Annotated in this window: 50 protein-coding genes (1 of these 50 running past the window's edge); 31 read left to right on the top strand and 19 right to left on the bottom strand. The window is 59.3% G+C overall.

Annotated features, from left to right (window positions below; all coding sequences use genetic code 11):
- Positions 1 to 695 precede the first annotated feature (695 nt).
- From nrdD to folB, 5 genes are all read left to right on the top strand, one after another.
- Positions 696 to 2,918, top strand: a complete 2,223-nt coding sequence (gene nrdD / locus ACTQZF_RS06415) for an anaerobic ribonucleoside-triphosphate reductase (protein ID WP_441554847.1) — start codon at positions 696 to 698, stop codon at positions 2,916 to 2,918.
- 426 nt (positions 2,919 to 3,344) lie between these two features.
- A complete protein-coding gene (nrdG, locus tag ACTQZF_RS06410; RefSeq protein WP_441554846.1) occupies positions 3,345 to 3,926 on the top strand; it encodes an anaerobic ribonucleoside-triphosphate reductase activating protein in 582 nt (193 codons plus the stop codon).
- A 67-nt stretch (positions 3,927 to 3,993) separates the two neighbouring features.
- Complete coding sequence (folE, locus tag ACTQZF_RS06405) at positions 3,994 to 4,551, top strand: GTP cyclohydrolase I FolE (RefSeq protein WP_427795955.1); 558 nt, start codon at positions 3,994 to 3,996, stop codon at positions 4,549 to 4,551.
- A 2-nt stretch (positions 4,552 to 4,553) separates the two neighbouring features.
- A complete protein-coding gene (locus tag ACTQZF_RS06400; RefSeq protein ID WP_441554845.1) occupies positions 4,554 to 5,135 on the top strand; it encodes an HD domain-containing protein in 582 nt (193 codons plus the stop codon).
- 43 nt (positions 5,136 to 5,178) lie between these two features.
- Complete coding sequence (gene folB, locus ACTQZF_RS06395) at positions 5,179 to 5,664, top strand: dihydroneopterin aldolase (RefSeq protein ID WP_427718610.1); 486 nt, start codon at positions 5,179 to 5,181, stop codon at positions 5,662 to 5,664.
- Between the two features lie 6 nt (positions 5,665 to 5,670).
- On the opposite strand, the gene ACTQZF_RS06390 is transcribed toward folB, so the two are convergent.
- Positions 5,671 to 6,447 carry a M48 family metallopeptidase gene (locus ACTQZF_RS06390; protein WP_441554844.1) on the bottom strand — a complete coding sequence of 259 codons (777 nt, stop codon included), beginning with the start codon at positions 6,445 to 6,447 and terminating at the stop codon, positions 5,671 to 5,673.
- Between the two features lie 74 nt (positions 6,448 to 6,521).
- A complete protein-coding gene (locus tag ACTQZF_RS06385) occupies positions 6,522 to 7,535 on the bottom strand; it encodes a dipeptidase (RefSeq protein WP_441554843.1) in 1,014 nt (337 codons plus the stop codon).
- Between the two features lie 120 nt (positions 7,536 to 7,655).
- Between ACTQZF_RS06385 and ACTQZF_RS06380 the strand changes: the two genes are divergently transcribed.
- The 3 genes from ACTQZF_RS06380 to ACTQZF_RS06370 all read left to right on the top strand — a co-directional run bounded on the left by ACTQZF_RS06380 (position 7,656) and on the right by ACTQZF_RS06370 (position 9,547).
- Positions 7,656 to 8,084, top strand: a complete 429-nt coding sequence (locus ACTQZF_RS06380) for an FKBP-type peptidyl-prolyl cis-trans isomerase (RefSeq protein ID WP_441554842.1) — start codon at positions 7,656 to 7,658, stop codon at positions 8,082 to 8,084.
- Positions 8,085 to 8,087: 3 nt separating this feature from the next.
- Positions 8,088 to 8,666, top strand: coding sequence for an urease accessory protein UreE (locus ACTQZF_RS06375; protein WP_441554841.1), 579 nt, complete (start codon positions 8,088 to 8,090; stop codon positions 8,664 to 8,666).
- Between the two features lie 83 nt (positions 8,667 to 8,749).
- On the top strand, positions 8,750 to 9,547 hold the full coding sequence (locus ACTQZF_RS06370) for an HAD-IIB family hydrolase (protein WP_441554840.1): 798 nt from the start codon (positions 8,750 to 8,752) through the stop codon (positions 9,545 to 9,547).
- Between the two features lie 76 nt (positions 9,548 to 9,623).
- On the opposite strand, the gene ACTQZF_RS06365 is transcribed toward ACTQZF_RS06370, so the two are convergent.
- The 5 genes from ACTQZF_RS06365 to ACTQZF_RS06345 all read right to left on the bottom strand — a co-directional run bounded on the left by ACTQZF_RS06365 (position 9,624) and on the right by ACTQZF_RS06345 (position 13,233).
- Positions 9,624 to 10,004 (bottom strand): Fur family transcriptional regulator, encoded by a 381-nt coding sequence (locus ACTQZF_RS06365; RefSeq protein WP_427718597.1) that lies wholly within the window; start codon positions 10,002 to 10,004, stop codon positions 9,624 to 9,626.
- Between the two features lie 61 nt (positions 10,005 to 10,065).
- Positions 10,066 to 10,476 (bottom strand): acylphosphatase, encoded by a 411-nt coding sequence (locus tag ACTQZF_RS06360; protein WP_427795950.1) that lies wholly within the window; start codon positions 10,474 to 10,476, stop codon positions 10,066 to 10,068.
- Positions 10,477 to 10,478: 2 nt separating this feature from the next.
- Positions 10,479 to 11,585, bottom strand: coding sequence for a Gfo/Idh/MocA family protein (locus tag ACTQZF_RS06355; RefSeq protein ID WP_441554839.1), 1,107 nt, complete (start codon positions 11,583 to 11,585; stop codon positions 10,479 to 10,481).
- Between the two features lie 74 nt (positions 11,586 to 11,659).
- Positions 11,660 to 12,145 (bottom strand): ribonuclease HI, encoded by a 486-nt coding sequence (rnhA, locus tag ACTQZF_RS06350; protein WP_427727777.1) that lies wholly within the window; start codon positions 12,143 to 12,145, stop codon positions 11,660 to 11,662.
- Positions 12,146 to 12,285: 140 nt separating this feature from the next.
- A complete protein-coding gene (locus ACTQZF_RS06345; RefSeq protein ID WP_427747969.1) occupies positions 12,286 to 13,233 on the bottom strand; it encodes a LysR family transcriptional regulator in 948 nt (315 codons plus the stop codon).
- Between the two features lie 274 nt (positions 13,234 to 13,507).
- Here ACTQZF_RS06345 and ACTQZF_RS06340 point away from each other — a divergent pair, with 274 nt between their 5' ends.
- The 3 genes from ACTQZF_RS06340 (at position 13,508) to ACTQZF_RS06330 (ending at position 16,311) form a co-directional block, all read left to right on the top strand.
- Positions 13,508 to 14,818 (top strand): O-acetylhomoserine aminocarboxypropyltransferase/cysteine synthase family protein, encoded by a 1,311-nt coding sequence (locus tag ACTQZF_RS06340; protein ID WP_427727780.1) that lies wholly within the window; start codon positions 13,508 to 13,510, stop codon positions 14,816 to 14,818.
- 312 nt (positions 14,819 to 15,130) lie between these two features.
- Entirely contained in the window at positions 15,131 to 15,907 is a 777-nt protein-coding gene (locus ACTQZF_RS06335; protein WP_427793856.1) for a hypothetical protein, read from the top strand.
- Positions 15,908 to 16,092: 185 nt separating this feature from the next.
- Entirely contained in the window at positions 16,093 to 16,311 is a 219-nt protein-coding gene (locus ACTQZF_RS06330) for a hypothetical protein (RefSeq protein ID WP_154517389.1), read from the top strand.
- A gap of 91 nt (positions 16,312 to 16,402) precedes the next feature.
- Here the strand turns inward: ACTQZF_RS06330 and ACTQZF_RS06325 are convergent, their stop codons facing one another.
- The gene (locus tag ACTQZF_RS06325; protein WP_441554838.1) at positions 16,403 to 17,317 is read right to left on the bottom strand and encodes a ketopantoate reductase family protein; all 915 of its coding nucleotides are present in this window, start codon (positions 17,315 to 17,317) and stop codon (positions 16,403 to 16,405) included.
- 116 nt (positions 17,318 to 17,433) lie between these two features.
- The gene (locus ACTQZF_RS06320; protein ID WP_441554837.1) at positions 17,434 to 17,628 is read right to left on the bottom strand and encodes a hypothetical protein; all 195 of its coding nucleotides are present in this window, start codon (positions 17,626 to 17,628) and stop codon (positions 17,434 to 17,436) included.
- A gap of 163 nt (positions 17,629 to 17,791) precedes the next feature.
- On the opposite strand from ACTQZF_RS06320, the gene ACTQZF_RS06315 reads away from it, so the two are divergent.
- From ACTQZF_RS06315 to ACTQZF_RS06295, 5 genes are all read left to right on the top strand, one after another.
- Positions 17,792 to 18,979 (top strand): aldo/keto reductase, encoded by a 1,188-nt coding sequence (locus tag ACTQZF_RS06315; protein WP_441554836.1) that lies wholly within the window; start codon positions 17,792 to 17,794, stop codon positions 18,977 to 18,979.
- Positions 18,980 to 19,077: 98 nt separating this feature from the next.
- The gene (locus ACTQZF_RS06310; protein WP_441015815.1) at positions 19,078 to 19,944 is read left to right on the top strand and encodes a deoxyribonuclease IV; all 867 of its coding nucleotides are present in this window, start codon (positions 19,078 to 19,080) and stop codon (positions 19,942 to 19,944) included.
- 147 nt (positions 19,945 to 20,091) lie between these two features.
- Positions 20,092 to 20,952 carry an ABC transporter substrate-binding protein gene (locus ACTQZF_RS06305; protein WP_118345556.1) on the top strand — a complete coding sequence of 287 codons (861 nt, stop codon included), beginning with the start codon at positions 20,092 to 20,094 and terminating at the stop codon, positions 20,950 to 20,952.
- 167 nt (positions 20,953 to 21,119) lie between these two features.
- Positions 21,120 to 22,430: an ABC transporter permease subunit gene (locus ACTQZF_RS06300; RefSeq protein WP_117763786.1), complete on the top strand. Its 1,311-nt coding sequence runs from the start codon at positions 21,120 to 21,122 to the stop codon at positions 22,428 to 22,430.
- Between the two features lie 12 nt (positions 22,431 to 22,442).
- Complete coding sequence (locus ACTQZF_RS06295) at positions 22,443 to 23,195, top strand: amino acid ABC transporter ATP-binding protein (RefSeq protein WP_441554835.1); 753 nt, start codon at positions 22,443 to 22,445, stop codon at positions 23,193 to 23,195.
- A 116-nt stretch (positions 23,196 to 23,311) separates the two neighbouring features.
- On the opposite strand, the gene ACTQZF_RS06290 is transcribed toward ACTQZF_RS06295, so the two are convergent.
- Positions 23,312 to 23,449 carry a flavodoxin domain-containing protein gene (locus ACTQZF_RS06290; protein ID WP_441554834.1) on the bottom strand — a complete coding sequence of 46 codons (138 nt, stop codon included), beginning with the start codon at positions 23,447 to 23,449 and terminating at the stop codon, positions 23,312 to 23,314.
- A gap of 122 nt (positions 23,450 to 23,571) precedes the next feature.
- Between ACTQZF_RS06290 and ACTQZF_RS06285 the strand changes: the two genes are divergently transcribed.
- Entirely contained in the window at positions 23,572 to 23,721 is a 150-nt protein-coding gene (locus tag ACTQZF_RS06285; protein WP_441554833.1) for a hypothetical protein, read from the top strand.
- Positions 23,722 to 23,741: 20 nt separating this feature from the next.
- Here the strand turns inward: ACTQZF_RS06285 and ACTQZF_RS06280 are convergent, their stop codons facing one another.
- Positions 23,742 to 24,167: a hypothetical protein gene (locus ACTQZF_RS06280; RefSeq protein WP_427718560.1), complete on the bottom strand. Its 426-nt coding sequence runs from the start codon at positions 24,165 to 24,167 to the stop codon at positions 23,742 to 23,744.
- A complete protein-coding gene (locus ACTQZF_RS06275) occupies positions 24,160 to 25,677 on the bottom strand; it encodes a Y-family DNA polymerase (protein WP_441554832.1) in 1,518 nt (505 codons plus the stop codon). Before ACTQZF_RS06275 ends, ACTQZF_RS06280 begins: the two co-directional genes overlap by 8 nt.
- Positions 25,678 to 25,966: 289 nt before the next feature.
- On the opposite strand from ACTQZF_RS06275, the gene ACTQZF_RS06270 reads away from it, so the two are divergent.
- The 5 genes from ACTQZF_RS06270 to ACTQZF_RS06250 all read left to right on the top strand — a co-directional run bounded on the left by ACTQZF_RS06270 (position 25,967) and on the right by ACTQZF_RS06250 (position 31,125).
- A complete protein-coding gene (locus ACTQZF_RS06270) occupies positions 25,967 to 26,470 on the top strand; it encodes an iron-containing alcohol dehydrogenase (RefSeq protein WP_441554831.1) in 504 nt (167 codons plus the stop codon).
- 199 nt (positions 26,471 to 26,669) lie between these two features.
- The gene (gene pgi / locus ACTQZF_RS06265) at positions 26,670 to 28,364 is read left to right on the top strand and encodes a glucose-6-phosphate isomerase (RefSeq protein WP_118345572.1); all 1,695 of its coding nucleotides are present in this window, start codon (positions 26,670 to 26,672) and stop codon (positions 28,362 to 28,364) included.
- A gap of 370 nt (positions 28,365 to 28,734) precedes the next feature.
- Complete coding sequence (gene deoC, locus ACTQZF_RS06260) at positions 28,735 to 29,409, top strand: deoxyribose-phosphate aldolase (protein WP_441015806.1); 675 nt, start codon at positions 28,735 to 28,737, stop codon at positions 29,407 to 29,409.
- 149 nt (positions 29,410 to 29,558) lie between these two features.
- On the top strand, positions 29,559 to 30,401 hold the full coding sequence (locus ACTQZF_RS06255; protein ID WP_441536801.1) for a Cof-type HAD-IIB family hydrolase: 843 nt from the start codon (positions 29,559 to 29,561) through the stop codon (positions 30,399 to 30,401).
- 64 nt (positions 30,402 to 30,465) lie between these two features.
- Positions 30,466 to 31,125: an HAD family hydrolase gene (locus ACTQZF_RS06250; RefSeq protein ID WP_370450635.1), complete on the top strand. Its 660-nt coding sequence runs from the start codon at positions 30,466 to 30,468 to the stop codon at positions 31,123 to 31,125.
- 60 nt (positions 31,126 to 31,185) lie between these two features.
- Here the strand turns inward: ACTQZF_RS06250 and ACTQZF_RS06245 are convergent, their stop codons facing one another.
- Both ACTQZF_RS06245 and ACTQZF_RS06240 read right to left on the bottom strand, forming a co-directional pair.
- Positions 31,186 to 31,968: a TatD family hydrolase gene (locus ACTQZF_RS06245; protein ID WP_441063760.1), complete on the bottom strand. Its 783-nt coding sequence runs from the start codon at positions 31,966 to 31,968 to the stop codon at positions 31,186 to 31,188.
- A 14-nt stretch (positions 31,969 to 31,982) separates the two neighbouring features.
- Complete coding sequence (locus tag ACTQZF_RS06240; protein WP_441554830.1) at positions 31,983 to 32,780, bottom strand: tRNA threonylcarbamoyladenosine dehydratase; 798 nt, start codon at positions 32,778 to 32,780, stop codon at positions 31,983 to 31,985.
- 300 nt (positions 32,781 to 33,080) lie between these two features.
- On the opposite strand from ACTQZF_RS06240, the gene ACTQZF_RS06235 reads away from it, so the two are divergent.
- From ACTQZF_RS06235 to ettA, 3 genes are all read left to right on the top strand, one after another.
- Positions 33,081 to 33,359 carry an autorepressor SdpR family transcription factor gene (locus ACTQZF_RS06235; protein ID WP_154517353.1) on the top strand — a complete coding sequence of 93 codons (279 nt, stop codon included), beginning with the start codon at positions 33,081 to 33,083 and terminating at the stop codon, positions 33,357 to 33,359.
- Entirely contained in the window at positions 33,352 to 34,053 is a 702-nt protein-coding gene (locus ACTQZF_RS06230; protein WP_427718513.1) for an SdpI family protein, read from the top strand. Before ACTQZF_RS06235 ends, ACTQZF_RS06230 begins: the two co-directional genes overlap by 8 nt.
- A 184-nt stretch (positions 34,054 to 34,237) precedes the next feature.
- Complete coding sequence (ettA, locus tag ACTQZF_RS06225) at positions 34,238 to 35,917, top strand: energy-dependent translational throttle protein EttA (RefSeq protein WP_441554829.1); 1,680 nt, start codon at positions 34,238 to 34,240, stop codon at positions 35,915 to 35,917.
- A 61-nt stretch (positions 35,918 to 35,978) separates the two neighbouring features.
- Here ettA and ACTQZF_RS06220 read toward each other — a convergent pair whose 3' ends face one another.
- Positions 35,979 to 37,286 (bottom strand): hypothetical protein, encoded by a 1,308-nt coding sequence (locus ACTQZF_RS06220; RefSeq protein WP_441554828.1) that lies wholly within the window; start codon positions 37,284 to 37,286, stop codon positions 35,979 to 35,981.
- A gap of 138 nt (positions 37,287 to 37,424) precedes the next feature.
- Positions 37,425 to 38,378, bottom strand: coding sequence for a hypothetical protein (locus tag ACTQZF_RS06215; RefSeq protein WP_441554827.1), 954 nt, complete (start codon positions 38,376 to 38,378; stop codon positions 37,425 to 37,427).
- A gap of 203 nt (positions 38,379 to 38,581) precedes the next feature.
- On the opposite strand from ACTQZF_RS06215, the gene ACTQZF_RS06210 reads away from it, so the two are divergent.
- From ACTQZF_RS06210 to ACTQZF_RS06185, 6 genes are all read left to right on the top strand, one after another.
- The gene (locus tag ACTQZF_RS06210; RefSeq protein ID WP_441554826.1) at positions 38,582 to 40,561 is read left to right on the top strand and encodes an NAD(+) synthase; all 1,980 of its coding nucleotides are present in this window, start codon (positions 38,582 to 38,584) and stop codon (positions 40,559 to 40,561) included.
- Between the two features lie 118 nt (positions 40,562 to 40,679).
- Positions 40,680 to 41,843: a pyridoxal phosphate-dependent aminotransferase gene (locus tag ACTQZF_RS06205; protein ID WP_154517336.1), complete on the top strand. Its 1,164-nt coding sequence runs from the start codon at positions 40,680 to 40,682 to the stop codon at positions 41,841 to 41,843.
- Positions 41,844 to 42,044: 201 nt separating this feature from the next.
- A complete protein-coding gene (locus tag ACTQZF_RS06200) occupies positions 42,045 to 42,995 on the top strand; it encodes an L-lactate dehydrogenase (protein WP_441554825.1) in 951 nt (316 codons plus the stop codon).
- Positions 42,996 to 43,167: 172 nt separating this feature from the next.
- A complete protein-coding gene (locus tag ACTQZF_RS06195) occupies positions 43,168 to 44,172 on the top strand; it encodes a nucleoid-associated protein (protein ID WP_118377194.1) in 1,005 nt (334 codons plus the stop codon).
- A 12-nt stretch (positions 44,173 to 44,184) separates the two neighbouring features.
- Positions 44,185 to 44,607: a hypothetical protein gene (locus ACTQZF_RS06190; RefSeq protein ID WP_441554824.1), complete on the top strand. Its 423-nt coding sequence runs from the start codon at positions 44,185 to 44,187 to the stop codon at positions 44,605 to 44,607.
- On the top strand, positions 44,604 to 44,948 hold the full coding sequence (locus tag ACTQZF_RS06185) for a type II toxin-antitoxin system RelE family toxin (RefSeq protein WP_441554823.1): 345 nt from the start codon (positions 44,604 to 44,606) through the stop codon (positions 44,946 to 44,948). Before ACTQZF_RS06190 ends, ACTQZF_RS06185 begins: the two co-directional genes overlap by 4 nt.
- A gap of 222 nt (positions 44,949 to 45,170) precedes the next feature.
- On the opposite strand, the gene dapD is transcribed toward ACTQZF_RS06185, so the two are convergent.
- The 3 genes in view from dapD to dapA are tightly spaced (at most 39 nt apart) and all read right to left on the bottom strand, a layout consistent with a single transcriptional unit that may run on beyond the window.
- On the bottom strand, positions 45,171 to 45,890 hold the full coding sequence (gene dapD / locus ACTQZF_RS06180; protein ID WP_154517324.1) for a 2,3,4,5-tetrahydropyridine-2,6-dicarboxylate N-acetyltransferase: 720 nt from the start codon (positions 45,888 to 45,890) through the stop codon (positions 45,171 to 45,173).
- A 39-nt stretch (positions 45,891 to 45,929) separates the two neighbouring features.
- Entirely contained in the window at positions 45,930 to 46,670 is a 741-nt protein-coding gene (gene dapB / locus ACTQZF_RS06175) for a 4-hydroxy-tetrahydrodipicolinate reductase (RefSeq protein WP_441554822.1), read from the bottom strand.
- Positions 46,663 to 48,724 carry the 3' portion of a 4-hydroxy-tetrahydrodipicolinate synthase gene (dapA, locus tag ACTQZF_RS06170; protein ID WP_441040964.1) on the bottom strand. Its footprint extends 248 nt past the window's final position, so only the last 2,062 of its 2,310 coding nucleotides appear in the window; the start codon falls outside the window, past its right edge; its stop codon occupies positions 46,663 to 46,665. Before dapA ends, dapB begins: the two co-directional genes overlap by 8 nt.

Below are 48,724 nucleotides of genomic sequence, written 5' to 3'. Positions count from 1 at the left end.
GCCATGCCCTCATGCAGGAGGGCTAGCCGCTCAAAAAGCGTGCGCGCTTCCGATGCTCAGGCTGCTCAATTTCCGATGATCTTTTTGCTCAAATCCTCTTGACGAAACACACTCGCGAAGAGAACTAATAGCCCCTCGCCTATCGAATGCCGGCGGACGGGGTGCCGGGGCTGTAGTCTTCCGAGCGTTTGCAGTCCTGTCACTCCGTCCGCCGGCATTCGACCGCAACATGTTGGTCAAGCATAATCTTTTGGATTCTTTTCGCGTGAGCGGCTTGGTTTTGGTAGGATTTGTCGGCGGCTTGACTAGGGGGTTTTATAACTGCCTTGCAGGTAGCCGCGTTGGTAACGTTTTACCGACTTGCCAAGAAACCCTCATAATTAATGTGTCTGTAAAATGACCAATTGCTTTGACCTGCTGAAACACTATATGTTGTGTTTGACCTAAAAAAAGAATACAGGATATAGAGGCGTCTTTGTCGTATGATAGATGGCGGACAGAGAACGAAGACCTTGTTCGTCCCATTTGGACACGCCTTTGAGCCGCTTGATCGGCCGCGAGGATTGTCCGCATGAGGACCTATGGTTTATCGAGAACACAGATTGCGCGACGGCGCCGCAAGACAGGGACAAGCCCTGCCAGGCATCGTTTGGCTCTGAAGCGCAATGGGATTACGACGCGAAAGAGGCAAGAGGATGAAGATCATCAAGCGCAGCGGTACCGAGGTTGCCTTTGACATCGATAAGATCGTCAATGCGATTCGCGCCGCCAACTTGGAGGTCGAGGAGGGCTCTCGTCTTACCGACCGCCAGGTGATCTACGCGGCGCAAAACGTCGCCGAGGCATGTGAGAAGGCCGGCCATACCGTATCGGTCGAGGAGATCCAGGATCTGGTCGAGGACGAGATCATGCGTCTCGACTGCTACGAGGTCGCTCGCCGCTACATCATCTATCGTTATGTTCAGAGCCTGAAGCGCCAAAAGAACACGACCGACGACAAGATCCTGTCGCTGATCGAGTGCAATAACGAAGAAGTTAAGCAGGAGAACTCCAATAAGAATCCGACCGTCAATTCCGTTCAGCGCGACTATATGGCCGGCGAGATTTCCAAGGACCTGACCCAACGCGTGCTGCTGCCCCAGGAGATCGTGGATGCCCATAATGAGGGTCTGATCCATTTCCACGATTCGGATTACTTTGCCCAGCACATGCACAACTGCGATCTGGTGAACCTGGAGGACATGCTCCAGAACGGCACCGTTATCTCGGGCACGCTGATCGAGAAGCCGCACAGCTTCTCGACCGCCTGCAACATCGCGACGCAGATTATCGCCCAGGTTGCTTCCTCCCAGTACGGCGGTCAGTCTATTTCGCTGACCCATCTCGCCCCGTTCGTTGAGGTGAGCCGTCAAAAGATTCGCGGCGAGGTCGCTCGCGAGCTTGAGGAGCTCGGTGTTTCGGCATCTGCCGAGAAGGTTCGCGAGGTCGTTGAGGAACGCCTGCGCGATGAGATTCGTCGCGGCGTCCAGACGATTCAGTATCAGGTCGTGACCCTTATGACCACGAATGGCCAGGCGCCGTTCGTGACGGTCTTTATGTATCTCAATGAGGCCCGTACGCCCCAGGAGAAGCACGACCTTGCCATGATTGTGGAGGAGACGCTTCGTCAACGCTATGAGGGCGTTAAGAACGAAGCCGGCGTGTGGATCACCCCGGCGTTTCCCAAGCTCATCTACGTGCTCGAGGACGATAACATCCGCGAGGATTCGCCGTACTTCTATCTGACCAAGCTCGCCGCCAAGTGCACCGCCAAGCGCATGGTGCCCGACTACATCTCCGAGAAGAAGATGCGCGAGCTCAAGCTGTCTAAGGGCGAGACCGCCGGCAACGGCGATTGCTATACCTGCATGGGTTGCCGCAGTTTCCTGACGCCCGACCGTTCGGGCAACGGCTATAACAATGTCGCCAACGCTCTGAACTATGACCCGACCAAGCCTAAGTACTATGGTCGCTTTAACCAGGGTGTTGTGACCATCAACCTGCCCGATGTCGCGCTGAGCTCGCATCAGGACATGGACAAGTTCTGGAAGATCTTCGATGAGCGCCTTGAGCTGTGCCACCGCGCCCTGCTGTGCCGTCATGAGCGCCTGATGGGCACGCTTTCGGATGCTGCGCCGATTCTTTGGCAGTACGGTGCCTTGGCGCGCCTTAAGAAGGGCGAGACGATCGACAAGCTGCTCGTGGGCGGCTATTCCACCATTAGCCTGGGTTACGCCGGTCTGTATGAGTGCGTCAAGTACATGACGGGCCACAGCCACACCGAGAAGGAGGGCACGCCGTTTGCCATGGCCGTCATGCAGCACATGAACGACAAGTGCGCCGAGTGGAAGGCCGAAAGCGATATCGACTTCTCGCTGTACGGCACCCCGCTTGAGTCGACGACCTACAAGTTCGCCAAGTGCCTGCAGCGCCGTTTCGGCATTATCCCGGGCGTGACGGACAAGGGCTACATTACTAACAGCTATCACGTCCACGTGTCCGAGGAGATCGATGCCTTCGACAAGCTTAAGTTTGAGGGCATGTTCCAGCAGCTTTCGCCGGGCGGTGCTATCTCCTACGTTGAGGTTCCCAACATGCAGGACAACCTCAAGGCGGTCATTCGCGTAATGCAGTACATCTACGACAACATCATGTACGCCGAGCTCAACACCAAGAGCGATTACTGCCAGGTGTGCGGCTATGACGGCGAGATTCGCATTGTCGAGGACGATGGCAAACTGGTGTGGGAGTGCCCCAATTGCGGCAATCGTGACCAGGAGAAGATGAATGTCGCCCGTCGCACGTGCGGCTACATCGGTACCCAGTTCTGGAACCAGGGTCGAACCGAGGAGATCCGCGACCGCGTGCTGCATCTCTAATAACCATCCCAGGCTGCCCCGTAGCGAGGCCCCGGACCTTTACTCGCTATTTCGGACAGTCCTGGCTCACGACGGAGGCGCCACTGGCGCCTCCTGTTCGTGCGGAACTCATATCGAGCAAAGGTCCGGGGCCTCGCTACGGGGCAGCCAAGTTGATGTAGCCGAGATGCAGTATGCGGTCTGCTCACTCCTCGAAGTTCTTAGCGGAAATAATTCGAGCTGCAGCTACGATTTACTTGCGATGGCGGTTGAGCCGCAACCCAGTTTTTATTGGACCTCGAACCCCATACTCGATGTTCGCTTCGTTTACCGAGTGTCGCTCGCGAGGGATCTGGAGCATATCGTCCCGCCCGCAGTTTCGCAGGCCGAAGGCCGAGAATGTTTGAGGACGGGATGATATGCTCCAGACCCCCAGGAAGGTTACCTATGAATTACGCGAACATTAAGTATTTCGACATTGCTGATGGAGAAGGCGTTCGTACCTCTCTGTTTGTGAGTGGGTGCCGTCGTGGGTGCAAGAATTGTTTTAACTCCGTCGCGTGGGACTTTGCCGCGGGTGAACCGTTCGATCGTGCCGTCGAGGACAAAATCATCGATAGTCTTGATCATCCCTTTATTGATGGCCTGACGATTCTGGGCGGGGAGCCTATGGAACCCGAGAACCAGGCGGGGCTCGTTGATTTTATCGAACGCGTGCGTGCGACCTATCCTGTGGAGTCTGGGAAGACCATTTGGTGCTTTACCGGTGACGTGCTCGAGGAACTAATGCCGGGTGGCCGTCACCATACCGACGTGACGGACCGTATCCTTGCTTGCCTCGACATGCTGGTAGACGGTCCGTTCGTTCAAGATCTGCACGATATCTCGTTGCGCTTTAGGGGCTCGAGCAATCAGCGCGTGATCGACATGAACGCCACGCGCGCTCGTGCTGCGCGCGAGGGCGTTGCGCTTTGCGACGCTGTGGAGCTTTGGCGGGACGATCCGGTCTATTCGACCCATACTATGTAGCTGGAAGAGGTTGCGTGCCAGCGTGGTACCATAGCGCGAACGCGAAATCGAAAAAAGTGAGGCCCAGATGGTCGATCAGGAAAAAGTCGAGACTGCTATTAAGCTGCTGCTTGAAGGTATAGGCGAGGACCCAACTCGTGAGGGCCTGCTGGAGACCCCGGCACGCGTCGCCCGTATGTATGGCGAGATTGCCGGCGGTATGGGCCAGAGTGCCGAGGAGCACCTGTCCAAAACCTTTGCCGTCGCTTCGAACGATTTGGTTATCGAGCGCGACATTACGTTTTACTCGCTGTGCGAGCACCATCTGCTGCCGTTTTATGGCAAGGCTGCGATCGGCTATATCCCTAACGGTCGCGTGGCGGGTCTGTCTAAGCTTGCTCGCACGGTTGAGGTGTATGCCCGTCGTCTGCAGCTGCAGGAGCAGCTGTGCGCGCAGGTTGCCGATGCCCTCATGGAATATCTTGCTCCCCAAGGGGCGATCGTGCTGATGGAAGCCGAGCATATGTGCATGACCATGCGCGGCGTGCAAAAGCCCGGTACCAAGACCGTAACGCTTGCTCGTCGCGGTGTCTTTGAGACCGATCCCGCGCTCGAGGAGCGATTCTTTAGGATGCTGGACCGCTAACCATGAGAGTCGTCAACGACTTTACATCGAAGACCGATGAGGGGACGCCGCGCCGCGGTTTTATGGCTTCGGGCCTGACTCCCTTTGGCGCCATGCCTCGCATTGATTACATTTGTGCCAACGGGCTGTTCCGGCGGCACCTGGGCAACATTGCACAGTTGGAATCGGGGCGCATCTTCTGCCGCCACGGTATTGACCATCTGCTGGATGTCGCGCGCATTATGTGGATTAAGAATCTTGAGGAACAGCTCGAATTTGACCGCGAGGTCATCTACGCCACGGCACTTCTTCACGATATCGGCAAAGATGAACAGTATGAATCGGGTATATCCCATGATGTTGCAAGCGAGCGCGTCGCTGATGCGATTCTTGGCGGCATGCCCGATGGCGTGGCATTTGATCCGGCCGATGCCGCGGCCATTAAGACGGCCATTTTAGGCCATAGAAAGCTGCGCGTGAACAGCCAACCGCTTGAACGTCTGCTCTATGCAGCCGACAAAGCATCGCGCGCCTGCTTTGCATGCCCCGCGCGCAATGCCTGCAACTGGAGCGATGATAAAAAGAACCTGTCGATTCGCGTGTAGTTGGTTTGCGCGGTCGGGGTTCTAAACGAAGGAGACGATCGCGATGACCAACAAGAAACTGCCCGAGAATGCAACCAAGACTGAAGGCGCCGAGCTCGCCCGCCGTGGAAGGGGTGAAATATCCACCGCAACGGCGGTGCCCCACGTGAGCTATGACGATCTGCGCCATGCCGATCGCATCACCGTTGAAGGTCTTGAGGTCTTTGCCAACCACGGCGTGTATCCCGAGGAGAACGCCCTGGGCCAGAAGTTCATCGTGTCCTTGGTGCTCTATGCCGACCTGCGTGCAGCAGGGGAGCACGATAACCTGGATGCCTCGATTGATTACGGCTCGGTGTGCCACGATGTCGATGGCTATCTGCGCGAGCATACGTTTAAGCTCATCGAGGCCGCAGCCGAGGGCGTGGCCCAGATGCTGCTACGTCGTTACCCCCTGCTGCTCGGCGTGCGTGTTAAGCTCGATAAGCCTTGGGCGCCCGTCGGTCTTCCCCTGGCAAGCTGCGGTGTCGAGATCGAGCGCGTGCGCTAACCGGTTCTAATACGTCTCTATGGGTGGCTGCTTGAGCCGCTGCGACAGAGCTCTATTGTTGGGGCAGTACGTGTCGAGCAGGGCGTGAAACCGCTGATTGTGGCTTGGCTCGAGCAAGTGGACGAGCTCGTGGGCGACAACCATGTCAAGGCACTCGACGGGGTAGGCGGCAAGCTCGCGTGCGATGCGAATGGCACCGGTTTTGGGCGTACACGAGCCCCAGCGCGTTTTCATGCTGCGCACGGAAACGCGGGAAGCGGCGATACCCATTGCGATTTCGTATGTGCGCACCATATCGTGCAGCGCCGTGGTGACCTCGGATGTATAGAGCTGGTCGATGCGGGCTTGGAGCTCATCGGGCGTTAGGCCGTCGAGGGCCGTGCGCTGCTTTGCCTGCGCGCGCCCACTTGGCTCGTCGGTACCCATAAAACTTGCGAAGGTGGCCTGTTTGGGTCGCGGTGCGGGTGATGCAAAGTTGTGATCGAGCGCATCTTGTACCGTGATGGGCTTGCCCCAAAGCGCAATGATGGACGAGGGGCTGAGCGGCTCTCGCTCCGTCGCCTGACGTTGCTCGCGCTGGGCAAGTCGGCTGATAATCCAGGCGCTGTTGCGCTTCACAAATGCTTCGATACGCTCGCGGCTGGCACCGAGCGGCGCACTGGCGTGGACCTCACCGCTCGATGTGACGCGTAGGTTGAAGTTCTTGACACGCTTTTTGGTAACGACGACGGGGATGGGCATCCCATCCGGTCGGGATACGGAAATCGTAAACTGCTGCGTCAAAAGCGGTCCTTCAGATTGGGGACGGGCCGGCATGTCGACCGTTCGGCATGCCGGCCCGCTCAAGGGATGTGAAATTAATAACGCTCAAAGAAGGCAAGCGCGTTGTCGCTGCAGAGCTTTTGCATCACGGTCTTGCCAAAATGCTTGGAGAGCATGTTCTGGAACTCGGGCATCTTGCTGGCATCGGAGAGGAAAGCGGGCACCGTGGCGCCGTCCCAGTCGCCGCCGAGCGCGATGACGTCCTCGCCGCCCAGGTCGAGCCAGTGCTCGATATGTGCCGCCAGCTGATCGAAGGTGACGTCTGAGGCGGTCTTGTCGGTTGCGTCGTTGGAAAGGAACTCGCTGCAGTAGTTGAGGCCGACGATGCCACCAGTGTCGCGAATGGTGCGGAACTGGTCGTCGGTAAGATTGCGTTTGGCGCCGCAAACCGCACGGGAGTTGGAGTGGCTGGCGACGAAGGGACGCGTGGCGCGGACGGCGACCTCGTCAAAGCACTCATCGTTGAGATGGGAGACGTCAAGCACCATGCCGGCGTGCTCCATCTGCGTAAGTGCCTCGATGCCGGCGGCGGTGAGGCCGGCGTGGGTATCGTGTCCGCTCGCGAGCGGCCCCTGCGCGTTCCAGCTGAGTGACGACATGAGTACGCCCAAGCTCTTGAGCACCTCGATCAGCGCGGGGTCCTCGGCAAAGAACGTGGCGTTTTCGATGGTGTGGATGCAGGCGACCTTGCCGTCCTTGAGCGCAGGGCGAATGTCAGCGGCGCTGCGCACGTTGACCATGCGATCGTGGTTGAGCATGGCCTGGCCGCTCATATGCGCCATGATCTGCGCCTGGAAGCGCGCAGCGTGGGCGGAGGGAATCTCGTCGGGGATAAACGTGGCGAAGCACTGTGCCCACGGTGTGTTGCCGATCTTTGCGAGCGAGATGGCGCAGGCGTTGCCCTCGATGAGGTCGAAATCTTGCGGATGCGTCTCGTCGCCGGGGAAATAACCGTCGGTGCCGGCGGTAAAGCGCAGGTCGAGATCGAGCGTGGCCCAGCCGATGCGGTCGGCGGTGTCACAGTGCAAGTCAAATACGGGATATGCCATGGTTCCTCCGGTTGCAGCGTTTCTTTGCAAACTGTCTTCGAATTGTATGACTAGGGTATAGTTAGCGCCATACGTTCATGGCGGCCCGCGTTGTGTGCCGCCCTTATCACGGAGGTTTCCATGTCCAACCAGGGCAAGAAGGTCAAGACTCATTATCGCGGCACGCTCGACGACGGCACGCAGTTCGATAGCTCCTACGATCGCGGCGAGCCGCTGGAGTTCACCTGCGGTGCCGGTCAGATGATCAAGGGCTTCGATGCCGCCGTTGTCGACATGCAGGTGGGCGAGAAGAAGTCCGTGCACATTCCTGCTGCCGATGCCTACGGCGAGCACAATCCCGAGATGGTTATCACCTTCCCGGTCGAGCAGGTTCCCAACATCGAGCAGATCGAGAAGGGCATGAAGCTCTTCCTGTCCACGCCGAGCGGCATGCCTGTCCCTGCCGTTGTCATCGATGTGACGCCCGAGGCCGTGACGCTCGATGCTAACCACGAGCTGGCCGGCAAGGATCTCAACTTTGATATCGAGCTCGTCGAGGTCGAGGATTAGAGTATGCCTGAACGCTTGGTTTCGACGACATGCTTGGGAAATCTCAACGATCCGTCCTATGAACTCCTGCTTCGTCGGGAGCTGGGCGGCATCTTTGAAGTTGACGAGCTGCTTCTCGATTGGGACCAGGCTGATGTATGCGCGTTTGCGGGCGTGACGGAGCTGGGGCGCACGGTCGATGTTCGGCTGGATACTGCCGACGGCAGTCGTCTTGCCGACGGCGACGTGCTCGCCATCGACCGTTCAGGCATGGTGCCCGTGGCGGTTGTCGTGCGCCTGCGCAGCGCCGAGGTTTATTTGGTCGAAGTCGACCGCATGGATCCGATTGCGCTCGCGCATGCGTGCTGGGAGATCGGCAATATGCACGCGCCGCTTTTCCGAGGCGATTCGGACGAGCATACCGTGCGCATGTATACGCCGGTGCAGCCTGTTTTGGGCCGCATGCTCCGGGGCGTCGAGGGCGTTATGCTCTCGGTGGTTACCCGTGAACTCGATACGGACCGGCGCTTTGCGTCGAGTGCGGCGGAGGTCGTCGTGAGTATGGCTCCCGACTTTACGATCGTAAAAAAGGCGCGCGGTTAACGTGCGTATGAGCAAGACGGACTTTGAGAGGCAGCTATTCAAAGTCCGTCTTGCTGTTGATGAGGTGCTGTGGGGGAAAGCATATGGGTCTTGAGGGAATCAAGCTGATTGCATGCGATTTGGACGGCACGTTGCTGCATCCGGGGGAGTGCGAGCCGCGTTCCGAGGCCTTTGAGCTCATCGATGAGCTGCATCGTCGTGGCATCGTGTTTATGCCGGCGAGCGGCCGTCAATATGCGAGCTTGCGCTATCTGTTTGCCCCGGTGGCCGATGAGCTCGCCTATGTATGCGAAAACGGAGCCCTCGTGATGAGCGAGGGGCGTGCCGTTGTCAAGCGTTCCATGGAGCGTAACCTTGCTATGGATATCGCGAATGCCGTGGTTGCGTATCCCCATGCCGACGTGACCCTTTCCTGCGAGGGACACCTCTACACCATAAGCGGCAACGATGCATTCGTCGACCATTTGCGCTACGAGGTCCATTGCGATGTGGCGGTGGTCGACCGCCCCGAGGACATCGACGAGGACGTCATTAAGATCGCGTTTCAAACGCCCGAGACAGAGCAGCCGGCGGCGCTGGAGTATTTCGTCCGTCGCTTTGGCGACCGGGTCGATGTGATGACGTCGGGAACCGAATGGACCGACTTTATCGGCTTTGATTCGGGCAAGGGGTCCGCGCTTGCCGATTATGGTCGTGCGCTGGGGATCTCACCTAACGAAACGATGGCGTTTGGCGATAATGAAAACGACCGCGACATGCTCAACGTGGTGGGCCATCCCTATCTGATGGAGAGCTGCAATCCCAGTATGCGCGGTATCAACGACCGCGTCCGTTACGTGCGCACGGTCGAAGAAGAGCTGCGTCGCCTACTTGCTGAGTAGACATTTTGGACATGCCTGGAAATCTTTCTTTTGCCGCAATCGGTGAAAAAGTTGTTTTTAAGGCATGTCCCAAAATCTACCTACAGTTGGGGCAGAGGCCCTCGAAGATGGTGTAGTGCGAGCTGACGCTCCATCCGATTTGTTCGGATGCCCTGGCGTCGAGCTGGGTATTGAAGGGGAGCGGCACATCGATGACGCGGCCACACGAGGTGCAGATGATATGCGCATGCGGTTCGATGGCACGATCGAAGCGGCTGCCGCCCGGCGTTTTAATCGAGAGAATCTCCCCGGCATCGGCCAAGAGATTGAGGTTGCGGTAAACCGTACCGCGGCTGATTTTGTCATCCTGTTCACGCACAGCGTTGTAGATCTCTTCGGCGGTGGGATGGTTGTAGCTTTGGCGCACGGCATCAAGAACTAGCTTTCGCTGCCTGGTATTCCTTCTTTGCACCGCCATGCGCCTCGCCTCTTTTCTATTAACGGTCGTAGGTAAATGATACCGTATTTAGCACACAATACTAATAATGAGGAGTGAAACCGTCTTCATTGGCAAGTGGGGCTCGGACCTGGGCGTCTACGAGGCGAAAACGCGTTCCCATGCGCTCGTAGGAGGCATGAAGCGCCTCGAGATGAGATAGGATGTTTGCCGGAGCTCCCTGTATCTCCATCTCGACTGAGCCGTCTTCCATGTTACGCACCCAGCCGGTGAGTGCGCGTGCCTGCGCGAGGTTGGTGTTGGTAAAGCGAAAACCAACGCCTTGGACCTGTCCCTCCCAGCGCAGGAAATAGCGCAGGGGAGTGTCTTGAGTGGCCTCGTCGCTTGCGAGCACAGTAAGCCTGCGGCGCAGCTCGAGCTCGACACCAGAGGGCTTTTGGGGCTCGCGGCTGCCGCCGGCGACGCCCGAGAAAAGCTTGTCGAAAATACCCATCGCTAGGCCTGCTTGACAGAATCGGCGGGGAAGGTAATGCCGGTCTGTTGGCGCACGGCATCCATGATGCGCAGCGAGGCAAGCGTGACATCGCGATAGTGGCCAAGCTCGTGACGTCCCGCCGGGGTCTCCCAAATCTCTTCCTTGACGTTATCGATGCCGCCGATGGCGGTGATAAAGTCTGCGAGTTCGTATTCCATGGTGTTGCTCGATTTGGGCAGGTCGAGCACGCGGCCGTTGTTGCTCTGTTCGCGCGGCGCCTCGGTCGCCGAGCCGCGTACGACATCGCCGCGATAGTCGATGCGGACGTTGCGGGGCGTGGACAGATGGTCAATCTGGATAGTGCCACGCTCGCCTTCGATCTGCGAGGGCAGTAGGTCATTCGTAATTTTGGAGTGCGCGAGCTCGACGGAGATACGGCCACCGCCGTAGCTGGCGAGGATGGAACCGCAGCCATCGATGGGGCCATGGGTGAGCTCTTGCGTGGTGGGGTCGAGCAGAGTAGCCATGCTCGTAAGGCCGGAGGGCATGCCGAAGATCTCGACCATGGGCTCGACGGTGTAGACGCCAATATCCATGAGGGAACCCGATGCCATATTGCAGTCGAAGATATTGGTGGCGCGTCCCGCGAGAACCTCGTTGTAGCGTGAAGAATACTTGCCAAAGCGCAATGAGGCGCGGCGGATGGGGGCGATCTCGCCCAGGGCGTCCTCGATGGCGTGGAAGGCGGGATCGTGGAGGGGACGCATGGCCTCGAGGGCCACGACACCTGCTGTCTCGGCGGCGCGGAAGACTTCCAGCGCCTGCGCCTCGGTGGCGCAGAAGGGCTTCTCGACGATGACGTGCTTGCCACTGGCGATGCAGGCAAGGGCCTGCTCGTAGTGAAGTGCGTTTGGGCTGCCGATATAGACGGCGTCGACGTCGGCGGCTGCTGCAAGCTCATCAAGTGAAGTAAAGTTTCGCTCGCCGCCGTGCTCGGCAGTAAAGGCGGTGCCGCGCTCGGCGTTGCGCGAGAGCGTGCCTACGAATACAGCCTGGTCGTTGGCATTGACGACCTGGATAAAGTCGTCGGTGATCATGGATGTGCCGATGGTTGCGATGCGCAGCATACGTCCCCCTTGCGTTGTTTTGGTCTACAGGATGAGTGTAGCGCGTGGGGATATAAAGCTGCGCGAAAACGCTATTACAGGTCGCTCTCGTTAAAGCCGGTGTCGATATCGAGGTTGACTCCATCGGCCGCGGTGGTGGCGAGCTCGTCGCAGCGCTCGTTGAGCTCGTGGCCGGCATGCCCCTTAACCCAGATGAACTCCACCTTATGCTTGCTCTTTGCGGCAAGCAGGCGCTCCCACAGGTCGCGGTTCTTAACGGGCTGCTTGTTGGCAGTTTTCCACCCGCGCTTTTTCCAGCCGTCGATCCAGTGCTTGTTAAAGGCGTTGACGACGTACTGCGAGTCGGAGTGGACCTCGACCTCGCAGGGACGGTTGAGTGCCTCGAGCGCCACGATGACCGCCATGAGCTCCATGCGGTTGTTGGTGGTCTTGGCGTAGCCACGCGAAAGCTCGGAGGTGAAGGTCTTGCCGGCGGGGTTGGTGTATTTGAGCACGGCGCCGTAGCCACCGCGTCCCGGATTGGATCGAGCCGAGCCGTCGGTATAGATGATGACCTTCACAGACTTCCTTTCGTCGAGTTCCTCTCTTGCGGCTGTCTATTGTATCGCCGGTCCATCCTGTTTTATGCGAGGCGCGCCGCTCCACAAGGATGGTGGAGACGTTGTCGCCAAGAAAGATGGGCGACCTGAATTGTCAAGAGCTAGAGGGCTTTTAGATCTGCCATTTCTATTCCGTCCCCAAATGGTTGGTTTTCGTGGATGATGCGATCGAGTTCGTCGAGGTATTGCCGCAGCAGGGGAGAGGGCTTGCGCTCATCGTGCATGATGTAGCCCACTCGCATCGTTGGAGCGTCTGCCAACGGGATCGATGCCATGCCCCATTGCATTTCATTGGAGAGGACACCGGTCGACAAAGTGTAACCGTTCGACGTGATGAGCAGATTGGTGAGCGTGCCACGGTCGGAAACGCGGATGTTGCGGTCGCAGGGGATATAGCTAAACGGCTCCTCGGCGTAATAGAAGGAGTTTGAGGTCCCCTGCTCAAAGCTGTAGCGCGTATAGGGCGTAAGGTCGGCAAGCGATAGCTGGGGGCGGCGTGCGAGCGGATGGCGCTCGCTAACGAAGACGTGGACCGTTGCATCGAAGAGGGGATGGAAGCTTGCGCGGGCGTCGGCGAAGGCCTTCTGCAGGACGCGGGCGTTAAAGTCATCCAGATACAGAATGCCGATATCGCTGCGAAATGCGCGGACGTCGTCGATGATCTGTGACGTGGTGGTCTCGCGCATGATGAACTCAAACTTACTGTCGCGGCAGCGCTCGACGACGTTGACAAATGCCTCGACCGAAAAAGCGTAGTGCTGGGCCGAGACGGCAAGGCGTGCCTGGGGTGTGCCGCCGTCCTCGTAGCGGGCCTCGAGCATATCGGCCTGCTCTACGACCTGGCGCGCATAGCCTAAAAGCTCGGTGCCGTCGTTGGTGAGTGTGACGCCGCGGCTGGAGCGCGTAAAGATTTCCAGACGGAGCTCCTGCTCTAGGCTTTTGACGGCGTTGGAGATATTGGATTGCGCGGTATAGAGGCGCTGAGCTGCGGCGTTAATTGAGCCGGATTCTGCCACGGCGATAAGAAAACGAAGCTGCTGGAGGGTCATCGGCACCCGTCCTTTCGATAGCTATCTAAAAAACCGATAACAGGTTAGCGCTTTTAAGTGATTGACCGCGCGAAACAATGCTCGTACTATTCAAAACACACAAAGGCGGTAGGTAATTAAGCCGACCACGAGAACGGGATGTCAAAAGGAGGACCGCATATGAACTGCTTACTAAGACGAATGCCGGGCTCCTGCTTGCGCCCGTCGGCGTGATCAGGAGACGGCGACTTACTTCTCTTACTCTTATTACTTTTGTTCGATCAAGGAGATCATCATGAGCCAGTTTATCAACAACCCCGAGCACACCTTTGGTTTCGACACCCTGCAGCTGCACGTTGGCCAGGAGAGCGCCGACCCCGCATCCGATTCCCGCGCCGTGCCTATCTACCAGACCACGAGCTATGTGTTCCGCAACTCCCAGCACGCCGCTGACCGCTTTGGCCTTGCCGACGCCGGTAATATCTACGGTCGTCTGACCAACTCCACCCAGGGCGTCTTTGAGGACCGCATTGCCGCGCTCGAGGGCGGCGTTGCCGGCCTCGCCGTCGCCTCTGGCGCCGCCGCCATCACCTATACCCTGCAGGCCCTCGCTCAGGCCGGCGACCATGTGGTGGCCCAAAAGACCATCTACGGTGGTTCCTACAACCTGCTGGAGCACACGCTCTCCCAGTTTGGTGTCGAGACCACCTTCGTCGATGCCCACAACCTGGACGAGGTCGAGGGCGCCATCAGGGACAACACCACGGTCATTTACCTCGAGACGCTCGGTAACCCCAACTCCGATATCCCCAACATCGACGCTATCTCCGAGGTCGCTAAGAAGCATGGTCTTCCGGTTGTTGTCGATAACACCTTCGGCACCCCGTATCTGTTCCGTCCGCTGGAGCACGGCGCCAACATCGTCGTTCACTCTGCAACTAAGTTTATTGGCGGCCACGGCACCTCGTTGGGCGGCGTGATTATCGATGGCGGCAACTTCGACTGGAAGGCGAGCGGCAAGTATGCGCAGATCGCCGAGCCCAATCCCTCCTACCATGGCGTCTCGTTTGCCGAGGCCGCCGGCCCCGCTGCCTTCGCGACCTATGTCCGTGCTATCTTGCTGCGTGACGAGGGCGCCTGCATTAGCCCGTTTAACGCCTGGGTCCTGCTCCAGGGCACCGAGACCCTGTCGCTGCGCGTTGACCGCCATGTCGAGAACACCAAGAAGGTCGTTGAGTTCCTGATCGGTGACGGCCATGTTGCCAAGGTGAACCACCCGAGCCTGCCCGAGCACCCCGACCATGAGCTGTACCAGAAGTATTTCCCCCGTGGCGGCGCCTCGATCTTCACCTTCGAGATCAAGGGCGGCCAGGAGGCTGCTTGGAAGTTCATCGACCACCTGCAGGTGTTCTCGCTGCTCGCCAACGTAGCCGACGTCAAGTCGCTCGTCGTGCACCCGGCTACCACCACGCACTCCCAGCTCTCTGCCGAGGAGCTTGCCGAGCAGAACATTACGCCCTCTACAATCCGTCTTTCCATTGGTACCGAGAACGCCGAGGACATCATTTGGGATCTGAAGCAGGCCTTTGCCGCGCTGGACGAGTAGGGCGACTTGTGCAAGGGCCCCTTGCGACTCGATAGGTATAACTGCATAAAATGCCTGCTCAAGGTGCCTGCGCGAACAATGGTTGTGCAGGCGCCTTTTTTGCATAGGAAGGGCGCTATTACAGGGTTTTTGGCATGCTTTATGCATGCGAGTTGTGGAAAACTCCTGTTGAGAGGATGTGAGTTTTACGCAAATGACGTGCACCTTTTGAGAAAAACCGCAGGTCGCGATTTACTCGGGGTACTATGCAGCGCGATCGAATCACACGCAGCTTAAACGCAGCAAAAACTCACTACGGAGGTTTCCAGCTACATGAGGATCGATTCACGAAAACCGAAGGCCGCCGCCCTTTCTGCCACGCTTGCCGTGGCGCTTTTAGTGGGTGCCGGCGTAACCGATGCCCACGCGGCAACACTGTCCGACGCGGTCGGATCAACGCCGTCCGAGGCGACCCTGATGCAGCCCGTCGACTATCGTAGCGACGGCTTTGGCTCCATGCAGGAGTGGAACGCCTCGATGGGGGCCAAGCGCGATTCCCTAGAGGTCCGCGCGCAGATCATCATGAACATGTACGGTGACTATGCCACCGATGACGAGCGCGCTGTACTGCAGGGTTGTATCGACGGTGCGGGCAGTCTTTTGACGATGGAGGAGGTCGACGCGAAGTCGGCCGAGCTCGACGAGCTTCGCTCCACGCTCGAGGATGCTAAGCGCGAGGCGCTCGAGGCTGCGGCCGTCGAGGCAGAAGCTGCCGAGGCCGTTCAGGCTTCGTATTACAACGCCGGCTCCGGCTCGTCTTACGCGTCTGCTGCGTATTACGCGAACGGCTCGGGCCTGACGCGCTCGAGCGGCGTCAATAACTACAACGGTCGTCGCGAGACCTATTACAGCAGCAACGTGTTGTATCACCACCGCACGGGTGAGTGGACGCTGGATTCCGAGGGCTTTTGGCGTGATTCCGACGGCTACTACGTGGTGGCTGCGAGCGATAAGTCCCAGGGCTCGACCTTTACGGGCTCTAAGGGCGAGTGCAAGGTCTACGATTCAGGCTGCGCAGCCGGAACTACCGATTACTACACCGGTTGGTAATCTGTCGGCATCGATTGCACATGATGGACGGGCGTCTTTACTGAGCTTTCGGGCAATGTAAAGTCGCCCGTTTTTATATGCATTTGGGTTAACAGAGCCCTTACCGTGGCACTACGTTGGGCATATGGGCGCGGGGCACACTAAGTCATGAGAAACAAGGTCTTTCTCGTGGAGGAAGTGATCCCATGAACGCTCGAGATGTCGCTATTGCCGTCGTTGCCCTTTTGATCGGATGTCTTGGTCCGACGGCGGCGTTAGTTGCCGGCTTGCAGTCCACTACGGGTGCTGCTCCTGTGGTTGTGAGCGCCTTGATTGCAGCGGCGCTGTTGGGAAGCGCCGGCGTGGTGCTTTGCCGCGATGACGAGGACGAGGTCCCGGAGTCGCAAAACGAGCCTCAGTTTTAGCCTCGGCCTAAATGCGACAGGCCTTCGCGAGCGATGGGATCCTCGCGAAGGCCTGTCTGCTTACATTGCGCGCGTCGCCGTGCGGGCGAGGCTACCAGCTGCTTTCTATTTCGCGAATCCTCTGGTAGAGCCAATCGTTTTGCGGCACTTGGATATCGTGTTTGGCGGCCAGGCGGCAGATGGTGCCCGCGAACTCCTCGACTTCGGTTTTACGTTGTGCGATGCGGTCCTGCGCCATCGAGGGCATGCCGGCGGGGTCGATTCCCTCGATGAGGTGCACCATCTGCGTCAGGTCTGCCTCGGTAAGCTCAACGCCCTCGGCGTTGGCGACCGCAAGTGTCTCGCGCATGGCGGAAACAAAGCAGCGACGCTGCTCGGAGTCCTGTTCCGTGGCGCTCCCGTAGGTCCCGCCATAGGCCATGCAGGTCTGGTTGATGCCATCGTTGAGCATGAGTTTGGCCCACATGCGGTGCGCAATGTCGCTCTCGACGGTATGGGCGATGCCGCAGCGCGTGTAGAGCTCATCGATGGCGGTGACGGTTGCGGGCTCGGTGCCTGCTGCCGCGCCAAAGCGAATCTCGCCCGCATTGGTAAAGGTGAGCGCGCCGTTAAGGAATACGGCGTCCATGCCCTGGCAGATGCCCAGGACGGTGTGCTTCCAGCCAAAGCGCTCGGCTATTTTTTGCTCGCTCGTAATGCCGTTGCACAGCGAGGCGATGAGCGTGTTGGGTCCCACGACGCGCTCCATAGTCTTGAGTGCTTGGTTGAGCCCCGTCGTCTTGACCGTGAGAATGACCAGATCGGCGGGCGTTGCCTCGCTGGCGCGGACGGACTTGAGCGTGCAGGGCTTTCCGTTGACGGTGAGCGCATCGCCCACGTGGCGCTCGAAACGCGCGTCATCCATGACGTATTCGACGGCGTCATTGCCGAGGGCCTTGGCAATCATACTGCCGTAGAGCAGGCCGACGCCGCCCTTGCCGATAAAGGCGACCTTGTTGATCTGCATGTGAATCATCTCCTCACAAAAAGGCGCCCGCATATGGGGCGCCTGATGGATTGTATGCCGCTGGGGCATGTGGCGTACACCGGAGGCTGAATTTAGAAGAACAAATGCATGGGAACTTATGCCGCGGGGCAGATGGCAAAAACGCGCGCGGGATAACCAACGCCATCGCGCACCTTGGGGAAGGTGCAGAAGATGACGGCGCCTGTGGCGGGAAGCTCGTCCAGATGGTCCATGACCTCGATCTGGTAACGGTCGACCGAGAGGATGCATTGTTCGCCGGGATAGGGGTAGGCATCCTCGCGTGTGGTCACGCTCGCCTCCTTTCATCGGGCTTTTTGCTGATGTTAAAGCGGTGCCGTGACAGCTCGATTTCTGCTGCGTTACGATACGTTCTCGATTACGATTCCACGATGTTTCGGCCGCGTGACCATTGTGTTTCGCCTTGCCGGGGCGCTGATGGCGAAGGGAGGGGCCGTGCAATACCGCGTTGACCCCAAAAGTGGTAACCGAATATCCGCTCTCGGTCTGGGCTGCATGAGATTTCCCGGTGCACCGGGACGTCCGGATGCGAAGACAGCCGACGCCATCATTTCCCGTGCGGTGGAGCGAGGGATAAATTATCTGGATACGGCGTACCTTTATCCCGGCAACGAGGCGTGTGTGGGCGCCTCGCTTGAGCGCTTGGGACTGCGCGACCAGGTGCTGCTGGCGACGAAGTTGCCGCACGCCTCGTGCAAGTGCGCGGAGGATTTCGACCGCATCTTCGATGAGCAGCTGCGTCGGCTGCGGACCGACCATATCGACTATTACCTCATGCACAACATCACCTCGCCCGCCCAGTGGGAACGTGTGGTGGCGTTGGGCATCGAGGACTGGATCGCGCGTCAAAAGGCGGCGGGGCGCATTCGCCAGATTGGTTTTTCGTATCACGGCAGCGCGGCGGATTTCCTGACGATGCTTGACGCATATGACTGGGATTTTTGCCAGATACAGTACAACTATGCCGGCGAGCGTTACCAAGCGGGAACGGCGGGGCTCATGGCCGCCGCCGAGCGAGGCCTCGCGGTGTTTGTGATGGAGCCGCTTTTGGGCGGACGCCTGGCGGGCAAGCTGCCGCCGCGGGCCCGCGCTGTGCTCGATGACGCCCGTGACCCGCATTTGTGCACTCCTGCCGCTTGGGGGCTTTCGTGGGTGTGGAATCATCCTCAGGTGACGATGCTGCTTTCGGGTATGACCGATACCGCGCAGGTGGATGAGAACGCGGCGTTGGCCGATCGGGCCCTGCCGGATTCGATGACAGCTACTCAGCTCGATGCCATCGCACGCGTGCTGACGGAGTTTGAAAAATCGAATCGCGTGCCCTGCACGGGATGCGGTTACTGCATGCCGTGTCCTAAAGGCATCAATATTCCTGGATGTTTTGCCGCCTACAACGCAAGCTATGCGCACAGCTGGTTTACGGGTCTATCGCAGTATTTTACGGCGAGTGCGGTGCGCACAAGCGAGCCCAAGTTGGTGAGCAATTGCGTCAAGTGCGGCAAATGCGCACGCCACTGCCCGCAGCACATCGATATTCCCGAGCGTCTCGACGATGTGCGCCGCCGTTTTCAGCCTGGACCCGTGACGGCGGCGCTTAAGGCCTTCGGCAAAACGCGCTCCTGATGCCCCTTTTATAACTTGCGGTGGAATAGTTCCTGTTTGCGGCAGAATAAGGCATCAACAGGAACTATTTCACCGTAACTGATGAGGGGGAGCTGGGGATGCTGACGATTGGGTGTCACCTATCCACGACGAAGGGCTATCGGGCGATGGGGGAGACGGCGCTATCCATTGGCGCCAATACCTTTGCATTCTTTACGCGCAACCCGCGCGGCGGCAAGGCGAAAGACCTTGACATGGATGACGTGGCGGCCCTGCGCGAGCTTATGGAACAAAACGATTTTGGTCCCCTCGTGGCCCATGCTCCGTATACCTATAACCCCTGCTCGGCCAAAGAGCGGGCGCGCGAGTTTGCCCTGGAGGCCATGGCTGAGGATCTGCAGCGTCTGGAAGCGCTGCCCGGTAACTACTACAATTTCCATCCCGGTGCGCATGTGGGACAGGGCTCCGACGCCGGCATTCAGATGATCGTCGACACCCTGTGCCAGGTGATGTTTGAGGGCCAGCAGACGACGGTACTGCTCGAGACCATGGCTGGCAAGGGCACCGAGGTGGGCCGCAGCTTTGAGGAACTGGCGATCATCATCGAGGGCGTTGCTGACAGGCGCCCCGAGCTGTCGGCCAAGCTGGGCGTTTGCCTGGACACCTGCCATGTAAATGACGCCGGCTATGATATCGTCCAAGATCTTGACGGTGTGCTCGACGAGTTCGATCGTGTGGTGGGTATCGAGCGCCTGCGCGCTGTGCATATCAATGATTCCAAGAATCCCCGCGGTGCCCATAAGGACCGGCATGAGTGCATCGGCAAGGGTTACCTCGGCAGCGAGGAACTTGGCGGTGGAATGCAGGTTATGCAGAATATTGTATCGAATAGCCGCCTGCGATCACTGCCATTCATTTTGGAAACGCCGAACGAACTTGCAGGTTATGCGGCTGAAATTAAACTGTTAAGGTCATTGCAGCAGTAATGACTGTCATAAAGTGGAGTGTTCCATTCACGTTATGGGTTTGTTTCAATCAGTTTTCTAATTGCAGATTCTCTCACGCGGGTGCATAATAGCCCTCAGTTTTTGCAGGCCCCTGAATCACATGGGGCCATTGGAAGGAGACTGATTATGAAGCTGAAGAAGCTTGGCGCATTTGCCGCCACGGGCGCCATGGCGCTTGCCCTCGCACTGACGGGCTGCGGCTCGTCCAACGCCACCTCTGGTTCTGATGCCGGTTCCAGCAGCTCTGACGACGCTAAGGTCGAGAAGGTCGACGGCTCCAAGGAGTACGCGCTCGTCAAGGACGGTACGCTGACCGTCGGCACCTCTGCCGAGTACGCTCCGTTTGAGTACAAGGATGACAACGGCGATTATCAGGGCTTTGACCTTGAGCTCATCAAGGCTATCGGCGACAAGCTGGGCCTGGATGTCGAGTACGTCAACAACGACTTCGACACGCTCGTCCCCGGTGTCGCTTCGGGTACCAAGTATGACGTCTCCATTGCGGCTATCACCGACACGCCCGAGCGTGAGAAGGAAGTCGCTTTCTCCGATTCCTACTACATGGACGATCAGGCTATCGTGACCAAGGTCGATAACACCGACATCACGGCCGACAATTACAGCGAGAAGCTCAACAACGCCGACGCTACCATCATCGTCCAGTCTGGCTCGACCGCCGAGGCCTTTGCCCAGGAGAACTTCCCCAAGGCCAAGATCGTCCCCTACAAGGACGCTACCGAGTGCTTCAGCGCCCTGCAGTCCGATAAGGGCGATGCCGTAGTCACCAACCGCTCCGTTGCGAGCCAGCTGACCGCCGAGCAGTTCAATACCTGCCACACGGTTAAACAGATCAGCACCGGCGAGGAGTACGCTATTGCCATCAACCAGGGCAACACCAAGCTCAAGGACGACATCAACCAGGCCATCAAGGACCTGACCGACGACGGCACCGTTGACGCCCTCATGGCTAAGTACAACATCAAGTAAACAGATACTTGATTGCGTGTGGGCCCTTTCCGTTTAGCGGAGAGGGCCTTTGCGCTTCTTTCGACGGAGAGTGTTTCCGTCTCTTTTTGCCGGCAACTTCTACGATAGGAGCCACCTTGTCTCGACTGAACAAAGGGGCCGCTGAGCAGCGTTCTTCACTACCCGCCTTGCTCCAAAAGCTAGCCTGTGTCATGGCCGTGGCGCTCGCGCTGGTGTGCGTGGGGGCATCTGCGCCCTCGACTGCCCAAGCGCTTGAGACCGCAAAGATTACCGCCCGACCCAACACCGGTTCGGGCAGCGATGTGGTCGGCGGCACCGAGACACGCATTACCTGGGAAGTTCAGGCCGATGCCGACGAGGAGCTGAGCGGTCTTTCGCTGACGTTTGTCGACGGCACGACGTTTGGTACCGATGACACGCGATTGACGATGCTCTCGGGCGAGGACCTCATGGATCGCACACCCATGAAGCCCACGTGCACGGCTGATGGCCAGACGCTCAAGATCGACTTTGGCGAGACGGCGCCTGCCGGCGGCTTTTTCCGTGTCGAGGTGTACGGCGTGACCTTCCCCGTCGAAGGCGGCGACGAGGCCTTTAGCGGCACCTATACGCTCGCCGACGGTTCGACCAAGAAGATTTCCAAGATTCCTTCCGTCGAGATTAAGGGCGTGACGGCCTTCGATAACTTCCAGGCCGATCTTAAGGAACAGCCGTGGGTCGAGGCTTGGAATTCCAATATGTTCCTGCGCCTGTTCTTGAACCCGGTCATTTTGGTCCAGAGCCTGCCGGTCGTATTTAAGGGCTTCCTTATGTCGCTCTCGATCGTGCTTGTGGCGTTTCCGCTGGCAATCCCCTTTGGCTTTGCCTTGTCGCTCATGCGCATCTCCAAGTCGCGCATCCTGCGCTGTCTTGCCGGCATCTACGTGAATATCATCCGCGGTACGCCGGCGTTCCTGCAGATCTATATCGCGTTCTTTGGCCTGCCACTTGCCGGCGTCAAGGTGGACGACTACGTCTTGGGCGTTATCGTCATGGCCATGAACTCGTCTGCGTACCTGTGCGAGATCTTCCGTGCCGGTATTCAGTCGATTCCCAAGGGCCAAAACGAGGCTGCCCGCTCGCTGGGCATGAATGCCTTCCAGACGTTGCTTTACGTTATGATTCCGCAGACGTTCCGCAATGTCCTGCCTACGCTGACCAGCGAGTTTATCCTGCTTTACAAGGATACGTCGCTGCTCGCCGCCGTGGGCGTGGTCGAGATCGTCATGAATGCCCGCACCATCGTGGCGACGACGGGCTCCATCACGCCGTATGTGGTTGCCGCCCTGTTCTATCTGGTCATTACCCTGCCGCTTGCACGCTTGGTGAGCGGTCTTGAGGCGAGACTTCTGGGGACGGCCGAAACCAAAAAGAAGCGTCCCACCAAGAGCGCCGGACAGGTTGTCGCGACACCCGCCGATCATATTGCAGGTCTGTAAGGAGGTTCTATTATGAGCGAAACCAATAACTCGAACGAGGTCGTCGTCAGCATCAAGAATCTCCAGAAGGCCTTTGGCGATAACGTGGTCCTGCGCGACATCGATCTGGATGTGCACAAGGGTGAGGTCGTCGTGGTCCTGGGCCCCTCGGGCTCGGGTAAGTCGACGATGCTTCGCTGCATTAACCGTCTTGAGGAGCCCACGAGCGGCTCGATTGTCGTCGAGGGCGTGGATGTGTGCGCCAAGGGCGTCGACCTCAATAAGGTGCGTACGCACTTGGGCATGGTGTTTCAGCAGTTCAATCTGTTTCCGCACCTGTCGGTCAAAAAGAACGTCATGCTTGCGCAACAAAAGGTGCTCAAGCGCAGCAAGGAAGAGGCCGAGAAGATTGCCGTCGAGGAGCTGACCAAGGTCGGTCTGGCGGAGCGCATCGATTTTATGCCGAGCCAGCTTTCGGGCGGCCAACAGCAGCGCGTGGCCATCGCCCGCGCCCTGTCGATGAATCCGCACGTGATGCTCTTTGATGAGGCCACGTCGGCGCTTGACCCCGAGCTCGTCCGCGACGTTCTGGGTGTCATGCGCGATCTTGCGCGTGAGGGCATGACGATGATTGTGGTGACGCACGAGATGGGCTTTGCCCGCGACGTCGCCGACCGCGTCGTCTTTATGGACGGCGGCGTTATCGTGGAGGAGGGTACGCCGAGCGAGGTCTTCGACCATCCCAAGAGCGAGCGCACCAAGGCGTTTTTGGGCAACATCTCGTAGCTGCTTTATGTGGCTGACAGAGCAGAAAACGGGGCTGGATTTGGATCCAGCCCCGTTTTTGTTGGGATGCGAATGTGTTTTGGTGCAGAGCCGCGTATGGGCGGAGCTTATCGCCGTTAGGTGAGCTCGGCTCCAAGGGCGCGACAGGCGGCCTCTGCCTCGGCGCCGGCTGACGCCGCGCCCTCGGCAACGAGGTTTGCCATGGCTTTGGTATTGCCTGTGCCGCTCCAGTAGACGACTGCGATCTTGCTCATATGTTTTCCTTTCGGTTGTGCGGCGTGCGGCCGCGGTTTGTATGCTCTATCGGGTTGCCTGGGCAAGTTTTGCCAGGCTGTGGCCCTGCTGATAGATATGGGTGAGGTGCTGCGCGCAAAATGTGACGAACGCCCTCAACGCTCTCGATGGCATTTGGGCCACGGTGACGTATGCAGACCACACGGCGTGCATCCGTTCTAAAAACCCGATCGATCGTGAGGTACTTGAGGCTGCCGTGAGGGATGCGGGCTATTACGTCATAAAGCCGTAGGGCCGGGCGTACGCTTGCGCTTAGGCTCGGCCGCGCAGCTCGATGTCTTGGATATCGTCGAAGCCGATGGCGATGTCTCGGAGTTTGAGCAGCTTGAACGCGGGGAGCACTTCGTCAAGAATGCCGGTGCGGCTGCGATAGCCGTATGTATCGTAATAAGTAACGCGCACCAAGTCGCCGCGTTTGAGGCCCTCGAGCTTTTTTGAAAGCTCGAGGGCTTTTTCTTCCGTGAGTTCGCATTTGGGCTCAACAGAGATCTCTTGTTTGCGCACGAGCTCGTAGTATCCCGTGAGGGCGGCAAAGGGCATAAACTGCGCGGCGCGGTTGGCGCGAACGGCACCGTTAGCGGTGAGCTTGGGGTCGGCGGAGCGACGTCTTCCCTCGGGGTCCGCCAGGCGTTCAAAAGGCGTCGGTGGCCGCATCGGCTGTTGTTGGGCCTTAGGCACGGTGTCCTCCTACCTGATCGTTGCGTTCGCGTGCGGTGGCGCCGGCGGTAAAGCTTAATCCCTTGACCAGGGCATTCTTGCCGTACTTGCCCTTCACGGCCAGAACGGCGCGGGCCAGGTCACGCTCGCGTTCATCGGCCTTAACATCGCTAAACAGATCGATGGTGGCAAATTCCTCGGGCATGAGGTTGCCAAAGCCCAAATTGATGCGCTTGACCGGTCGTTTAGGATCGACGGTCTGCGCCCAGAGCTCATCGAAATGGCCCATGATCTTCTTAAACGAATTGGTGCGCTCGGGCAGCTTGCGCGAAGCGTTAGAGTGCGCAAAGAGCGCGGCATAGCCGCCACGCGGTTTGCCGCCATGCTCTCCCACAAAGATGCCGTCGATTGCCTGTGCCTCGCGCACCAGACGGCGTCGTTCGCCATCGCGCTGGACGGGCTTGGGTGCACGGGGTGCGAGCTCGGGGCCGGCGGTTGCGGCGGGTTCGATGCTCGACGTGCTCGAACGCAAATGCCCGCATCCGTCTACATATTGCGCTGTGCCGCTGGCGTCGAGGCGGCGTATGTCGGCGCGCTCGCTCGCGTAGCCCACAAAGAGCGAGATGCTGTCGCAGACTACATGCTTATCGACCAAGTCCAGTACGGCGGCATCGACCATCTCGCGCAAGATGGTGTAGGCCTGCTCGTAGGCATAACCCTTCGAGAGCACTTGTCCTGTGGTGGTTGAAGTTGCCTGCGGGCGATAGGCCTGAATATCGGCGATAGTTGTCGGCTCGCGCCCAAAGGCGTGGTCGATGAGATACTCGGCATTGACGCCGAGTTCGTCGTAAAGTAGGTTTTCGTCGAGCGCGGCGACGCCCATCAGATCGTATACCCCGTACTTTTCGAGGCGGGCTGCCACGCCGGGGCCGATGCCCCAGATATCGGTGATGGGGCGATGGGGCCAGATCTCCTTGCGAAAGGTCTCGTCGTCGAGTATGCCGATGCGGCTGGGTACGTGCTTAGCGGTAATGTCGAGCGCCACCTTGGCCTGGAATAGGTTGGGGCCGATGCCGACTGTCGCCGTGATGCCGGTGCGCGCGAGGACCTCATCGCGCAGCATGCAGGCAAAGCTTTTGGCATTGGTATGGTAGAGCTCTAGATAGGGTGTCACGTCGATAAAGCACTCGTCAATTGAGTAGACGTGAACGTCTTGCGGACTGACGTATTCCAGGTAGATACCGTAGATCTGCGCCGACACCTCCATGTAGTGCTGCATGCGCGGTACGGCCTTGATGTAGTCGATGCCGTCGGGAATCTCAAACAGGCGGCAGCGGTTGTGTATCCCGAGGTCCTTCATGGCCTGGGTAATGGCGAGGCAGATGGTCGTACGCCCGCGTGATTCGTCGGCAACGACCAGGTGGGTGGTGAGCGGATCGAGCCCGCGGTCGACGCACTCGACGCTGGCGTAAAACGTCTTGAGGTCGATGCAGATATAGGTGTGACGCCCGTGCCCCACGCGTTCTCCCATCAAACACATGTTCTTATCGAATGCATGTTCGATAATACCCGCTCGTCCGGACATCGTCAAAACCTGCCAAAAAGGGACAGGTTTATTTCGGTAGGTAAAACGCTTGACCGACCAAAACAAACCTGTCCCTTTTTGGCAGGTATGGTCGGGCGGTTGCATCGGGTTTTAACGCAGCTCTAAAGAGCGCGAAACAGCTCGGAAAACCTCGCTTCGTAGCATGAGCCTAACGATCGATACCACCATAAAGCACGGAAGGGTTGTGGGGATAATGGTCAACTATGGGTTTGGTATGCCGACGCGCCTTGTTGCGGATGGAGACGTGGCTCGCTGGTGTGGACGATTGGTCGCTCACTACGGCGGCACCAAGGCGCTGGTGGTGCTGGGTGGCGACAAACATACGCGCGATGAGCTTGTCTCGGCGGCGCTCGGCTCGCTTGACCGAGCTCTGCTCGAGCGCGTGCTTTTTCGTTGCGGCTCGGTTGAGGGCGACGGGGGAGACGATCTGATCGACGAAGCTGTGGCCCTGGCGACCGACGAAGGCGTGGACTTTGTCCTGGCGATCGGCGATGCCGATACTGCTGGCTTTGCGCGCGAACTCGCGCGTCGCATGGCGGCGCTCGATGCCGGCGAAGACGGTTTTGTCCCTTATGGATGTATTGTCTCGGAGGGCAAAGTGCCTGCCGTCGTGGGGGCCGGTGAGGTTCCCGTTTTTGCCATCATCGCGCCCGAACTGCTTGAGGGCATTGGGTCTCCTCTGCGTGAGTTGCTCGGCAGCGTGTGCGCTGCGGCCTAATGTCTGCCATAAAGAGATGGGCTATTCTTGGTAGGTAAAGCGTTTGACCTGCCAAAATAAACCTGTCCATTTTTGGTCGGTCGCCGTTTGGGGGCGGATTGGCAACGCTCGCTGATTACGGTCTTGACCTGCGCTAGAATAGGGGCATCTGATTATCCGGGCGCATGGAGGTTTGCGCCCGTATGTTGAGGAGGACGTTATGGCAACTGTTGCCGCACCTATCGACGCTACGTCGACCGCCGCTTGGAAGGCGCTCGAGGCTCATCAGGAGAAGCTCGAGGCCGAAGGTATCGACCTCAAGGCCTGGTTCGCTGCCGATGCAGAGCGCGTGAACAAGCTGAGCTTTGACGCCGGTGACCTGCACTTCGACCTGTCCAAGAACCTGGTGACCGATGAGACCGTCAAACTGCTGTGCGATCTTGCCCGCGAGGTGAAGCTCGAGGAGCGCCGCGATGCCATGTTCTCTGGCGAGCACATCAACACCACCGAGGACCGTGCCGTCCTGCACACCGCGCTGCGCCGCCCGGCAACCGAGAAGGGCCAGCTCATCGTCGACGGCCAGGACGTCGTCGCCGACGTGCACGAGGTCCTCGACCGCATGTACGCCTTTGCCGAGCGCGTGCGCTCCGGTGAGTGGAAGGGCGTTACCGGCAAGAAGATCGAGCATCTGGTGTCCATCGGCATCGGCGGCTCCGACCTGGGCCCGGTCATGGCTTACGAGGCTCTGCGCCCCTATGCCGACGCCGGTATCGACTGCCGCTATATCTCCAATATCGACCCCAACGATCAGGCAGAGAAGCTCAAGGGCCTGGATCCCGAGACCACGCTCGTGATTATCGTCTCCAAGACCTTCACCACGCTCGAGACCCTCACCAACGCTCGCGAGGTCAAGACCTGGATGCTCGAGCAGCTCAAGGCTCAGGGTGCCATCGACGGCTCCGATGAGCAGAACGCCGAGGCCGTGGCCAAGCACTTCGTTGCCGTTTCCACCGCACTCGACAAGGTCGAGGCCTTCGGCATCGACCCCGCTAACGCCTTTGGTTTCTGGAACTGGGTCGGCGGCCGCTATTCCGTCGACTCCGCCGTGGGTCTGTCGCTGATCGTCGTGCTCGGTCCCGAGCGCTTCCAGCAGTTCCTCGAGGGTTTCCACGCCATCGACGAGTACTTCTGCAATACCCCGCTCGAGAACAACGCCGTCGCGCTGATGGGCCTGCTCAACGTCTGGTACGTCAACTTCTTCGGTTCCAAGAGCCACGCCGTGCTGCCGTACTGCCAGTACCTGCACCGCTTCCCGGCCTATCTGCAGCAGCTCACCATGGAGTCCAACGGCAAGCACGTCCGCTGGGACGGCAGCGCCGTGACCTCCGACACCGGTGAGATCTTCTGGGGCGAGCCCGGCACCAACGGTCAGCACGCCTTCTACCAGCTGCTGCACCAGGGCACCGTGGTGGTCCCGGCCGACTTTATCGCCTTTGCCAATACCGCCAACCCCGCGACCGATAGCGGTCAGGACGTTCACGAGCTGTTCCTGGGCAACTTCCTGGCCCAGACCAAGGCACTCGCCTTTGGTAAGACGGCCGATGAGGTGCGCGCCGAGGGCACGCCCGAGCAGATCGTCCCGGCCCGCTGCTTTGAGGGCAACCGTCCGACGACCTCGATCTTCGGCGATACGTTGACCCCGTTCGCACTCGGCGAGCTCATCGCCCTGTACGAGCACATCACGTTTGTCGAGGGCACGGTCTGGGGCATCGACTCCTACGACCAGTGGGGCGTCGAGCTGGGCAAGCAGCTTGCCAAGCAGATTACCCCGGCCTTCCACGACGACGCCGCCAAGGCCGAGCAGGACGCTTCGACCCAGGCACTCATCGAGTTCTACCGCGCTCACCGCAAGTAGTCTTTACGGCCGAGTTGGCTTATGACTGAAAGGGGCCCGTATCCGTTGGGATGCGGGCCCCTTTGCTATTTGAGTGGGCATGAGGGCGTATTGAGGGGGGGGGATGTCTTGAATGAAAGGGGCCCGTATCCGTTGGGATGCGGGCCCCTTTGCTATTTGAGTGGGCATGAGGGCGTATTGAGGGGGGGGGATGTCTTGCAGTCGGCATCCGCGTGCGGTGCCATTCGCTGTCCGTAAATATACGTCTACAGCTAATTTCATACCACTTGCCGGAATGAGGGCGCTGCCCTTGCATGTCGGGTGTAGATTGAACGTGGTTTTTCGCGTGAAACCACGAATCGGTTGTCAGCCCTGAACAAGGAGGCCCAGCATGACGCTTGCCAAACCCATCAATAAATACATCGACTATATCGATGCCCCCGAGGACACGTTTGAGCAGTATGTCGAGAAGGCGCTAAAGTACAACTTTCGCTGCGTATTTGCGAACCTGCAGGAGTACGAGACGGGCCGCGCCATGCTCGAGGGCTCTGACATCATCCTTGCCGGCGCTATCGACTTTCCCCAGGGCACTATGACGCTTGAGGAGAAGCTTGCGAGGTTTGAGGAATACGCTGCGTGTGGCTTTACCGAGATTGACTACGTTTTGAATCAGGGGTCGATCGAGAACCGCGATTTTGATGCCATCGAGCGCGAGATGACTGCCGTTGCTGATTTTTGTCGCGCGCATGGCATCACTGACAAGGTAATCGTTGAGATGTGCAAGCTGGACGGCGACGACGCCGCCAAGCGCCGTGTATGCGAGATCGCGCTGGAGGCCAAGCCGGGATTCCTTAAGACATCGACCGGCAGAAGCTTTGGCGGTGCTAAGCTCGAGGACGTGCGGCTGATGCACGAGGTGCTCGGCGATGCCGTGGCAATCAAGGCGGCGGGCGGTATCCATAATTACGAAGAGGCTTGCGCATTCATCGAGGCCGGCGCCAGCGCGTTGGGTGCATCGGCGGGCATCGCGATCGTCGAGGGCGCACCGACGGATGAGCGTCGCTAGCAGACGTATTTGACCTGAGCGATAAAGCTTCACGACCACACGCCGTTCATGTTCGGGACAATATGACTTTTTACCCGTCGCAGACAGAGCCGCAGTAGGTGTTCTGTATGATGACTCAGGCAAGGTTGTTCAATGACAGGGAGGCTTATATGGCAATCAAAGCCATCGCAATGGATATCGACGGTACGCTCACCAACGACCAAAAGGTCATCAGCCCGCGTACGCGCGAGAAGCTGCTCGCGGCGCAGGAGTCGGGCATTAAGCTCATTTTGGCTTCGGGCCGTCCCGCATGGGGGCTGCACGCCTTGGCGCAGGAGCTCGACCTTCATAACCATGACGGTCTGCTGGTGGCCTTTAATGGCGCGCATGTGGTCGACGCTCAGACCGATGAGGTCCTTTTTGACCAGGCCATGCCGGCTGACGAACTGCACCGTCTGATTGATCATCTGCGTAATTTTGACGTGATCCCTATGATTTCGCTTGGTCGCGATCTGCACGTCGAGGACTCGTACCGCTGCATGATTACGCTGCCGGATGGCTCGCAGAAGAATATCGTCAAGTATGAGCGCGACGCGTGCGATCTTAAGATTCGCGAGGTGGAGAGCCTGCATGAGGTCGTGGACACTTATCCCGTGGACAAGCTGCTCACTGCGGGCGACCCGGCCTATCTGCAAGCGCATCACGAGGAGATGTATGCGCCCTTTACTCAGAAGCTTTCGGGTATGTTTACGGCCGACTGGTACTTTGAGTTTACGGCTCCCGGTATCGACAAGGCCCGCGCGCTCGAGGGTGCCCTGCCCAAGCTCGGCATCGATGCCAGCGAGGTCGTCTCGTTTGGCGACGGCCAGAACGACAAGTCCATGATTGAGTGGGCCGGCACCGGTGTTGCCATGGGCAACGCGGTTGACGAGGTTAAGGCCGTGGCCCAGATGGTGACTGCCAATAACAACGAAGACGGCATTGCGGTGGCGCTGGATAAGCTGCTGGGTTAGAATCGCCGATTAATGCATGGTTCGGGCGCCTGCTTACAGGCGCCCTTTTGTTAGGGAGGGTGCCGTGTCCGCATTTCCGTTCGACGCCGTTATCTTTGACATGGACGGCGTCATTGTCGATACCGAGTATTACTACCTGAGCGAGACTGCCGCGTTTGCCAAGGAGCTTGGGCTTAACCTGACTCAAGAGGAGTTGAACGGGCAGATCGGTACCTCACATCAGTTCTTCCTGCATATGCTGGTCGATTGGTTTGAGCGCGCCGGTAAGGGGCATTTCACTGGCGAGGAAGCGTTGGCCCGTTGGGACGAGTGGGCGCATAAGCGTCCGCGCGACTATCAGGCTTTGATTAACCCAGGCGCCGTGGATACGATTCGAGAGCTGCCGCGCCGCGGCGTTCGCGTGGCGCTTGCCAGCTCGTCTCCCATGGATAGCATCGAGGAAGTGCTCAATGCGTGCGGGCTGTCGGATGCCTTTGAGTATGTGGTGAGCGGCGAGCAGTTTAAGGAGAGCAAGCCCGAGCCCGACATCTACCTGCATGCGCTGGACCTGCTGGGACTTCCCGCGAATCGCTGCTGCTGCGTTGAGGATTCGGTGCCTGGTATCACTGCCGGCAAGCGAGCCGGCCTGACGGTCATTGCCAAGCGCGAGGAACGCTTCGGCTTTAGCCAAGATGCCGCGGACAAGATTATCGACCAGCTGCCGGAGTTGCTGGAGCTTGCGTAGGACTTGGACGGCACGTCTACCGTCATAATGGTATCGTTGTCGTCTTTTTGCATACAGGGGCTAGCGAAGGCCAAAAATAGAGTGCGCATTTGCTAAAACTGCCGATTCGATGCGCTTTGCGTCACAGTTTTTGAGTGAGGCAATGCGCATCGAGGTCCTTGTGAGCGATTTGATGAGCGACTGCGCGCTTGTTTCTGTGTTTGCCTCCGCTGGTGCATCGGTCTCGAGCAGTAAGCGGTCGAGCGGAATCTGTCGTGCGTATTCGCGACCGCGCTTGGTGGCGAGCATACGATCGTTCACGGAAAAATAGCAGCCCACATTACGCGCGCGGACGAGTTCGTCCGAAGTGCCGCTAAACCAGTGGAAGATGATAGCGGGGGAGTCGGGGCTTGGGATGAGTAGACCATGCGATTCGAGGACGTCCAGTACGGCTCCTGCCGAACGAACGGCGTGAATCGATATTACGCGCCCGGCAAGAGGACACTGCACGAGCGCATCGCAGAGCCGGTCAAGTGCCTGTATTTGCAGCGGTTCGCTTCCGGCAAAGCGCGCGGAAAAGTCGAGTCCGACTTCGCCGATATAGCGCTCTTGGGCAGCAACTTTGCAAAGCAGATTGACTTCGGCAGGACCGCAGCGGCCGTCGGCGAGCCACCAGGGATGGAGGCCAACGCCCGCGATAATGTTTGGGTAACGGCTGGCCCGCTTTTTTGCTGCCGCGAAGTCGCGCGGGTCGACCCCGCAATCAAAGACCCCCAGCCCTATAGCCGCAGTTTCGTCGGCAACAGCATTCGGGTAAGCCATCAAATCAAGATGGCAGTGTGCATCAATTAACCGGGGCTCCATCTCGGCGCGCTCCGCTAGTCCAGGCGCTGGCCATCGGCGCGCACGTGCTCGGTGCCGCGCCCACTGATCTGGCGGATAACCTCGCCAGCAATCATCTGACCCATGATGGGCGGCATAAAGCTGGCGGTTCCCAGCTCGGTACGCTCGTGGATGTTGGAAGGGTCGCGGGGCTGTGTCTTAACCGATTCCTCGCAGCTAAACAATACATGTAGGCTCTTGATTCCGCGCTTCTTACATTCTTTGCGCATAATGCGGCTCATGGGGTCACGTACCGTATCGAAGATGTCGGCAAAGCGGAGGCACTCGGGATGGAGCTTGTTAGCCCCGCCCATGGAACTAACCAAACGAATGTCGTGGTCCTGAGCATATTTGGCAATGGTGAGCTTGGCCGAGATGGTGTCGATGGCGTCGACGACGTAATCGAGCTTGCCGTCCGTCTGCTCAAAAACGCTCGCAAAGAACTCGTCGATGTTGTCGCTCAACAGGTATTCGGTGCGCTTGATAACGGTGGCGGCGGGATTGATATCGCGAATCATGGCTTCCATCACGTCCACCTTGCGCTTGCCGATGGTGCTGTGAAAGGCGATGGCCTGGCGATTGATGTTGCTGGGCGCGATGATGTCCTTGTCCAGAATGACGAAATGACCGATGCCGCCGCGGGCGAGTGCCTCGCAGCAATTGGAGCCCACACCTCCGCAGCCGAGCACCAGCACCGTAGCATCGGCGAGCTTATCGAGTGCCTCGCGGCCCATGATGATCTCGAGCTTGGTGTCGCGTGTCTCGATGGCGGCTGCGGCAGCGGTTTCGGTCATAAATATCCTCCGATGGGGAAGCGAATCGTGTTTTAGCTATCGCCATTATAGGTATTATCACGATTCCATTTGAACCCTTGGGGTTTGTTGAAATGGGATCGGGATTCGCATAAGATTGAAGCAGATGGCGCCCGTTGCCGCGGGTTAGCCAACTCCGAAACACGTTTATGGCGTGAGAAGTGGCCGTCTTCGCATTACGCGGGGGCGGCTATTTTTTTGAGTATAAGATTAGATAATTAGACAAACATTTAAATATCGAGTATAGTGTGCGCGTCGAACGAAATACTGAGAGGAGGTCCTATGCCGGGAGAGGGTTTTAAAGCGCTGGCCGATCCTACGCGGCGGCGCATTTTGGAACTACTACGCGAGGGCGACCGCACGGCTGGGGAGCTTGCCGAGCATTTTGACATCAGCAAGCCGTCGTTGAGCCATCATTTGGCGACGCTCAAAAACGCCGGGTTGGTGACCGATGAACGTCATGGCCAAAACATCGTTTACAGCTTAAACACCACCGTCATGCAGGACTTGATCGGTTGGTTTATGGGCTTTACAAACACTGAAGGTGATAAGGATGAATAACGAAAACAAGGGCATTCACGCCACGGGGGTATCGCCACGCGTGTGGATCGCGCTGGTCGCTCTGTGCGTCGCCAATATCGTAGCGCACCTTATGGTGATGCCGAGCTTGCCTGCGCAGATTCCCACGCACTGGGGCGCGAACGGCGTTGACGGTTGGGGTCCCAGCTGGATGGCCTCCGCGCACGGCGTGCTGCCCCTGGTGCTTCTCGCAATGTTCTACGTGGTGCCGCGCATCGATCCCAAAGGTGAGGCATATCGAACCTCGGGCAAGTTCTATCAGGGCTTCGTAATCGCCTTCACCCTGTTCATTTGTGGTATAAGCTGGCTGGGAGAGCTTACGGTCTGGGGCGTGGTGCCGGCGGTCGGTTCGGTCAACGTGCTGATTTCCGGTGCTGTCGGTTTGCTGTTCATTGGCGTAGGCAACTACTTGCCGCGTGTGAAGCAGAACTATACGCTCGGTATCAAGACGCCCTGGGCGCTTGCCGATCCCGAGAACTGGCGCCGTACGCAGCGTTTTGGCGGTGCCTGCTTTATGGTGCTGGGTGTTGGTCTGATTGTGATGGGCGTTGCGGGTAGCGTGCTTTCAAGTGAAGTTGTCGCCGCGGTGATTGCGGTTCTGGCGTTTGGTTCTGTCGGAGTCGTCTACGTCTACTCGTATCTGCTGTGGCGCAAATCGCAGCGAGCTGCTCGTTAAGGTTGCGGAAAACTAGCGTACGCAGTTCATAGTATGTTCCGGGGGACTTTTCCCAGGTAGTATTAGGGGGTATGGGTAACCGTGCCCCTTTTTCGTTACGTTTTAGAGCTGGTTTTCTCATCTCGTTTCCACTAAAGCGAAACAAGAATAGGGAAACAGCAGGTAGAAAGGATAAAACAGGCAAATGGCAGAGTTTATCTACCAGATGTATCAGGCTCGCAAGGCTCATGGCGACAAGGTGATCCTTGACGACGTGACCCTGAGCTTCTATCCCGGTGCCAAGATCGGCGTCGTGGGCCCTAACGGTATGGGCAAGTCGACCCTGCTCAAGATCATGGCCGGCATCGAGGAAGTCTCCAACGGCGATGCCAGACTTACCCCCGGCTACACCGTGGGTATCCTGCAGCAGGAGCCGCCGCTCGACGACGACAAGACCGTCATCGAGAACGTGCGCATGGCATTTGGCGACATGATTGCCAGGGTCGATCGCTTCAATAAGATCGGCGAGGAGATGTGCGACCCGGACTGCGACATGGATGCCCTCATGGCCGAGATGGGAAAGCTCCAGGACGAGATCGACGCCGCCGACGGCTGGGATATCGATTCCAAGCTCGGCCAGGCTATGGATGCCCTGCAGCTGCCCGATTCCGACATGCCGGTCAATGTGCTTTCCGGCGGCGAGCGCCGTCGCGTGGCCCTGTGCAAGCTGCTGCTCGAGGCTCCCGACCTGCTGCTGCTCGATGAGCCCACCAACCACCTGGACGCCGAGTCGATCCTGTGGCTCGAGCACTTCCTGCACAACTACCAGGGCGCGGTGCTTGCCGTCACACACGATCGCTACTTCCTGGACAACGTTGCCGAGTGGATCTGCGAGGTCGACCGTGGTCACCTCTATCCCTACAAGGGCAACTACTCCACGTATCTGGAGACCAAGGCCGCGCGTATCGAGGCTCAGGGCAACCGCGACGCCAAACTCGCTAAGCGCATGGAGGCCGAGCTCGAGTGGGTACGCTCCAGCCCCAAGGCCCGTCAGGCCAAGAACAAGGCCCGTCTGGCTCGCTATGAGGAGATGGAGGCCGAGGCCCGCGCAAGCCAGAAGCTCGACTGGACCGACATCCGCATCCCTGTGGGCCCGCGTTTGGGCAACAAGGTGCTCGAGGCCCATCACCTGCACAAGGAGTTCGACGGTCGCGTGCTCATCGACGACCTATCGTTCACCCTGCCGCGCAACGGCATCGTGGGCGTCATCGGCCCCAACGGTGTGGGCAAGACCACGCTGTTCAAGACCATCGTGGGCCTGGAGCCGCTGACTTCGGGCGAGCTCGAGGTGGGCGAGACCGTCAAGATCTCCTATGTCGATCAGAACCGCTCCGGCATCGACCCCGATAAGAACCTGTGGGAGGTCGTCTCGGACGGCCTGGACCACATGATGGTCGGCGAGACCGAGGTCCCCAGCCGCGCGTACGTGGCGAGCTTTGGCTTTAAGGGCCAGGACCAGCAGAAACGCGCTGGCGTACTTTCCGGTGGCGAGCGCAACCGTCTGAACCTGGCGCTTACGCTCAAGCAGGGTGGCAACCTGCTGCTCCTCGACGAGCCCACGAACGACCTCGACGTCGAGACGCTGTCCTCGCTCGAGGCGGCACTGCTCGAGTTCCCGGGCTGCTCGGTGGTCATTAGCCACGACCGTATGTTCCTGGACCGCGTCGCCACGCACATTCTGGCGTGGGAGGGCACCGACGAGAATCCGGGCAACTGGTATTGGTTCGAGGGCAACTTCGAGGCCTATCAGGCCAACCGTATCGAGCGCCTGGGCGAGGACGCAGCCCAGCCGCATCGTATTCACCGCAAGCTGACGCGTGATTAGTCGAGCTCAGGTGACCTAACGAGAAAGGGACGATAACCTTGAGGGTTATCGTCCCTATTTGTTACTTGGTAGAAGGCTCGACTTTGTCGATGGCCCAGGCGGCTCCGAGACCGCCGGTGGTGTTGCGGCGGATGCGCACGGTGACTTCGTGGCGCTCGCCGGCCTGCGTGTAGCGCAGGGGGAAGCTTGCGCGGTTTCGCGCGGCCTCGATGGTACCGCGCTCGCGGGCGATCCAGTAGTACTCGCCGACGATGCCGAGCGTGTCGGCGCCGTAGGGGAGATAGGTCGACAGCTGGTGTAGCAATGGGCCGGGGCAGAAGACCTCGGTTGTGAAATCGACGGGGAAGTCCTCGGGGATGGCGGGCGCTGCAAGTGCGGGGGTTGGGGCCGCTGCGGGTGCCGAAGCCGGTGCAGGTGCGGGAATTTGCTCGCAAGCAGAGGTGGGCACGGACTCGATGGCAGGCTCAGGCTCAGGCGCTGTTTCCGGCTTAACTGCGAAATCCGTCGGTTCCACAGAGACGGACGTGTCTGCGGTCTCGGTTTTGGCATCGGCTCGCGGGGCATCCTCTGCCTCGACAGATGGCTTTGCCTCGGCTGGCGTGGATGCCATGGTGGTGATGCCGGCGTTTGCGTTCTCGGGGTCATAGACGACCGTGAGCGAGATGGCGGGCTGCGGCGTCTCGGGCTCTGGCGTCGACTCGGTAGCGTCTTGATCGTCGGGCTCGTCGGACTGATCGTCCTCGGGCTCGTCGCCAAAAACATCGCTGTTTTGGAACGCAGGCGTCTCGGGTTGGTTGGCGGCTTCTTCGGTTGTCGACTTGGGAGCCTCGTCGAGCTCCGCAGTGGCTTCCTGCTCGGATATGACTTTGGAATCGGTCGTGGTGGCGATTTCGGCTTCGGCTTCTGCTGTTACCTCAATAGCGGTTTCGATCTCTGCCTCGGGCTCGGGTTCCGGCGCGGCTTCAACCATGGCTTCTGGCTCGGGACGCTTAACGTGCTTGGGGCGCACGGCCTTGAGGTCCTTTTCGCCGCGCTTTTTCTTTTTGTAGGACTGCTTGGCTCCCTTGGCAGCCTTGGGCTTGTCCTCGCCTTTGGCAAGGGCGGCATCCCAGGCCTCGTTGGCGATGACGGTGGCATACAGGCGGCCGCCTTTAAAGACGGTCAGCTTAATACAGTCGTCGAGCTCCTCGAGCAGCTCGCGCGTGGACTCGAAGCCCAGGTCATAAGCGGCCATGTCACCAGCGGCGAGTGCCTCCTCGACCTGCGTCATAAACGTTTGTTTACCGCACCCAATCGCGTCGCGCAGCAGGCGATACAGATAGATGTGGTTGCCCAGCGATAGTGTGGGCTTAACTATTGTCTTGCTCATGGCAAATCTCCTCTATACACACCAAAGCATCTTACCATCGCATGGGGCTTGCCATCTCGTCGCCCATGGCAAACGGGCGCGACCGTTGCCGGTTCGCGCCCGTTATGCAGGTCGGTTATCTATGAGAGGCAAACGTGCCTAGTTGCCCGATGCCGTGCCTTGGCTCGAGCTGTCAGATGGCGTGCCGGACGCGGATCCGCTCGAACTGTTCGAGCTATTGGTGTTGCTGTTGTCGGTGGAGCTTGTGCCCGATGTATCGCCGCTCGTCTGGTCGCTCGTGCTCGGTTGAGAGCCATCGGTCGTTTGGCTTGAGTCAGTCGTGCCGGATTGCGTGCCGCTGTTGTTCACAGAGGAATCGGCGCCCTGCGACTGATCGGGGGCGTTCGAGGACGAATCGGTGGATGCGGAGGTGTCCTGCGAGTCGTCCTGCTGGCTTTGCGATTGACCAGTGCTATCCGCGTCGTGCTCGGTCGTGCGCGACGATAGGATTGGCTCGGGGCGCTCGCCTAGACCTTCACCGGCGGTGGTGATAAGGATGGCGCCGGCGCAGGCGATGACCGCGACGATGGCGATGGCGATCGAGAAGACGATGACCTTCTTTTGCGTCTGGCTGCGCTCTGCCGCCGCCTTGGCACGCAGACTGTTGGGGGCGACGCGCGCCGTGGTCGCGCGTCCCGCAACCTGGCGCATCTCCTGCGTAGTCGCGGCGCCGCCCAGGTGCTCCTCGGCATTAAGGTCAACGGGCTCATAGGCGCCGGCAGGGTAGTCGACGGCGGCGTGCGTACCTTTGAGGGCGTTGGCGCTGGCAGAGATAAAGTGGCGGTAGACCTGCGAGGACACAACGGTGATGACCGAGCTCACGGCGGCACCGATCACCGATCCGGCGATGCCGATCTTGGAAGCAAGTGCGACGCTCGTGGCGGCAGCTGCGGCGCCGGCGATGATTTGGGGAATGGAAATGTCGTCGAACAGGCCCTTTTTGGGCGCGATGGCCATGGTCTGTCCGATGGAATGGTTTTCGTGAACGCCGTTGTTGAGCGCGGCCGGTGTCATGACGCGCGTGCGCGGCGCGTCGGTGTACTTGGTTGTCATACGGGGCCCTCCCGGTGTAAATCTGCTTCGTTTCGTGTAGCCATCAGGGTACCCACCAGATGTGAATCGTACGTGACATTTAACAGATACCATCAACTCATCAATAGCTCACCAAATTGGTGGGATGCGGTTACACCCGGCGGTTGAACTACAATAGGGCTTGCTAATTGTTGTGAATGGCGTCTACGCACGGGAGCATTCTTATGAATCTTCACCTTTCTCAGTCTGATGGCTTTTTGCGTGTGGCGGCGGCCTCGCCGCGGATTCGCGTGGCCGATGTCGAGGGCAATGCCGAGGTTGCGCTGGCGGCTGTTCGCGAGGCGGTCGAGCGCGGTGTCCGTGCTCTGGTGCTGCCCGAGCTTAATCTGTGCGGCTATACCGCGGCTGATCTGTTCCATAACCGCACATTACTGCATACCTGCGAGACCGCACTGGCACACATTCTCGATGAAACCCGCGAGCTGCCGATTGTCTTTACCATCGGTCTTCCCGTTGCGGTGGCCGAGAATATCTACAACTGTGCCGCCGTGTGCTGCGCGGGCGAGCTTTTGGGCCTCACGGCCAAGAAGTATCTGCCCAACTATGGCGAGTTCTATGAGCGCCGTTGGTTTGCTCCGGCGCCCGCCGATCCCGTGTGGGTTGAGTTTGCCGGTCAGGGTCCGGTTCCGCTGGGTTCGGGGCTTGTCTACCGCTGCTGTGATGAGGGCGCCGAGGATTTGGTGCTGGGCGTTGAGGTCTGCGAGGATCTGTGGGTGCCGGCGCCCCCTTCGACCGAGATGGCGCTTGCCGGTGCGACGGTGATCCTCAATCCGTCGGCTTCGGACGAGATTATCGGTAAGGCAGACTATCGCCGCAGCCTCATCTCCAATCAGAGTGCGCGCTTGTACTGTGCCTATGCCTATGCAGACGCGAGCGAGGGCGAGTCCACGACCGACATGGTCTTTGCAGGCGAGAACCTCGTCTACGAAAACGGTTCGAAGCTCGCCGCCACGAAGCTCCTCACCTGCGATATGGCGGTGGCCGACGTTGACCTCGACCGTCTGGTTGCCGAGCGTCGTCGTTCGACCACGTGGACGCGCGCGGACGATGCGCCGGAGGCCACGACCGTTGAGTTTTCGTTTGAGGGCGTGCTGGCCGAAGAACCTGTCCTGCGCGATGCGCTCGACATCGACCGTGTCTTCCCCCGCGCGCCCTTTGTGCCGGCCGACCATGGTGACCTGGCCGGGCGCTGCGAGACGATCCTCAATCTGCAGACTGCCGGCCTCAAGACTCGCCTTGCCCATACGGGTACCAAGGCTGCAGTCATCGGTCTTTCGGGCGGCCTGGATTCCACGCTGGCACTGCTTGTGACCGTGCGTGCCTTCGATGCGCTGGGGCTGCCGCGCACCGGTATCACAGCCGTGTCCATGCCCGGCTTTGGCACGACGCGTCGTACCAAGTCCAATGCCGAGTCGCTTGCCCGCGACCTGGGCGTGAGCTTCCGCGAGGTTTCGATCCACACGGCCGTGGAGCAGCACTTCAAGGACATTGAGCACGACCCGGCAGTTCAGGACGTGACCTACGAGAACAGCCAGGCCCGCGAGCGTACGCAGATTCTGATGGATCTGGCCAACCAGGCTGGCGGTTTTGTTATCGGCACGGGCGACCTGTCAGAGCTGGCGCTTGGCTGGGCTACCTATAACGGCGACCACATGAGCATGTACGCCGTCAACGCGAGCGTGCCCAAGACGCTTGTGCGCCATCTGGTACGTTATGCCGCTGATGTCTTTGGCGGGCGTATTGCCGAGGTCTTGCTCGATATCCTCGATACGCCGGTGTCCCCCGAGCTTCTGCCGCCCACGGGCGACGGTGAGATTGCTCAGAAGACCGAGGATTTGGTGGGCCCGTACGAGCTGCACGATTACTTCCTCTATTACCTGCTGCGTTTTGGCTTTGAGCCGGGCAAGATCTACCGTATGGCGCTCAAGAGCTTTGAGGGTGTCTATGACGCCAAGACCGTCCACACGTGGTTGCGTACGTTCTATCGTCGCTTCTTTGCCCAGCAGTTTAAGCGCAGCTGTCTGCCCGATGGTCCCAAGGTGGGCTCGGTGACGCTCAGCCCGCGCGGCGATTGGCGTATGCCGAGTGACGCCAGCTCGCGTCTGTGGCTTGCGCGGATCGACGCGCTCAATCCAATTGACTAAGGTTGGCTAAAGTGAACCAATACGGGGGTTGCAAGCGTTACACTTTTGCAATCTGATGGCCCGTATCGCGCGGCGCTCTTGTCGGAGCGCCGTATTTTTTATATCGAAAGGTGGCACCATGCAGGCATCGCAGCGTCTCGACCGCTTTGGCGCGGAGGTCTTCGCCTCGCTCAACAACAAACTTCTTGCGCTGAAGGCTCAGGGCAAGACCATTTACAACATGAGCGTGGGCACGCCCGACTTTAAGCCGTACGACCACGTGGTCGAGGCGCTCACGCAGGCCGCCCAAAATCCCGAGATGTGGAAGTATTCCCTGCGCGACCTGCCCGAGCTTAAGCAGGCCGTGTGCGATTACTATGAGCGTCGCTTTGGCGTTTCGGGCATTACGCCGTCCATGGTGCAGTCGTGCAACGGCACGCAGGAGGGCGTGGGTCATTTGGGCCTGGCCCTGCTCGATCCGGGTGACACCATTCTGGTTCCCGATCCGTGCTATCCGGTCTTTGAGGCGGGCGCGAAGATCGCCGATGCCAAGCTCGAGTACTATCCGCTGGTGGCGGAGCACAATTACCTGCCCTATGTGGCGGGCATCGATCCCGAGGTGGCCGATCGTGCCAAGTACATGATCGTGTCGTTGCCCGCCAACCCGGTGGGCTCGGTGGGCACGCCCGAGGTCTACGAGGAGATCATCGCCTTCGCCCGCGAGCACGACCTGCTGATTGTCCATGACAACGCGTACTCCGACATCGTGTTTGACGGCGAGCCCGGCGGCAGTTTCTTGCAGTATCCCGGCGCGCTCGAGGTGGGCGTGGAATTCTTCTCGCTTTCCAAGTCGTTTAACGTCACCGGTGCGCGCATCGGCTTTTTGGTCGGCCGTGAGGATGTGGTCTCTGCCTTTGCCAAGCTGCGCAGCCAGATCGACTTTGGCATGTTCTTCCCGATTCAGAAGGCCGCCATCGCCTGCCTCAATGGTCCGCGCGATGAGGTCGAGGCGCAACGTCTGAAGTACCAGGAGCGCCGCGATGCCCTGTGCGACGGTCTTGAGGACCTGGGCTGGGAGCGTCCCAACGCGCATGGCTCTATGTTTGTGTGGGCCAAGCTTCCCGGTGGCCGCACCGATTCCATGGCGTTTTGCGAGGAGCTTATGGAGAAGGCCGGCGTTGTGGTGACGCCGGGCGCGAGCTTTGGCCCTTCGGGCGAGGGGCACGTGCGCATGGCGCTGGTCCTGCCGCCCGATCAGATCGCTTTGGCTGTCGAGGCCATCCGCGAGGCGGGCCTGTATTAGAAGGCTATTTGGGCTCGTCAATAGCTCGAAACCGATTTCGTGCAGTTATTTTACGAATCCTGCAAACAATTTCGGTAAACGGTCGATTTTTGGCTGCGTATAGGAGCATAATCAAAGTCCCGATTGGATGCATTGGGATTACGTCAAGCCGCTCGGGTCGTTCCCGGGCGGCTTGTTTGTGGAGAGAGATGGGAGTTTCTAATGGTTAACGAGAAGAAGGTCGCTATTGTCGGCTGCGGTTTCGTCGGTTCGTCTTCGGCGTTCGCGCTGATGCAGAGTGGTCTGTTCTCCGAGATGGTTCTCATCGACGTGGACAAGAACCGCGCCGAGGGCGAGGCCCTGGATATTGCGCACGGCATGACGTTTGCCGAGCCGATGAAGATCTACGCCGGCGATTATTCTGATGTCGCCGACGCCGCCATGATCGTCGTCACCGCTGGCGCTGCTCAGAAGCCCGGTGAGACCCGCCTGGACCTGGTCAACAAGAACGTCGGCATCTTTAAGTCCATTATTCCCGAGATTAAGAAGTCTGGCTTCGACGGCATTCTGCTCATCGTCTCCAACCCGGTCGACGTTCTGACCTACGCCGCCATCAGGATGTCCGGTCTGCCCGAGGGCCATGTCATCGGCTCCGGCACCGTGCTCGACACCGGCCGTCTACAGCAAATGCTCGGCGCCCACGTCGAGGTTGACCCGCGCGACGTTCAGGCCTATGTCATGGGCGAGCACGGCGACTCCGAGTTTGTCGCCTGGTCCAGCGCTCAGGTTGCCGGCGTGCCGCTGAACACCTTCTGCGAGCTTCATGGCCACCTGGAGCATGAGGCTGCCGAGAAGCGCATTGCCGAGGACGTCAAGAACTCCGCCTACACCATCATCGAGAAGAAGCACGCCACCTACTACGGTGTCGCTATGGCGGTAAAGCGCATCTGCACTGCCGTCATGCGTGACGAGCAGACCGTTCTGCCCGTCTCCTCGCTCATGGTGGGCGAGTACGGCCTGTCCGATCTGGCCATCTCCATGCCGACCGTCGTTGGTCGCGACGGCGTTGTCTGCCGCGTCCCCGTGCCGCTGAACGATGACGAGCAGCATGAGCTCACCGCCTCCGCAAAGGCCCTCAAGGACATTATCGACAGCGTCGACTTTTCCTGCTAAATCAAGCTCGCTAGAGCGAAAAGCTACAATGAAGGCGTCCGGGCCCATGTGACCCGGGCGCTTTTTTATGCAAAGGGGACAGGCTTGTTTGCATCAATCTTCGATGCGCCTGGGGCGGACTCGACCGCTATACTGGTTCGTGCCAAAAGCGATCTAGAACGGAATGCCGTATATGAAAATCAATCACGCGATTCTGCATATCCTGGACTTTGACTCTGCCGTCAACGTCATGAGCCAGCGCGAGCTGGATATCGAAAGCCGTACCGTGCGCAGCTTTGTGACCACGCATCTGCGCCGCGCACGTACCTCGGCCGACAATAAGCGCGCCACGTTTGCGGAGAACTCTGCGTTTGGCGGCGAGCTCAAGGGCTATTTCTTTGGTGAGCGTGAGTTCGTGGATTTGTCTCAGCAGATCGCGGAGTTTATCTCTTCCGAGCTCACCAAAGCCGAGAAAGCCGAGTCCACTGACGTGCTTGTGGCGGACTTTGACGATGATGAAGATGCCCGCTGGTTTGCCGTGATGCTGCTGGGCTCCAAGCAGGCATTCATGCACGAGGTGGGTCGCGAAGAGGGCGAGGTTCGTAACGACATCGCGCGCCACTACGCCATTTTGCCAAACCCCTCGCAAAAGGTGCCGAGCTATGCCATCGTGCGTGCAAGCACCATGGAGATCGGCTACGTGGATAAGAAGCGCAAGATTGCCGGCGAGGACCGCATGCTCATTCCCGACGGCCTGCTGCAGTGCGACACGGGGGTTTCGGGTAAGGAGGTCATCGACACGGTGACGCGCGTGGTCGAGGAAGTCGCCGAGGAGCACGGCGCCAACACGGCCGTAGCGCTCGCCAAGGTTAAGGCTGCCGTTGCCGAGAAGGTTGAGGATGACGAAGAACTGCCGCCGTGGGATATCGTCGATGAGGTCTTTGAGGACGAGCCGGTCATCAAGGAGAGCGTGCGTGCGGCGCTGACCGAGGAGAAGGTGCCCGAGCGCGTGCCCGTGGAGCGCAAGCAGGTCGAGCGAGCGGCCGTACGCAATCATAAGATTCGTACCGACACGGGCATCGAGATCAGCTTCCCGGCCGAGATGGGTTCAAACTCCGAGTACATCGAGTTCGTCAACGAGCCCAACGGCCTCATCTCCATCGAGCTCAAAAACATCGGTAGCATCGAGAATCGATAAGGCTTTTAACTTTTGAATAAAAGTCTGGATTATATTTTGAAGTATACTTTGAAATATAATCCAGATTATTTTTTGGAGGTCAAAATGTCCCCACTTGTTCTGGAAAAACCGGTGTTTACAAAAGACCAGGTTGTTTCTGCTACCGAAGCAAGCAAGTCCTTATCCACCATTCGTAAACGCGCAAAACGCGCGCCTCAGTTCATTGCTGATCATAATGATATCGATACCGTGATTATCGACTATGCTGCCTATGAGGAAATGTACGGCGCGCTGCAGTATCTGCGTGAACTTGAGATAAATCGCATCGCTGCGGATCGAGTCAAGCATGGTCCGCATGAGTTTGTTCCGTTTGAGGACGCCTTAACTGCCGAGGACCTCGCGGAGCTTGAGTCGATGGATCCGGACGCGATTCCCGATGAGGGCCTTTTCGAATGAGCGGGCATTTTGTTGTCGGCTTTTTGAATCGAGACGTCGAGAAGGAATATCAAAAACTAGATGGATCCCAGCGCAGGCTCGTCCGTATTGCCGTCGCAAAATTAAAGACGCGCGCTGATGAAATCGGAACGCCGCTTCACGGCGAGCTCGCCGGCTTCAAAAAGATTAAATGGCGGAATGCGGGACTCAAAATGGTTTTCCGAATCCGAGAGGACGGAATGGTTGAGATTGCCGAGATTGTAGCAATAGGGCGGCGCGATCGTTCCGAGGTCTATAAGACGGCCGTAGGGCGCCTGTCAAAGCAACCCGCCATGGTTGAATACGACGGAGCCCTGAGATAGGGAAGGCCGAAGCCTCGGACGAGGGCTTCGGCCTTTTTACTTGGGGCTTAATCACGTTGCAGGTTGCGCATACGTCAGCGAAAACGACCCAGAGCGAGCAAGGTGACGTGAAAGAGGAGGGCATTGACCTTCTGGTCATGCCCGACGATTGAACGTCAGATTGCCGCTCTGGGTCGTTTGGAGCGTCGACAAGTTACGCGGTTTGGTAAAACCGCGTAACTATTAGAGCTGGCGCAGGCCTTCCTCGAGACCGGTCTTGCTGTCGGTCTTCTCGTCGCGCATCTTGATAACGCGGGCGGGGACACCGGCGACCACGGCGCCGGCGGGGACGTCCTCGACGCACACGGCGCCGGCGGCAACGACAGCACCCTTGCCCACGCGCACGCCTTCCAGGACCACAGCATTGGCGCCGATCATAACGTCGTCCTCGATGATGACGGGCGTGGCGCTGGCGGGCTCCACGACGCCTGCCAGCACGGTGCCGGCGCCGATGTGGCAGTTCTTGCCCACGGTGGCGCGACCGCCCAGCACGGCGCCCATATCGATCATGGAGCCTTCGCCAATGACGGAGCCGATGTTGATGATGGCGCCCATCATGATGACGGCACGGTCGCCGATCTCGACGCGGTCGCGGATGATCGCACCCGGCTCGATGCGGGCGTTGATGCCCTTGAGGTCGAGCATGGGCACGGCGGAGTTGCGGCAGTCGTTCTCCACATCGTAGTAGTCGATGGAATCGACGTTGGCGTCGAGGATTGCCTTGAGCTCATCCCAGTCGCCAAATACAGTCTTTCCACGGCGGCCGCCATATACATGCGCATTGCCCCACTGGACCTTCATGCCCGGCTTTTCGCGCACGTACAGCTTGACGGGCGTCTTCTTGGGCGCGGTGGCGATATAGTTGATAATCTCCTGTGCATCCATTTCGGCTGCGTTGCTCATTTGCGGTCTCTCCTTTGGGTGGATCCGGTTGATACCTGGTTAGGCAAACATGACCTGGTCGAACGTATAGAAGCCGGGTTCGCGGGTGACGAGCTTCTGCGCGGCTGCCAAGGCGCCGTTGACAAAGATCTGACGACTCGTGGCGCGATGCGTGAGCGTGACCTCCTCGTCCTGGCCAAAGAAACTCACTTCGTGCACGCCGGCGACAGTGCCACCGCGCAGCGAGTGCACGCCGATCTCCTTGGGGTCGCGCGCTCCGCACATGCCCTCGCGGCCATAGACGGGGTGGTAGCCTGCCTCGGGCTCGGCTTCGACGACGGCGTCGAGCAGCAACTTGGCAGTGCCGCTGGGGGCGTCGACCTTTTGGTTGTGGTGCGTCTCGACGAGTTCGCAGTCAAAGCCGGGCAGCTCTCGCGTGGCCTGTGCCACCAGATGACGCAGGGCTGCGATACCGATGGAGTAATTGCCGGAGTGCATGACGCAGGCGCTCTGACCCAGCTCGCGCAGGCGATCCATCTGCTCGGGCGTATAGCCTGTGGTGCCCGAGACCAACGCCGCACCCGTGCGCTCGACATAGGCGACGACGGCGTCGAAGGTCGCAACGTTCGAGAAGTCGATGATGACATCGGCTGCCGGAGCGTTCTCGAGCTCGGACAAGTCGAAGCCGATCTGGGCGACGATGTCAAAAACGGGCTCTCCGGCAGCGTCGACAATACCCTCGGCGGTAGTGCGGATGAGCGAGCCCATGCGGCCCGTTCCCATAATGACGGTCTTAATCAAGCAGACCAGCTCCCTTCAGAGCATCGGTAAGTGCGGAGCGCGTGTCGTCTGCCATGGGGCACAGCGGCATGCGGTAGTTTGCCTCGATCATACCCATCTGGGCGAGCGCTTCCTTGACGGGGATGGGGTTGACCTCACTAAAGAGGGCATTGATGAGCGGCTGGCCGGCAATCTGGATATCGCGGGCACGTGCCACGTCACCGTCCAGATAGGCGCGGCACATGTCATGTACGAGCTGCGGCTGCACGTCGGCCCACACGCTGATGGTGCCCGAAGCACCCAGACTCATGAGCGGTACGGTGAGCGCGTCCTCGCCCGAGTACATGCGGAAGTCGTCGGACAGCAGGTGGGCGATCTTGGCAGCGTAGGCGACGTTGCCCGAGGCTTCCTTAATACCCATGATGTTGGGGTGCGCGGCCAAGCGCTCCACGTTGCGCTCGCTGATGCCGCAGCCACAGCGGCCGGGGATGTTGTACAGGATGCAGGGGATGTCTACGGCATCGGCGACGGTCTTAAAGTGCTGGTAGATACCCTCTTCGTTGGATTTGTTGTAGTAGGGGGTAATGAGCAGCAGGCCGTCGGCTCCCAAGCCCTGGTAAGTGAGCGACTTGGTGAGCATGGTCTGCGTGGAGTTGGAGCCCGAGCCGGCGATGACGGGAACGCGTCCTGCAACTTGCTTGACCACCGCGGCGACAACGGAGTTGTCCTCGTCGTCGGTCATCGTGGCGCTCTCGCCGGTGGTGCCCAGGGCGAGGATGGCGTCGGTGCCATTTTGCAGGTGGAAATCGATAAGGCGCTCGAGCGCATCAAAGTCGACACTGCCGTCCTTTTTAAACGGCGTAACCAGGGCGACGATTGAGCCCTCGAGATTGCGGATGTCCATGTTCTTCTCCTTCGCTTCGGCGATCTGGATGCGCTTGTTCCATTGGGCGGCGACTGCTAGGCGCTCGTCTTGGGCGCGGTGGCGGGCACTTTCGGCGCGCGACTTGGCCAACAGTTCTCGGCCGCACGGCAGCACGTCGAGCGTGGCAAAGTAATCGCCCGGGCGCTCGGCGCGGCGGATGAGGTCGGCCGCGCCATCGGGGCGCAGCAGGACCTCGGCGGAGCGCAGCCGTCCGTTGTAGTTGTAGCCCATGGAGTAGCCATGCGCCCCGGTATCGTGGATTACAAGCAGGTCGCCCATGTCGATATGCGGTAGCTCGCGATCGATGGCGAACTTGTCGTTGTTCTCGCACAGATTGCCCGTGATGTCATAGGTGTTCGTGACGGGCGCTGTGCCCTTGTCGGCGCCGCCCGGCTGACCCATCACCGTAATGTGGTGGTAGGCACCATACATGGCGGGGCGGATCAAATCGACGGCGCTTGCATCGACACCGATATAGTCCTTGTAGATCTGCTTCTCGTGGATGGCCTTGGTGACCAGGCAGCCGTAGGGGCCCATCATAAAGCGGCCCATCTCGGTGTAGATTGCCACATCGCCCATGCCTGCGGGGACCAGGATCTCGTCGTATGCCGCGTGCACTCCCTCGCCGATGGCGTGAATGTCGTTGGCCTGCTGCTCGGGCAGGTAGGGGATGCCGACGCCGCCGGATAGATTGATGAAGGCGACGTGTGCGCCGGTCTCGCGCTCCAGGCGCACGGCAAGCTCAAAGAGGATGCGCGCGAGCTTGGGGTAGTAGTCGTTGGTGACGGTGTTGCTGGCAAGGAAGGCGTGGATGCCAAAGTCCTCGGCACCCTTGGTCTTGAGCATACGGAAGGCCTCGAAAAGTTGCTCGGTGGTCATGCCGTATTTGGAGTCGCCGGGGTTGTCCATGATGCCGTTGGAGAGCTGGAACAGGCCGCCCGGATTAAAGCGGCAGCTGACCGTCTTGGGGATGGGCCCCGCAACACGCTCAAAGAACTCGATGTGGCTGATGTCGTCAAAGTTGACGATGGCACCCAGCTTGTCGGCGAGCTCAAAGTCCGCAGCCGGCGTGTCGTTGGACGAGAACATGATGTCGTGTCCCGTGATACCCAGCGAGCGGGCGATCATGAGCTCGGTATAGCTCGAGCAA

This window comes from Collinsella sp. LCP19S3_H3 (assembly GCF_052119145.1).
Taxonomy (GTDB): Bacteria; Actinomycetota; Coriobacteriia; order Coriobacteriales; family Coriobacteriaceae; genus Collinsella.
This window is presented reverse-complemented; position numbering and strand designations above follow the sequence as displayed.

What these genes read in the sequence shown, in the direction of transcription:
- nrdD (WP_441554847.1), top strand. Translation starts at nt 696, where the DNA reads ATGAAGATCATCAAGCGCAGCGGTACCGAGGTTGCCTTTGACATCGAT.
- nrdG (WP_441554846.1), top strand. Translation starts at nt 3,345, where the DNA reads ATGAATTACGCGAACATTAAGTATTTCGACATTGCTGATGGAGAAGGC.
- folE (WP_427795955.1), top strand. Translation starts at nt 3,994, where the DNA reads ATGGTCGATCAGGAAAAAGTCGAGACTGCTATTAAGCTGCTGCTTGAA.
- ACTQZF_RS06400 (WP_441554845.1), top strand. Translation starts at nt 4,554, where the DNA reads ATGAGAGTCGTCAACGACTTTACATCGAAGACCGATGAGGGGACGCCG.
- folB (WP_427718610.1), top strand. Translation starts at nt 5,179, where the DNA reads ATGACCAACAAGAAACTGCCCGAGAATGCAACCAAGACTGAAGGCGCC.
- ACTQZF_RS06385 (WP_441554843.1), bottom strand. Translation starts at nt 7,535, where the DNA reads ATGGCATATCCCGTATTTGACTTGCACTGTGACACCGCCGACCGCATC.
- ACTQZF_RS06380 (WP_441554842.1), top strand. Translation starts at nt 7,656, where the DNA reads ATGTCCAACCAGGGCAAGAAGGTCAAGACTCATTATCGCGGCACGCTC.
- ACTQZF_RS06375 (WP_441554841.1), top strand. Translation starts at nt 8,088, where the DNA reads ATGCCTGAACGCTTGGTTTCGACGACATGCTTGGGAAATCTCAACGAT.
- ACTQZF_RS06370 (WP_441554840.1), top strand. Translation starts at nt 8,750, where the DNA reads ATGGGTCTTGAGGGAATCAAGCTGATTGCATGCGATTTGGACGGCACG.
- ACTQZF_RS06365 (WP_427718597.1), bottom strand. Translation starts at nt 10,004, where the DNA reads ATGGCGGTGCAAAGAAGGAATACCAGGCAGCGAAAGCTAGTTCTTGAT.
- ACTQZF_RS06360 (WP_427795950.1), bottom strand. Translation starts at nt 10,476, where the DNA reads ATGGGTATTTTCGACAAGCTTTTCTCGGGCGTCGCCGGCGGCAGCCGC.
- ACTQZF_RS06355 (WP_441554839.1), bottom strand. Translation starts at nt 11,585, where the DNA reads ATGCTGCGCATCGCAACCATCGGCACATCCATGATCACCGACGACTTT.
- ACTQZF_RS06345 (WP_427747969.1), bottom strand. Translation starts at nt 13,233, where the DNA reads ATGACCCTCCAGCAGCTTCGTTTTCTTATCGCCGTGGCAGAATCCGGC.
- ACTQZF_RS06340 (WP_427727780.1), top strand. Translation starts at nt 13,508, where the DNA reads ATGAGCCAGTTTATCAACAACCCCGAGCACACCTTTGGTTTCGACACC.
- ACTQZF_RS06335 (WP_427793856.1), top strand. Translation starts at nt 15,131, where the DNA reads ATGAGGATCGATTCACGAAAACCGAAGGCCGCCGCCCTTTCTGCCACG.
- ACTQZF_RS06330 (WP_154517389.1), top strand. Translation starts at nt 16,093, where the DNA reads ATGAACGCTCGAGATGTCGCTATTGCCGTCGTTGCCCTTTTGATCGGA.
- ACTQZF_RS06325 (WP_441554838.1), bottom strand. Translation starts at nt 17,317, where the DNA reads ATGCAGATCAACAAGGTCGCCTTTATCGGCAAGGGCGGCGTCGGCCTG.
- ACTQZF_RS06310 (WP_441015815.1), top strand. Translation starts at nt 19,078, where the DNA reads ATGCTGACGATTGGGTGTCACCTATCCACGACGAAGGGCTATCGGGCG.
- ACTQZF_RS06305 (WP_118345556.1), top strand. Translation starts at nt 20,092, where the DNA reads ATGAAGCTGAAGAAGCTTGGCGCATTTGCCGCCACGGGCGCCATGGCG.
- ACTQZF_RS06295 (WP_441554835.1), top strand. Translation starts at nt 22,443, where the DNA reads ATGAGCGAAACCAATAACTCGAACGAGGTCGTCGTCAGCATCAAGAAT.
- ACTQZF_RS06290 (WP_441554834.1), bottom strand. Translation starts at nt 23,449, where the DNA reads ATGAGCAAGATCGCAGTCGTCTACTGGAGCGGCACAGGCAATACCAAA.
- ACTQZF_RS06275 (WP_441554832.1), bottom strand. Translation starts at nt 25,677, where the DNA reads ATGGGAGAACGCGTGGGGCACGGGCGTCACACCTATATCTGCATCGAC.
- ACTQZF_RS06270 (WP_441554831.1), top strand. Translation starts at nt 25,967, where the DNA reads ATGCCGACGCGCCTTGTTGCGGATGGAGACGTGGCTCGCTGGTGTGGA.
- pgi (WP_118345572.1), top strand. Translation starts at nt 26,670, where the DNA reads ATGGCAACTGTTGCCGCACCTATCGACGCTACGTCGACCGCCGCTTGG.
- deoC (WP_441015806.1), top strand. Translation starts at nt 28,735, where the DNA reads ATGACGCTTGCCAAACCCATCAATAAATACATCGACTATATCGATGCC.
- ACTQZF_RS06255 (WP_441536801.1), top strand. Translation starts at nt 29,559, where the DNA reads ATGGCAATCAAAGCCATCGCAATGGATATCGACGGTACGCTCACCAAC.
- ACTQZF_RS06245 (WP_441063760.1), bottom strand. Translation starts at nt 31,968, where the DNA reads ATGGAGCCCCGGTTAATTGATGCACACTGCCATCTTGATTTGATGGCT.
- ACTQZF_RS06240 (WP_441554830.1), bottom strand. Translation starts at nt 32,780, where the DNA reads ATGACCGAAACCGCTGCCGCAGCCGCCATCGAGACACGCGACACCAAG.
- ACTQZF_RS06235 (WP_154517353.1), top strand. Translation starts at nt 33,081, where the DNA reads ATGCCGGGAGAGGGTTTTAAAGCGCTGGCCGATCCTACGCGGCGGCGC.
- ACTQZF_RS06230 (WP_427718513.1), top strand. Translation starts at nt 33,352, where the DNA reads ATGAATAACGAAAACAAGGGCATTCACGCCACGGGGGTATCGCCACGC.
- ettA (WP_441554829.1), top strand. Translation starts at nt 34,238, where the DNA reads ATGGCAGAGTTTATCTACCAGATGTATCAGGCTCGCAAGGCTCATGGC.
- ACTQZF_RS06220 (WP_441554828.1), bottom strand. Translation starts at nt 37,286, where the DNA reads ATGAGCAAGACAATAGTTAAGCCCACACTATCGCTGGGCAACCACATC.
- ACTQZF_RS06215 (WP_441554827.1), bottom strand. Translation starts at nt 38,378, where the DNA reads ATGACAACCAAGTACACCGACGCGCCGCGCACGCGCGTCATGACACCG.
- ACTQZF_RS06210 (WP_441554826.1), top strand. Translation starts at nt 38,582, where the DNA reads ATGAATCTTCACCTTTCTCAGTCTGATGGCTTTTTGCGTGTGGCGGCG.
- ACTQZF_RS06205 (WP_154517336.1), top strand. Translation starts at nt 40,680, where the DNA reads ATGCAGGCATCGCAGCGTCTCGACCGCTTTGGCGCGGAGGTCTTCGCC.
- ACTQZF_RS06200 (WP_441554825.1), top strand. Translation starts at nt 42,045, where the DNA reads ATGGTTAACGAGAAGAAGGTCGCTATTGTCGGCTGCGGTTTCGTCGGT.
- ACTQZF_RS06195 (WP_118377194.1), top strand. Translation starts at nt 43,168, where the DNA reads ATGAAAATCAATCACGCGATTCTGCATATCCTGGACTTTGACTCTGCC.
- ACTQZF_RS06185 (WP_441554823.1), top strand. Translation starts at nt 44,604, where the DNA reads ATGAGCGGGCATTTTGTTGTCGGCTTTTTGAATCGAGACGTCGAGAAG.
- dapD (WP_154517324.1), bottom strand. Translation starts at nt 45,890, where the DNA reads ATGAGCAACGCAGCCGAAATGGATGCACAGGAGATTATCAACTATATC.